The following is a 57,671-nucleotide window of genomic DNA, read 5'->3' on the forward strand; positions in this document are numbered from 1 at the left end:
TATCTTCTTTCAAAAAAGATAAAACCGCTATAGCCATTGAAATTTCAATGGCTATAGCGGTTTTGTAACACGTTTTTTGTCCTATAAGCCGGAAGTGACGCCTCTACAGTTAATTTCTCCTTTGTCATAGGATGCCGAACTGTCATCTGTGCCGCATGTAAAGCCTGACGTTCCATCAGGCCCGGTGCGTCGCCGCCGTATAGACGGTCTCCGGTGATAGGATGGCCGACATGCTTTAAATGAACCCGTATTTGGTGCGTCCGCCCCGTATGGAGAGTGACCTCAACTAATGTGTTATTTGTAAATCTCTCTAACACACGTACATCTGTTATGGCGTCTTTTCCGCCTTCTTCGAGAACTGTTCTCTTTATTGACTCCTCTCTGGGTCTGCCGATAGGAGCATGAACAGTAAATTCATCTTCATCGATAATCCCATTTACTATAGCTATATACTGCTTATGTACTGTATTGGATCTCATCTGATGTGAGATATCGTTCTGAGCATTGGCGTTCTTGGCTACGATAACAATACCTGATGTATCCATATCAATCCTGTTCGCAAACCTGATTTTATAACTCTGATCGTGATCCTGCATATATTTCATTATGCCGTTTGCAATTGTATGATGCGGATGCCCCTTGGTAGGATGGACTATAATACCGGGCTGTTTATTGATAAACATCAGATCATCGTCCTCATACAGAACAATGACAGGAATATCCTCAACCGGGAAATCACTGGTCTCTTGCGGCAGTCTGATTGAAATCACATCTCCTTCTTCAGGTTTTTTGAATCCGGGTGTTTGTATATCGTTTAGATCAACCAGCTGCTGATATTTCATCTTGGTTTTAAATCTGGATGAGAATTTGAAGTTGGCCTTGATAATCTGGTTGATTGAGAGTCCAACCTCGTCTTGTGTAACGGTGTGATTGTATTTTTCCATTATTTCCTCTTGTTTTAATAGTATTTTCTACATTATTTATAGTAATTTACCCTTCAGCTTTTCCCAGTAATCATAGCCCGGGAGCCTAACCAGTTGGATCTGGCTGTCGGACTGCGTGACGTCAATTTTGGAAACTCGGCTAAATTCTCTGGTAAATCCGTCATAAGCGAGCAGCAGCTTATCGCCGACTGTACTTTTGCGAGTAATCATTCGTACTTTTTTGGAAGCAGGGTAGAGTATGCTTGATCTAAAGCACCTATATGCACTGGTGTTCAAGGGTGCCATAGGCGTCAGCTGCAAAGCATCAAGCTGTGGTGCAACCAGAGAGCCTCCAAGAGAATAGTTGTGTGCCGTAGAACCAACAGATGTGGATACCAGCATTCCATCACCTATAAACTCCTGTATTGGAGTATCATCCATGATGATGGCAAGGTGTGCAAGTTTAGCGTACATCCCCATTACAAGTATTTCATTGATGCCGATAAGCTCGTGCACACCGTCTCTATCGGTAACCAAAGCTCTAATAGGCTTGATTTTTTCAATAGTGTATTCTCTGCGTTCAAAATATTCCACAAACATCTCCAGCTGAGAGGGCATCAACTCCTGAAAAAATCCGAGATGACCTGTATTTATTCCTATTATAGGAGTTTCAGGCAATCTGCACTCATGAGCGCAATTCAGGAACGTTCCGTCTCCTCCAATGCACGCAATCAAATCAACTGACTCGTCGTACGTATCAGCGACTTCAATTTGACGAGCTTCCAAAACTTTAACGAGCTCAGCTCTGGTAGCCTTGGATAGTCCCGTATCATTACTATAGATGTATATCATTGTCGGTTTCATTTGAGTCCCTCAATCTAGATCATCTCATCGAGCTCTGCAACGAGGTTATTGAATGTTGATAACGCAGAAAGAACCGGTTCCTCAGCGCTCATATCTACGCCCGCAATCTTGAGCAGCTCTATAGGATGGTTAGAATCTCCTGTTGTCAGGAATTTTAAATAATCATCGCGCTCTGCTTCTCCGCCGTTGAGGATTCTGTTTTCGATAGCGTTTGCTGCAGAGTAGCCTGTTGCATACTGATATACGTAGTACGCACGGTAGAAGTGTGGAATCCTCGACCACTCGTACTGTATAAGGTCATCGTGCTCGATAGCAGAACCGTAGTACATAGTGTTGAGCTTGTCATACTCCTTATTCAGCGTTTCTGCAGTGAGCGAACCGCCGGCTTCTACAAGCTCATGGGCTAACTTTTCAAATTCGGCAAACATAGTCTGCCTAAATAGAGTCCCTTTAAATTCGTCTATATAGAAGTTGACAAGATACTTCTTCATATCGTCAGATTCAGAGGTCTGAAGCAAGTAGTGAATAAGCAAAGTTTCATTCACTGTACTCGCAACCTCGGCAGTAAAAATCGAATGACTGCCATATATATATGGCTGTTCCTTGCGCGTGTAATACGAATGCATCGAGTGCCCGCCTTCGTGAACAAGCGTAAACACATCTCTGAGATCTCCGCTGTAATTCATCAAAATGTATGGGTAGCTATCATAGGAGCCAAAACTATATGCTCCCGAGGTCTTGCCTTTATTCTCATAGACATCCACCCAGCGCTCTTCAGTCAAGCCCTTGCGAAGCACGCTGACATATTCCTCACCAAGAGGAGCGAGTGCTTTGCATGCGATATCAACAGCCTCTTCAAAGCTGCACTTGAGGCCTTCGGGTTTAACCAGAGGTCTGTATACATCGTACATTTTAAGCTCGTCTACCCCAAGGGCTCGCTTTCTGAGCTCCATATATCTATGCATAGCCGGTAAGCTTCTGTGCACTGCATCAATAAGGTTCTCGTATACGGAGATAGGGATGCATTCGCCAGACAACGCACTGTCGAGAGTTGATTCATATTTGCGCATTCGTGACATAATCACATCATGCTTGACGTTGTAGTTGTACATAACCGAAATGGAATTGTTAAATTCCTTATATCGTCCATAAAGCAATTCAAAAGCTTGCTTTCTCACGTTGCGATCTTCCGACTCCATGAGCTGTACGTAATTGCCATGGGTTAGCTCTACCTCATTGCCGTCATCATCTGTAACAGTGCCAAATGTTAAGTCGGCATCGCTGAACATCGTATATATCTCGTCCGGGGCTTTTGCCGTCTCACTCAGCTGCGCTATTATTCGTTCTTCATCAGATGAGAGAACGTGCGGTTTGCTGATCATGATGGAATCGAGCATAAACTTATAAACTTTGAGTTCAGATAGCTCTGCGACATAGCGGTCAATAGTCTCCTTGTCGGTTTCGAGGAGTTCAGGCGTGAAGAATGACAGGTTGGCTGATATCTGAGCTACAACTGATAACGATTTGCTGTTCATCTCAGTGTATTTTGAATTTGCATTGTCCTCATCATGACGCATGCGAGAGTATACAAAAGCATTTTCCGCCTTGCGCATAATATCGACATACAGGTCGAGAGCGTTCAGCAGATGCGAAGCGGATGATGTAATCGTTCCTCTAAGCGATGAGAATTCCTGACTTTCGGTTAGGGCGGAGGTTAAATCCTCGTCCCATTTTGATTCGTCAGGATACATAGCTTCAATATTCCATTTATCATAAGCCGCTATCTCGGAGCGGTTTTTTGATTCGTATTTATTCATTTAGTTAACTCCTTATGCTATAATTGACGATGTATCATTATAGCATAAATCATTTTAAAGGTGAATTAATGGACAGAGATAAGCTGTACGAAATATTGGATATTGAGTCTCCCGACGAGTTCGAGTACTACGAAAATCTGTCAGCTCTGTTGGAAGCAGATGAAATGATAGACAGTGATCTCATTTTAGCCTTGCTGAAGGAAATAGAGCTCGAAAAACTCGCGGATATGTTAGAATCATACTTTGACGAATGGAACAAGGTAATCCCGGATGAGCTTGCCGAATTGTATGTGACCATCGATACCGCAAAGCTCAGTATAATGGGAAATTTCAACGAATATATGACGGATGAAGATTATTCTTCGCTCGCTCAAGCGATATATGATTTTAGACGCTGGTACGTACTCGAGGATCACGTGCATGACGAGGAGTCGGGAATTGAACTCAATGTGAGGGATGCGCGATACAACTTGAGCGCATCGAGATTCACAGGAGACGAATGTAATTACAATTTTGACGATGCATATCAATATGTCGGAGATTCATACTCGGTCAAGGTATCTGACATCATAGAGGCTGAATACAATTAGGAGGACATATGCTGGAAGTTATTGCGCTCGATTCGGGCGTTAGACTAATACTAAATTCGATGGATTCAGTGAGATCGTTATCCATCGGTATATGGTGCAACAACGGCTCGGTGAATGAGAATGACGATGAGCAGGGGATATCTCATTTTATCGAGCATATGCTTTTTAAAGGTACGGAAAACCGCAGTCACTTCGATATCGTCAACGAAATCGACAGTCTGGGCGGTCAGATGAACGCTTTTACAGGCAAGGAAGCCACCTGCTTTTATGTAAAATGCCTTGATGAACATTTTCGTGCGACAGCAGATGTGCTTACCGACATGATCTGCCATCCGACGTTTCCGGCAGACGAGCTTGAGAAGGAGAAGCTTGTAATCGTTGAAGAGATCAACATGAATGCTGATGATCCTGACGATGTTGCGTTTGACATGCTTGAAGACAGTATTTATGTGGGGATGAGAATGGCGCATCCGGTGCTTGGTACCAAGGAAACTGTGTCTTCGTTTGATCATGACAAGCTAAATGAGTACTATTTTAATCACTACACAAGAGACGAGATTGTAGTATCGATAGCGGGATCGTTTGACAAGGCGGAGGTGATAGGGTACTTTGCCGAAAAGTTTTACAACCTCAAGGAGCACAGAGCAGACAGTACAGTCAAGAATATATCCAAGGTTCCTGATGGCAGCTATCTGGAGATTCGCAAGGAGATTGAACAGTCGCATTTGGCTATGGGCGTAAGGCTGTTTCCGGCGGATGATGACAGAAGATATCCGATGATGCTCTTATCCAATCTGCTGGGGGGAGGCATGTCCTCGCGTCTGATGCAAAATGTCCGTGTCAAGAAAGGGCTGGCATATTCAGTCTATGCCATGACTGGCTTCTATGCGCATATTGGAGTATTCATCATTTCGGCCGGAGTTGCAAAGGAAAGAACACAGGAAGCTCTCGATGCTATCAGAGAAGAATTGGACAGGCTCAAAGGTGATGATATCAGCCTAATGGAGTTCAACAGCTCAAAGGAGCAGCTCAAGTCCGGATTTATATTCAGTCAGGAAAGTGTACAGAGCCTGATGATATTTAATGGGCGAAATATGCTCACATATGGTCGGTGTATTTCACCTTCTGAAGTGCTTCAGACAATTGAACGTATCACACTCGACGATATTAACGCTATCAAGTACATGATAGCTGATTACGATTCATATAGCATAATTAATGTTACGGGTAAAAATTAACCGTTAAATATATGAGTTTGCTACTATATACTTCGTACTTATCGTCGAAGCGCTAACGATAAAACAGAAAGGATATCATTAATTATGGAGCTGAAAGTTATTTCAAGGAGCGGTGTTTTGCCGGGATACGCTACCGACGGAGCTTCAGGTCTGGACCTCAGGGCTTATCTGGATGAATCCATTACACTGGCTCCTATGGAGAGACGCTTAATTTCTACCGGTATTTTCATACAGATTCCGGAAGGCTATGAAGGTCAGGTTAGGGCTAGGTCGGGACTTGCCATTAAGCATGGGATCGGGCTTGTAAACAGCATCGGTACGATCGATTCCGATTACAGAGGTGAGCTCAAGATACCGATGATAAACTTTGGAAGTGAAGAATTTACTGTTCATAACGGAGACAGAGTTGCTCAGCTTGTAATTGCCGCTTATGAGAGAGTTGAGCCGGTTTTAGTCGAAGAACTGGATGATACTGAACGCGGTGCAGGCGGTTTTGGACACACAGGGGTAAAGGGATAGATGCTATTAAGACAAGAGCTTGAAGAGCGTGAATATGAACTGCTCGATGCAAGAGCATCCAAAGCTCTGGCATCCGCCGGCAGAGAGGTTCCCGAAGAAAAGTGCGACTTCCGTACGGACTATCAACGTGACCGTGATAGAATTATTCATTCAAAGGCATTTCGGAGGCTTATGCACAAGACTCAGGTATTTCTCGCACCCGAAGGAGACCACTATCGGACGAGATTAACACATACCCTTGAAGTTGCCCAGGTTGCGAGGACTATAGCCAGAATTCTCAATTACAACGAAGATTTGACCGAGGCGATTGCTCTGGGTCATGATTTAGGGCACACTCCATTCGGTCACAACGGCGAGGATGTGCTCAACCGCATTCACGAGGGTGGCTTCCGTCACAACGAGCAGAGCTTGCGAACAGTCGAGCGCCTTGAATGTACTGCCAAAAGAATAGGGCTTAACCTTACAAAGGAGGTACGGGACGGGATTCTGAATCATCGCGGTGCAGTAATCCCTATCACACTGGAAGGTCAGATCGTCAAGATTAGCGACAGAATCGCCTATATTAATCACGATATTGACGATGCGATTCGCAGCAATGTTATCAGTGCTGCAGATTTACCTGCCGAGGATCTTGATATTCTCGGTCATTCGCATAGTATGCGCATCAATAATCTGATAACGGACCTCGCCAGAACAAGTGATGGGAAGGATGTCATCAAGCTTAGCCCTGATTATAACGACGCGCTTTTACATCTTCGAAAATATATGTTTGATAATGTATATTGCAGCGAACTTGTTAAGAAAGAGGAAGATATGAATAAAGTCGAAGTCGTCATCACTGCACTCTATGATTATTTCGTTCAGCATCCTGCCAAAATGCCCGAGCTTTATCGCGAGGTTGCATCGGAGGATGGAACCGGGATTGCAGTTAAGGATTATGTTGCGGGTATGACAGATCGCTATGCGATATCTCTATATTCAGAACTTTTCGTTCCTCGCGGCTGGACAGATTTTAAATAATGATTTATTTTGCGCACAAGCCTAGAGCAGTAAGGAGAGACTATGGCATTCAACAGCAATTTTGTAGATGAGATTAAATCGAAAGTCAATATTGTAGATGTCATCGGACGTGAAGTCCCCCTCAAGCGTGCTGGTAGCAATTACAAAGGACTGTGTCCCTTTCACAATGAGAAGACACCATCCTTTATGGTCAACGAGCAAAAACAGATATTCAACTGCTTTGGCTGTGGAGAGAAAGGTGACGTTATTCACTTCGTTCAGCGATATAACAACCTCGAATTTATGGAGGCATGCGAAAAGCTGGCAGAAGAGTACAACATCGAGCTTCCTAAGCGTGGTGGTCATAAGAAAGTTGATTTGACTCACTACTACGAGATAAACTCCATGGCTGCCAGATTTTTCTTTGATAATCTGACGAAGCATGCTAACCCTGGATACACGTATATCCATAAGCGCGGACTTAGTGATGACACTATTCGCCATTTTGGTCTGGGATACTCGCCTAATTCATGGAATAACCTTTATGACTATTTGCGAGATAAAGGCGTGTCCGACGAGGATATGCTCAAGCTGGGGCTTGTCAATAAGGGCAAGAAAGGTCTGTATGACAAATTTCGCGGACGAGTCATGTTTCCTATCTTCAACACTCAGAGTAAGATCATAGGCTTTGGAGGCAGGGCGCTTGGTGATGAGATACCTAAATACCTCAATTCTTCGGAGAGTGATGTGTTCCTCAAGAAGAACAATCTATACGGACTAAACTTCACCAAAAAGTACATTGGAAAGGACGATCAAGTCCTGATGGTCGAAGGATATATGGACGCTATTTCTCTTTATCAGAGTGGCGTTCGTAATGTTGTCGCTTCGCTTGGAACCGCATTGACGGAGAATCAATGCCAATTGATCACCAGATACACCAAGAATGTCGTGTTATCATACGATTCCGACAGTGCCGGTATCAAGGCGGCACTCAGAGGTATTGATGTAATGCGCACAGTGCACGCTAACGTCAGGATACTCCAAATTAAAGGCGGTAAGGATCCTGATGAATTCGTCAAAAAATATGGCAAGGAGGAATTTTTAAAGCTGGTAACAGGGGCGTTGCCGGCCACTGATTTCTCACTGGAGATGATTAAGAAGAATTTCAACCTTGACGACAATCTCGAGTTGATTGAGTACGTGCGCAGTTGTGTGCCTATTCTCAAAAAGCTCGGAGCCGTCGAACAGGATCTGTATATCAAAAAATTGGCTACAGAGTTTGATATCTCTGAGCATGCAATTCACACGGAGCTTGCTTCAGCTGAAGGGTCAAGAAGATACGGATATAACAATAACCGCCTTTCTGACAGACAAGATCGCATTCGTTTAAAATACAGTAATGACGAGCGCATAGAACTGTCGTTACTCTATCTGCTGACAAGGGATGCGCGTTTTCTCGGGCAATTTGCTGAGGACGGCATTGAGTTCAGAACCGGCATAGGCCAGCAGTTTTTTGAGATTGCCGAGAAGTTAATCAGTGGAAAAGCTGCTTCGGAAATACGGATAGAGGATGTATATAAAGAAGTGGATCCTGAGGATGAAAAGAAGCTTCGGAACCTGCTCTCAAATATAAGAATAGGTGCGGATGAAGCTTCGTACTATAGAGAATGTTACGTCAAGTATATGCAGATGCAATATGGGGAAAAGATAATAGAGCTTCAAAACGCGATTGCAGTCGCAGAGAAGCTGGGAAATGAAGAAGAGATCTCACGTCTTGCGCTGCAGCTACAAGATATAGAAACTAAAAGAAGAAAGGTCAGGTAGAACATGCCAAAAAAGGAAACAGGCGAAGCAACTGCAAATGAGCGCGTTGAACAGGCTGTCGAGGAGATCATGAAGCTCTCCGAGAACACGGGTAATGAGATTACACTTGCTGAAATTGGAGAGCATCTATCAAAGATTAAGCTCAATAAAGACCAGATTGATGAGGTTTATGATCTGGTTGAGAAGAACGGCATCAGTATTGTCGACACTAGGGAGCCTAATGGCAATGAGCTTGATGATGTCGAGGATGAGGATGACTCAGCTGATGGGGTTGTGCTTAAAAACAACGGAGAGATCGATGTTGATGCTACAGTTCCTAAATCTCTTCCTACCGATGATGCCGTCAGAATGTACCTCAAGGAGATCGGAAAGGTACCGCTGCTGACCGGAGAACAGGAGAGAGAGCTCGCAATCCGCATGGAACAGGGAGACGAAGATGCTAAGAAAAAGCTCTGCGAGTCCAATCTCCGTCTGGTCGTCAGCATTGCTAAGAGATACCTCAATAGAGGTCTGAGCTTCCTCGATTTGATTCAGGAAGGCAACCTTGGACTGATAAAAGCCGTTGACAAATTTGATTACACCAAAGGCTATAAGTTTTCGACTTATGCAACTTGGTGGATTAGACAGGCCATTACACGTTCGATTGCTGACCAGGCCAGAACGATCAGAATTCCTGTGCACATGGTTGAGACTATCAACAAGCTGATTAGAATTTCCAGACAGCTGCTGCAGGAACTAGGGCGCGAACCAACTTCAGAGGAAATCGCTAAGGAAATGGGTATTACGGTGGAAAAGGTTAGAGAGATTAAGAAAATTTCGCAAGACCCGGTTTCGCTTGAAACCCCAATCGGCGAAGAAGAGGATAGCCATCTCGGAGACTTTATTCCGGATGATGATGTGCCGGCACCGGTTGAGGCTGCAGCTTATTCGATGCTCAAGGAACAGCTTATGGAGGTACTCGACACACTGTCAGAGAGAGAAAAAAAGGTACTGATGCTAAGATTCGGACTCGAGGACGGCAGACCGCGTACACTCGAGGAGGTCGGTAAAGAGTTTAATGTTACCAGAGAGCGTATTAGACAGATTGAAGCTAAAGCTCTCAGAAAGCTTCGCCACCCGAGCAGGAGCAAGAAGCTTAGAGATTACTTGGAGTAAATATGAAGGCTAGTGACAGAATCAAAGCTATTTGCGCAGCTGTCGCTGAAGGTGAGACTGTTGCGGACATAGGCACTGACCATGCCTATGTCCCGTTAATTCTATACAAAAGTCAGACTTCACCGTCAGTGATTATGTGTGACATAAGTGAAGAATCGCTATCCAAGGCTAGATCCAGCTTTCAAAATGCCAACATAGTCATGCCGGAATCTGCATTTAGGGTTGGTAACGGACTTGATGTTATTAAAGCCGGTGAAGTAGATGATGTTATAATAGCTGGCCTCGGTGGACTTACGATAGTTGATATATTATCGGAGACTGATAAGCTGTACAGTTTCAAAAAGCTGATTTTGCAGCCTAGAAATAACAGTGGCTGTGTCAGGAGCTTCCTGTATGAAAAAGGCTTCGACATTATTACGGATTTGCTCGTCATGGAGGGAAATTTCTCGTGTGAAGTTATTGTCGCGCTCAGAGGAGAGATATGTTTGACGGATAAATATTCCGGTTTATTCACAATAAGAGAGCTGCCCTATAGCAAATCGGACATTCGTTGGAGATACCCGAGGGTTATACTGCAAAGCGAAAAGCGAGTAGTTCTGAATCGTCTTCAACATGCTATAAATAACCATGTTCAGGAGATTAATAACCTGCGCAGAAGCAGAGAAGATAATGGCAATCGCATTAGACTTGTGAAGTCCGAGCTTAAATACCTGCGTGAATTAAAGGGTGAGATAGATGAATAAGCGACTTAATTTTATCGGCGTTGCCACGATGTATGTAGGCGTAATTATGGGTGCCGGATTTGCCTCCGGCAGAGAATGCTGGCAATTTTTCGGCATATTTGGAAGCAAGGGATATATTGGAATTATTCTAAATGGAATAGGCTTTCTGCTGATAGCTGCCATGCTCAACTATGTTGCGATCTCCAAGAACACCATAATGCTCGGGGAATTGATATCTCCTTTCAAAAGCGTGAGACTCTCAAAGGCAATAGGTGTGATATTAGCATTTATCTACTACACCATGCTAATCGCTATGTCATCTGCCGGCGGTGCTCTAGTCAATCAGGTCTTCGGTATACCTCAGTGGATTGGCGGGGGAATCATCACTGTGCTTACACTGCTGACAGTTCTCGGTGATTTTTCCAGAGTATCGGAAGTATTCAAGAGATTTGTACCTATGCTGTTTGCTATCTGCATATTAGCGATTATATTGGTTCTGTCAGTTCATACAGACGCTCCTGCGGGTAAATCCTTCAAACCCGGAGGCATATCTCCTAATTGGCAGCTGTCCGCGTTGCTGTTCTTGTCATATAATTCGCTCGGTATGATCGCAATGGCCGGATCCTCTGCAGTGAATGCCAAGAACTCAAAACATGCATATCTTGGTGCAGCATTAGGGTTAGCTTTTCTCACCGGACTTACACTGATGCTCCTGACAGTTCTTCTAAAGGGGCCGGAGTACTCGAGCACATTAGGACTTCCGATGGTGGGATGGGCGTCTTTAGTCAATAGAAAATTTGGTTATATATATGCAGTTGCCCTCATGGGAGCGATTTATCAGACTTCATGCAGCACATACTACGGATTTAGCACTACCATAAAAAAGGGCAAGTATAAAAAGTACGTGCTGATTGTCGGCGCTGTCATCGGATTTGTCCTCGGGCTAACTGATTTTAAAGATATTGTAGGTGTTCTGTACCCGGCACAGGGATACATAGGGTGGCTAATTTTGCTGTTGATATCATTAAACTTCTTTAATGAACTTATTAATAATACAAGAATTGTCAATAATGAATTAAAATAGATTCATCACAATTACTACGTATTTTACACAATGTATTTGTGTTATTATATTCTGAAATGGGTAAACTGGATGATCGCATGGTGCTGTGCACCATGAGGAAAGTCCGGGCTCCGCAGGGCAAGGATGCCGGATAACGTCCGGCGTAGGTAACTATAGGGAGAGTGCAACAGAAACATTCCGCCGAAACGGGTAATGCCGTGGTAAGGTTGAAATGGTGAGGTAAGAGCTCACCGGCATCGTGGAGACATGATGGCCGTGTAAACCCCATCCGGAGCAAGACTAAGATAGGCATAAAACGCGACGGCCCGTCGCAGCCGGTAGGTAAGTCGCTTGAAGCAGTTAGCAATAGCTGTTCTAGATGGATGATCGTCAAATACAGAACCCGGCTTATAGTTTGCCCATTTTAATTTAGGGATACGAGTAAGGGGACGTCTCGATACTCTATCGGGACTTTTTTAGGTGTAACATATGAGATTAGGTATTGATGTTGGATCAACTACGGTTAAGCTAATCGTTCTTGATGATTCAAATAATATCGTTTATTCGAAATATGAGCGTCATATGTCGAATGTTTTTGATAAAGTTGCCGAACTTCTCGGTGATATGGAGGATGAGCTTGGCGACATTGAAGTAAATGCCGTAATTACCGGTTCCGGCGGCATGGCATTAGCTCAGATACTGAGAATAAAGTTTGAACAAGAGGTGATAGCTTGCAGCAAGGCCATCGAGACCATTATCCCGATGACTGACGTCGCTATAGAGCTGGGTGGTGAAGATGCCAAGATCACATTCTTTGAGTCGACTATCGAGCAGAGGATGAATGGTGCATGTGCCGGCGGTACCGGAGCTTTTATCGACCAGATGGCAGTCCTTCTTCATACAGATGCGGAAGGACTTAATGAAGCGGCCAAAGAGCACACAATGATTTATCCGATCGCTTCAAGGTGCGGTGTATTTGCCAAGACAGATATTCAGCCCCTTATTAACGACGGAGCCAAGACTGCGGATATCGCAGCTTCCATATTTCAAGCAGTTGTAAATCAGATGATCAGCGGACTTGCCTGCGGTCACCCGATCAAGGGACATGTCGCGTTCCTTGGTGGACCGCTCCAGTATCTCTCGGAGCTGAGAAAGCGCTTCGTCGAAACACTGGAGCTCAGCGATGATGAGGTTATTTTTCCGGACAATGCAAAATATTTTGTGGCAATTGGAGCTGCAATTCTTGCAAAGAATGAATCCAATAAAGTTTCATTAGCAAAATTGATAGACATAGTTCGTCACGCTGATCCGGCTGCTGCCGGAGGAACAGCTTATCTTGATCCGCTATTTAATAGCGAAAACGAGCTCGCGGAGTTTAGAGCCCGCCACGCCGGGGCAAAAGTCAAGAGAGCCGACATTGCTAATCAGTCAGGTGCTTTGTTCCTCGGCATCGACGCAGGTTCTACGACAACCAAGGCAGCTCTCATCAACAGAGATAAGGAGCTGGTTTTCGAATATTATCAGAGCAACGAGGGCGATCCTCTCAACGTAGTACACAACATCATGAATGCTATATACGACAGGATACCTGAAGCTGCATTTATCGGAAGGTCAGTGGTAACCGGCTATGGAGAGGGGCTGGTGAAGGCAGCATATAGACTGGATGCCGGCGAAATTGAGACGATGGCACATTATAAGGCTGCAGAAGAATTTCTTCCGGGAGTGTCGTTCATCCTGGATATCGGTGGTCAGGATATGAAGTGCATGAAGATTAAGGATGGAGCCATAAACAATATCATGCTCAACGAGGCATGTTCGGCTGGTTGCGGTTCCTTTATCGAAACCTTTGCAAAATCAGTAAATACGAATGTAGAGGACTTTGCCGAATATGCGCTTGAATCGCGTAGTCCTGTGGATTTAGGTACCAGATGCACAGTATTTATGAATTCTAAGGTAAAGCAAGCTCAGAAGGAGGGTGCTTCTGTTGCCGACATCTCAGCCGGTCTTTCGTATTCAGTTATCAAAAATGCCCTGTACAAGGTAATGAAGCTCAGGAATCCTCGTGAAACCGGCGACAAAATCGTCGTTCAAGGTGGTACCTTCCTCAATGAAGCGGTTTTGCGCAGTATCGAATTAATTCTAGGCAAGAATGTCGTTAGACCGGATGCCTCCGGCTTGATGGGTGCATACGGTGCGGCCATCATCGGTTATAACGAATACGTTGAAGGTAATAGGTCTACCGTTCTTAGCAAGGATGGGCTTGATAGCTTCTCTGTTGAAACAAGCAATGACAGATGTCAGAAGTGTGGTAACCACTGTCTGCTCACGATTTCATCATTTTCGGATGGAAGCAAGTACGTCTCGGGGAATAGATGTGAACGAGGAGCAGGTGATACTGTTAAACCTCACAACAATCCCGATCTGTACAAAGAGAAGATGAAACTGCTGTTCGGCAGATACAATCTCAAGGCAGACGAGGCGAAGCGTGGTGTTATCGGAATCCCAAGAGTGCTCAACATGTATGAGGACTATCCGTTCTGGCACGGTTTTTTCACAAAGCTCGGGTTTAGCATCGTTCTAAGCCCACAGAGTTCCAAGAAGCTATATGAATCGGGTATGGACAGCATCTCATCTGACACTGCATGCTATCCGGCTAAAATCACTCACGGTCATGTCAAATGGCTTGTCAAGAATGGAGTTAAGAGGATATTCTATCCTTGCGTCAACTTTGAGGTTATAGAAGACAAGACTGCAGCAAACCATTATAACTGCCCGATTGTTGCTACATACCCTGAGGTAATTGACAAGAATATGGCTGAGCTGTTCTACGACAACGGAGTCGAGTTCTATCATCCTTTCCTGCCGTATGATGATGATGACAGAATGGTTGAAGAGCTGCATAAGTTTTTCTCTGGTAAGCGTAAGATAGATATCGACAGAGTCAGGAACACGGATATCATCAATAAATTTAAAACCGACACTAGAGAATACGGCCTTTTTGATATGAATATCTCCAGAAGCGAGCTGAGAAAAGCCATAAGAGCCGGCAGAAGTGCGTATCGCGAGTTCAAGGATAACATGGATAAGCTTGGTACCGAAGCCCTCAAATTCATGGAAGAGCACAACAAGAAGGGAATCATTCTTTCCGGCAGACCCTATCACCTTGACCCTGAAATCAATCATGGCATCAACAATGTAATCAACCAGCAGGATATGGTTGTATTGACTGAAGATTCGATTGCCAATAAGATTGAAATTGCCAGAAATGTACGAGTCCTCGACCAGTGGACATATCACTCGAGATTGTACCGCGCAGCTGTGTTTGCAGGGCAGCGCGATGACCTCGAGTTGGTTCAGCTCAATTCGTTCGGCTGTGGTCTGGATGCAGTTACTACTGACGAAGTGGATGAGCTGCTTGGGAAAAACAACAAGCTGCATACAGTGCTCAAGATAGACGAAGGTTCAAATCTTGGAGCTGCCAAAATCAGAATCAGGTCTCTTAAGGCAGCCCTGGATGAGAGAGAAAAGGCTGGTGCTCACACAAAGGGCATAAACACACCTTACGAGCGCGTTGTCTTCACTAGAGAGATGAAAGAGGATTACACTCTGCTTGTCCCTCAGATGTCGCCCGTTCACTTCCAGTACTTTGCCCCAATCCTGAAAGCCGCCGGTTACAGGGCTGAACTTTTGCCGGAGTCTACCAGGAACTCCGAAGAAGAGGGCTTGAGATATATCAACAACGATGCCTGCTATCCGACTATAGTTACGCTTGGTCAGATTATATCGGCACTCAAGTCCGGCAAATACGACCTCAATAAGGTCGGGGTATTCATGTCGCAGACCGGCGGTGGCTGCAGGGCTAGCAACTATGTTGCACTTCTCCGTAAGGCTCTCAGAGATCTCGGCATGGAGCAGGTTCCTGTAATCTCATTTAATGCTGCAGGACTTGAGAAGAATCCAGGATTTAAAATTACTCCTAAGATGGCACTTAGACTTGTGTTTGCCGTAAACTACGGAGACTTGATCATGAAGTGCTTATACCGCACCAGACCTTACGAAACGGTTAAGGGGAGTGCAGAGAAGATTATGAACTCGTGGTATGACAGAATTGTCAGCAACGTACTGGATTGTAAGACAGGTACGTTTAAGAAGAACATCAAGCGGATTGTGAGCGAATACGATAATCTTCCAATATACGAGGATATCAAAAAACCAAAGATCGGGATCGTAGGGGAGATACTCGTTAAATACCACCCGAATGCCAACAACAATCTGGTTGAAATAATCGAGGCTGAGGGAGGAGAAGCCGTTGTTCCGAGCTTCATCGGATTCTTTGAGTACGGCATGCTCAACAAGACCTTTAACTTCAAGAACCTCTCAGGTTCACGCAAGGAAATGATCTACAACAGTGCTGCGCTCAAGGCTGTTGAACATTATAGAGAATTCGTAAGGCAGGCTTGCCGAGACAGCAAGCGATTTGAACCCGATGATTACATCGAGGAAACAGCTGAGAACGCTGAGCACATATTGTCCGTCGGAAACCAGTGCGGAGAGGGATGGCTTTTAACTGGAGAGATGGTTGACCTCATCAACTCCGGAGTCAAAAACATTCTCTGTCTGCAGCCGTTCGCCTGCCTGCCTAATCATGTTACCGGAAAGGGCATGATTAAGGTTATGCGCAGCTATGACGAGGATGCCAACATCGTAGCTATCGACTACGATCCCGGTGCCAGCAACGTAAATCAGCTCAACAGAATCAAGATGATGATGTCGACTGCATTTAAGAATCTTGAAAAGAATTAGGGCTTATGCTATCATGTTACGGCAAATTGTTAGAAATTAGATAGAAGGAGGTGCCACCTGTGGGTAGACATGGCACAATAGCAGGTAGAAAATCTGCGCAGGACGCAAGAAGAGCAGCAATGTTCACTAAGTATACAAGACAGATTATTGTTGCGACTAAGGAGGGTGGCGACCCAGAGTTTAACTCATCGCTTAGAGTTGCAATCGACAAAGCAAAGGCAATCGGCATGCCTAACGATAACATCAGCAGAGCTATCAAGAAAGGAACCGGCGAGTTAGCAGGTGAGTCGTATGAAGAGCTGGTATTTGAAGGATACGGTCCATCAGGGGTTGCTGTTATTGTCGAGGCACTTACAGATAACAAAAATAGAACCGCTGCATTTATCAGATCTACATTTGACAGAAACGGCGGTAATCTCGGAACTCCCGGATGCGTATCATACATGTTCTCAAGAAAGGGTGTCATCGTCATCGCTAAGGCTGACGGACTCGATGAAGACTCTGTTATGATGGAAGCGCTTGAAGCCGGTGCCGAGGATATGATTGTCAACGAGGATAACCTCGAGATCAGAACGGAAGCTGCCGATTTCCATACAGTTCTCGATGCACTCAAGGCCTCCGGTTATGAGATTGTTGAGTCTGAGGTTGAGTTTATTCCCTCGATGGAATCAAACGTAGATGATGAAGCCTCAATTAAGGCCTTACACAAGCTGATCGATACGCTGGAGGACAATGACGACGTTCAGAAGGTGTCGTATAACTGCGATTTACCTGATGTAGAGTAGTCTGGTTTCCAATCACTAATCGATCGATATTTCAAGTATTGAAATATAATTAATTGGCACTATAATTTAAATATAAGTTCTGGGATATGCGTTGTGTATCATTAATTGAACCTACACTTCTTGCACGGGATTCCGCGTTCGCTGCTAGGCGATATACTCGATTATCGGGTTTCCGATATATCCGGGAATTACTGAATAGCGACAGGAAGTACCCACCTTATCTTTCGATAGGGCGTCAATTAAGAGCATGACGGTATTTCGGATCTTTGCTTTAAACGCAAGCCTCGTCTTTGGACGAGGCTGTTATTTTAATTACAATAATTACATGCTATAATGTGATGAATTGATATATACTTGCTGTTTTATATCCGCTTGACGTGTAATTTAATAAGAATCAAAGCGAAAGGTATCGGAAAATGGGCTTTAAGAGAATTGACGTAAAGGAAATCAAAGGGTTCAAGCTTGGAAATGCCGAAAATCAGGCTACAGGTACTGGTTGTACAGTTATCATATCGGAAGAAGGAGCAGTCGCCGGGGTTGATATCAGAGGAGGAGGTCCGGCTACTCGTGAAACTGATTTGCTAAAATCAGAAAACACCGTCCAGTTCATCAACGCAGTTGTCCTGAGCGGCGGCAGCGCATTTGGCTTGGAAGCAGGAGCAGGAGTAATGAAATACCTCGAAGACAAAGGCGTAGGCTTTAATATGGGGGACAGATGCATACCGATTGTCACACAAGCATCCCTGTATGATCTAGATGTGGGAAGCGCCGATGTGAGACCTGATGTTGAGATGGGAAAGCAGGCATGCATCAGCGCATATGAAGACAAATTCGAGCACGGCAACCATGGAGCCGGAACCGGCGCATCTGTTGGAAAGTTATACGGTATGGACAGGGCTATGAAATCATCTCTCGGTACCTTCGCATGCTCCGACGGTGTGCTTGAAGTCGGGGCAATCGCCGCTGTCAATGCTTTGGGGGACGTGTACAACGGCAATAACAACATAATTGCAGGTCTTCTGAGCAAGGATAAGTGTTATATCAAGGGTTCGATCTCTGTGATGAAGAACCATGTTCACGGAGAAGCCGGTCCTGAAGCTCCAGATATCAGAGATCCATTTAAGAGAGGGGATGTAAACACAACATTTAAATTTGACAACGGTGAAGAAGTTGATTTGGCCGTAGAAGCTTCTGTAGAGAATAAGGCTGATTATCTCACCGAAGCGGCAATAAAATCGACATTAGAATCTCAAGTTCCGTTACAAGCCAAAGCCGAATCTTTATCGGCGCGTGCTGAGCCAGAATCCGCAAGTGCCGTAGCCGATGCTTCTATATCTAATGCTGAAGTAACTTCTGTTGACCCCGATACAAGTGGTGAGGTTAATGATATTGAAGCCAGGATTGAAGAATTACAAGCCGAACTGGATGATGCAGGATCTGATAAGCCTGAATATGAGCCAATTACTATAGAGGAGATGGGCTATGATGTACCATTTAACACAACCATTTCATGCTTAATTACCAACGCTAAGCTGACTAAGCCTCAAGCTAACAAGCTCGCTTCAATTCTGCATGACGGCTATGCAAGAGCGATTAAGCCGGTACACAGTACGTTAGACGGTGATGCAATATTCGTGATGAGCACAAATCAGATTGAGGTCAACTTCGACGCATTTGCAGCACTCGCCACAGATATACTTCAGTACAGCGTTATCGATAGCGCGCTTGCCGCCACGGACGCTTATGGTCTGAAGTCTTCGCGTTCAATAATCGGCAAATAAAATTCTTATTTAAGATTTAAGAGGGAAACTGACAATGAGACTAGTAATAATAGATGGCAATAGCTTGCTCTTCAGAGCATATTTCGCTATGAGGCCAATGATGACAAAGGATGGGGTGTACACGCACGGTGTGTACGCCTTTATCAATATGCTAAATAAAATTACGTCCGACTACACTCCCGACTACATAGCGGTGTGCTTCGACATGAAGTCGGAGACCTTCAGACATCGGCAGTACAGCGAATATAAAGCCGGAAGACAGCAGACGCCGATTGAATTGCTCTCACAGATTCCTCTTATGCACGATGTCCTGCATGCTATGAATATCAGGGTGTTCGAAAAGGAGTCATATGAGGCAGATGATCTGATAGGTACTATTACGGCGGATGCTTCCCGCATGGGCATTGAATCTATAGTAATCACCGGTGATAAGGACGAGCTTCAGCTGGTAGACGAAAACACAAAGGTAGTCATCAATAAAAAGGGTATGACAGAGTTTACAATGTATGACGAGGAGGCTATATTCGAGAGATACTCTCTTACACCGCTGCAATTTATAGATTTAAAAGGCTTGATGGGTGATAAATCAGACAATATTCCGGGCGTTCCCGGCATTGGTGAGAAAAAAGGAATAGCTCTGCTCAAGGAGTACGGCTCAGTTGAAGGCGTAATAGAACATGCTGATGAGATTAAGGGCAAGATGGGTGATAACATCAGAGCCAATATCGAGATGGCAAGACTGTCCAAAGCTTTGGCAACAATCATGCGTGAAGTTCCCGTAGCATACGATTTTGATGATCTGAGATACGTTGAGCCTGATTATGAAACTCTGATCAAAGTGTACAGAGAGCTTGAATTCAACAGCTTAATCAAAAAGCTGCGGTTGAGCAGCAGCGCTGCCGAAGAAGAGGTGTTAAATTCAGGCGCAGATATCAGCTCGGAGCTGGCCAAATTCAAACGAGTTGATCCGTCTAAGTTTTACGCTAAAGTATCTGCCGGCAGTGAGGTTGTCGTCCTGTACGAAGGAGATAACAACCACACCGGTCTTCCTGAACTGAAAAGGCTAATGCTTCTGTCTTATGTCGATAAGCTGTACACAGAGCTGACGCTATCCCCGCTCAACGTATCAACCGCTTTAACTATTCTTGCAAATCAAGGCTATAGATATATCGGATATGACCTGAAGCCGTTGCTATATTCAATGCTTCGTTACGAGATCAGAGGTGTGCGCATTGTACATGATGATTTAATCGCTGAGTACCTGATCGATCCTAACAGGAACAGGTACGGTATAGACAAGATGCTGATCAAGTATACGGCGATTGCATATGATGAGTCGGCAGATGAGCTGACACAGCTGTATTATATTTGGATGGTCTGTGTGGAGCAACGCAAGCTTATTGAGTCTAACAATCTATCTAAGGTCTATATCGAATGCGAGTTACCTCTGATTGAGACAATGGCCGATATGGAGGCATCAGGAATACGTGTTGATAAGTCGGTTCTCGAGCAGGTCGGCGTTGAGCTCGATGATAAGATCGCGGCACTTGAGTCCGCTATCTACGATAAGGCCGGCAAGGTGTTCAATATCAAATCGCCCAAACAGCTGGGAATAGTACTTTTTGAAGATCTGGGCATCCCATATCCCGCTCGCAGCAAGAAAAAGACCGGGTATTCGACTTCCGTCGACGTGCTGGAGAAGCTACAGACAGACAATCCGATTATCGGCGATATTCTCAAGTACAGAAAGGCTACAAAACTGAGAAGCACTTACATCGATGGACTTATCGCTCTAATTGGTGATGACAATAGAATTCATCCTCATTTCAATCAGACTGTCGCCGCTACAGGACGTATCAGTTGTACGGAGCCCAATCTGCAGAATATTCCTATCCGCGATGAATACGGGAGAAATATACGCAAGGCGTTCGTAGCTGAGGACAATAATCATACATTTATCGGCGCGGATTATTCACAGATTGAATTGCGTATTCTTGCGGCTCTCAGCGGTGATGAGGTGCTTTTAGATGCCTTTAACAACAACGAGGACATTCACCGCATAACTGCTTCAAGAGTCTTCAATATACCTCTTGACAAGGTCACAGCTCTCGACAGGAGCAGAGCTAAGGCGGTTAACTTCGGAGTTATCTATGGCATGAGCGGATTCGGGTTGAGCGAAGAGCTGATGATCTCCAGAGCCGAGGCGCAGAAGTATATAGATGACTATTTTGCTAAGCACGAAGCTGTAAAGGCATATCTTGATGAACAGATCAGGATAGGAGAGCGTGACAATGCCGTCAAGACTATTATGGGACGTATCAGACAGATACCGGAGTTCACATCGCGCAAATACATGGAGCGTCAACTAGCGCACAGACTTGCTATGAATACTCCCATTCAAGGAAGTGCGGCAGACATCATAAAGCTGGCTATGAACAGGGTTTATAGGGAATTGGAGGATAGAAAACTCAAATCAAAGCTCGTCCTGCAAATTCACGATGAGCTGATAATTGAAGCGGCCAATGAAGAGATTGACGTTGTCAAAGAGCTGCTAAGGCGTAATATGGAGGGTGCTGTCGAACTAAAGGTTAAGCTGTTATGCGACATGCACACCGGCAGCACATGGTACGATTTAAAATAGGGGTATAATATGCTAAAAATTGCTATTACCGGCGGAATAGGTGCCGGAAAAACTGCGATTACTGATTATCTCAAGTATCTGGACTTCACTGTCATAGACGCCGATGTGATATCAAGGGAAATGACCGGTCCGGGCGGGTGCGCAATCACAGCAATTTGCGAGAAATGGGGATCGGATATTGCCAATCCGGAACGCGGCTTGGATCGTGATCTAATGCGTAGCATTATATACAGCAACGAAGTGAGTAAGCGTGAATTTGAGAATATTGTCACCAAATCAGTGATTAAAACCGTAGCTCGTCTTCTAAAAGTACATGAACTGCGAGGCAGTAAGGTAGTGTTCGTCGCCGCGCCACTTCTGTTCGAGTGCGATATGCAGGATGATTATGATGCCGTATGGCTTGTAATCGCAGATAAGGACACACGTGTAGAGCGCGTTTCTGAAAGAGATGACCTGGGATATGAGATTATCAACAGAATCATTGCTTCGCAGATGAGCGATGATGAAAAAGCAAAATTATCATCAGATGTAATCGAAAATAACGGCAGCCTTCCTGAGCTTAAGAAAAATGTGGACAAGCTTTTGAACAAATACGGTCTCGAAGCTTAGTTGAGCATATATAGTATTTGTGATACAATTCTATGTCATTATATAGGACGAGGGAGATAGTATGAGAGCTGATTTTTTATACAAATTAAGAGTTCTTTCGGGAGCAAGATTCTCTAAGCTTAACGAGGTTACAACTGAAATTAACAAGAGATGCGGAAAGAGTAAGGCCGGCATTATCAAGGATATTTTTCACTGCTACAGGAAGTTTGGAAGTGGATATTATGATTATATAATCTATCATTTTTATGAGCTCGACGACAGTATGCGTGACACGTACATGACTCGTATGCGCAGCAAGAAGCTCGTAACATTTCTCAACGATCCTGAGATGGCAAAGCTTTTTGATAACAAAAATCAGTTCGATGAGGTTTTCAAGGAATTTATCTCCAGAGATTACCTGGATGCTGTAAATTGCGATTTAACGGAGGCGACACGCTTCTACAATGAAAATGAAATCGGATTCGCTAAGATGCTTGACCTTGCGTGTGGCAAGGGGGCGGAAATCATCAGGATGGCCGATTTTGAAAATGCTGAGGCGTTCTACAATTACATCAAGGAAAAGGGATTTGGTGTAGTAGAGGAATATCTGATCAATCACGATAAAATTAGAGAGGTATACAAGCCGGCTCTCAACACCATGCGAATGATTACTATCATCGGGGACGATGGGCAGCCGCACTTGTTTTTTGCGGCACAAAAATTTGGAGTACACGGACGTTTCATTGATGTTCATGGAATTCATGCGCCGATTGATCTCGAGACAGGAGTTGTACATTTTCCATTCCACAGCGGTAATACCGATACAGATTTGATATACACAAAGCATCCTGATACCGGATATGACCTTACTGAGTATGAGGTTCCGATGTTCCGGGAGGCTAAGGATATGATTCTCAAGGCTGCCATGAAGGTCCCTGAGATGAGATATGTTGGCTGGGATGTTGCAGTTACAAATAAGGGACCCAAGATTGTAGAAGGCAACGATTACACAGCATATGACTACATGCAGCTGCCACAGCAGAACCCCGGCAGAGTCGGTGTGATTCCTGATATCCTTAAGCTCGTTCCGAGCTTCAAGGATGAACTGTACAAGTAAGTGATGATAAGTGATAAATTTCTATTGTGATAGGTAAGAATTAGAAAGGTCGGCGTATTTCAGATGGGTAAACTGCGTTACTTTTGTGCACTTATAATTGCAAAGCTTTCGATTATAGCGCTGAAGATGACCGGGCATAAGGGAACAAACTTTCCCGGAATAGTTGCAATTAAAATATGTCCAAATTTTCTCAAGTACATCAAGCTGCCTAACAAAATAATCGGAGTAACGGGTACTAACGGCAAGACTACTTGTTCCAACTTGCTGAGAGACTCGCTTGCTGTGCTCGGAGAGAGCGTACTCAACAACTCCGCCGGTTCCAATACTATCACCGGCATCACTGCATCACTGATTACCAGCGTCAATGTGTTCGGCAAGCAGAGATATGGGACGGCAGTATTCGAGATTGACGAGCTGTCATCAAGGCGGATTTTTCCATATGTGCACATAGATCATCTGATAGTTACTAACTTATCTCGCGACTCCATCATGCGAAATGCTCATCCTGAATACATTCGTTCAGTGCTGGAGGCACATATCGATAAATCAACTAAGCTCATTTTAAATGCAGATGATCTTGTATCTTCGCAGCTATGTCCTGACGGTGACAGGGTGTTTTTTGGCATCGACCTGCTCAAAAGTGATAAAACTGAGTGCACCAATCTTATTGACGATTGTCCAATCTGCCCGGTATGCAATAATAAATTAAAATATACAAGGAATAGATACAGCAATATAGGAAGAGCATACTGTCCTAATTGTGATTTCAAGTCTCCTGATGCTGATTATCTCGCTACAGACATTAATCTTGAATCAATGACTATGAATATCGAGCTTGAGGGGGAAAGCTGTACATTTAGGCTGTTTAACAACGGAACCTTTAACATTTATAATGAGGTTACATTAATAGCAGCGCTTAGCGAACTCAGATATTCAGTAGATGAAATCAAGGCTGCAGTAGACAACGTAAATATTACAAAAGAACGTCTTAACCTGTTTAAAGCCGGAGACATCTGTCTTAGCTCAGTACTCTGCAAGGATAGAAATGCTTACGCAAGCTCCCGTGTTTTTGAATATATAGATGCACAGCCGGGAGACAAGGAGATCCTGCTATTCAATAACAATTTTCAGGATGATGTCAAATGGTCGGAGAACACGTGCTGGCTCTATGACGCTGATTTTGAGCTGTTGCGGGACGATAGAATAAAAACCATCATAACTACAGGTTCACGCGGACTTGATTTCAAGCTCAGACTCTTAATGGCCGGAGTGCAGCCTGACAGAATTAAGTTTGTACGGGACCCTCTATCATGCATTGATGATTTGAAGTTTGCAAAGGGAGAGACGATATATCTCCTTTATGGAACTGACCCGTTATCGCCTGCTCGCAAGGTGAGAGAAAAGCTGGAGAAATATCTTAAAGACATGGAAAGGTTAACTAAATGATTATTGAAATGCTCTATCCCGAGCTAAGCAATCTATATGGTGATTCTGCCAACATCAAATATCTGCAGGAATCACACCCTGAGACCAAGATTATCGAGACACACCTAGGTGATAAACCTTTCTTTATTGACGGAAAGGTTGACCTTGTCTATCGCGGCACGCTTACCGAGCACGGGCAGCAGCTATTTATCGAAAATGCTGAGCCGTACGTTGGAGGATTTAAGACTGCCATTGAACGCGGGCAACATTTCCTCGTGACGGGGAACGCTGTTGAGCTCTTTGGCAACTATATTATAGATAAGTCCGGAGAAAAGATTGACTGTCTGGAGTTCTTTGATTTTCATGTAGAGCGCGACATAGTCGCAAAAAGATTCAATTCGCTGTATGTAGGCACGTACGCGGATCTCAAGGTTGTAGGGTTCAAGAGTCAGTTCTCGCAAGGCTTTTATGATAGTGAAATACCGGCTCTTTTTGATACAACAAGAGGTCCGGGCTTCAACCCTGATATCAAACAGGAAGGTATCCATTATAACAATTTTATGGGTACATATCTGCTCGGTCCGCTGTTGATACTTAACCCGGATTTCACGAAGGCTTTGGCTGCTGAATTAGGTATAGGCGGTTTTACGCCTGCGTATTACGACATAGCCAGAGAAGCGTATGCGTTCAGACTCAATCAATATACCGATGCCAGCACCGGATTCTATTACTAGTTGATTAGATCCGGTTGTTTAAACATTCAGATATTGATTGAGTTATCAAATGAGCGCTCGGATCGCGATTCCCGGAAAATTCTATTTATTTGGAACTTTACCGTTAACGTTGATGTTGACATTTACGAAGTTTAACTTATTTTAAGAAATTACTTGCATTTTCACCTGTTTTTTTGTATATTTAAGTAGTCGTGTGGCTGTGGCGGAATGGCAGACGCGCATGCTTGAGGGGCATGTGGGAGACCGTGCTGGTTCGAGTCCAGTCAGCCACACCATTTTTTTTACAAAAAATAAGATTTGCCGGCGTGGTGGAATTGGCAGACGCGCGGGATTCAAAATCCCGTGGTAGAAATACCGTATGGGTTCGACCCCCATCGCCGGCACCAATCATATTTTCACTTATATTAACGAAAATATTGGAGGTGCTGAAATGAAGAATGCAGGTGTTTTTAACGTTGTTCTACTGGTAGCTTTTATCGCTTTGATCTACTTTATGATGATCAGGCCGCAGAGAAAGCGTGATAAGGAAGTTTCCGACATGCGGGCTTCGCTTAAGCCCGGAGATCAGATTGTCACTATCGGCGGTATTGTCGGTAAAGTTGTTAGGATCAAGGATGATCGTATCCTAATTGAAACCGGTTCCGGCAAAACCAAGATGGAAATTGTAAAGACCGCAGTCGGTAGTGTAGTGGGTAAGCAGGCAACTGAAAAGCTGGATGATTCCACTTCCGAAAAGGAAGCTGAGCCGGAAATTGAGGAGACTCACGTAAACAGAAGCAAAAAGGTTACTCCTAAAAAGCTTGGAGCTAAAAAGTCAGAAAACGAGAACGGTAAAACCGACAAATAACAGTGAACTGAAAAGGTGTGCAGCTGCACACCTTTTCCTTTTGCATATTTTTCTCTAATTTGTATCAACTGTAACCCCCCGATACGGTATCACAAATTTAAATACCCGAAATGTTCAAAATCCTAGAAAATCCATATTTATCAAGGGATTTATAACTTGAAGAAATCGACTATATAATGTAAAATATCTTGAAGTATTATTTGACAATAAGGTCGTGTGACCTTAATTTTGTTTTTATATTTATCATTGATGAAGGAAAGGCAATTCACAATCATGAAAACTGGAACAAAGAAGCTTTTGGCGACTATAGTGACTCTCATCATCGTTCTGGGATGGACAGTTGCTATAAAGGGTGTTGGTCCCATAAAGAGCATCAGCAAACAGATGAAATACGGTCTTGATATTAACGGCGGTGTATATGTGCTTCTTCAGGCTGACACTAAGGCAAAGGGGTCGGATCTTGCGAAGCTCATGGATCAGACTAAGAACGTTCTTGAGAATCGTGTCAATGCAATGGGTATATCGGAAGCAACAGTATCTGTTGAGGGAACTAACAAGGTTCGTGTTGAGATGCCAGGTGTTGATGATGCGGATTCGGCAATCAAGCAGATCGGTAAAACAGCTCAGCTGAGATTCCTCCTCGCTGACGGAACTCAGATAATGAGCGGTAACGATATCAAGGATGCAGCCTTCAGCACAGATCAGAGCAACGGCGGATACAAAATTACAATGGACTTTACATCTGCAGGTTCTGACAAGTTCGCCAGGGCAACTGAAAGGACTTCGCGCGGTTCAGTTACTTCGACACTCAAAAATGCCGACGGTACACCTGTAGATGCACAGTCTGTCATCATCATGCTGGACAATAAAGTGATTTCAGCCCCGACCGCTAAGAGTGCTATTAACAGCAGAAGCTGTGAAATCACCAGACCTGGCGGCTTTTCCAAAGAAGAAGCGTCACAGACGTCATCTCTCATAAGAGGTGGAGCACTTCCTGCAAGCTTGTCGGAGGTTAACTCGTCCGTTGAAACCGCAACCATAGGCGCAAACGCCTTGGTTAAATCGGTAAAGGCCGGTGTCATCGGTCTGGGACTTGTATTTCTGATCATGTTAGTTGCCTACGGTTTGCTTGGTTTTATCGCTGACCTTGCTCTTTCTCTATATGTCCTGATAGTGCTGGAGATCATGGCAACTCTCGGAGCAGTTCTCACGCTTCCAGGAATTGCCGGAATTATACTCTCGATAGGTATGGCGGTTGACTCCAACGTAATCATCTTTACAAGAATCCGCGAGGAGCTTTCAAAGGGCAAGTCCGTCAGAGCTGCTGTCGATTCGGGATTTAAGTCAGCTCTATCTACTGTTGTAGACGCTCAGACAACTACGCTGATTGCCTCAATTGTTCTATACCTGATTGGAACGACAGCTGTAAAGGGATTCGCGCTGACCCTGATGATAGGTACTGTCTGCAGTATTTTTACGGCAGTTATTATCACTCAGTTGTACGTAACACTTCTTGCGGACAGCAAGAGGTTCGGTCATAACAAATTCTTTGGAATCAGAGAAGACGGAACTCCAAAGTTCAAAATTAAGCGTCAGTTTAACTTTGTTGCTAACCGCAAGAAGTTCTACGCTCTATCGCTTTGCGTTATCATGATAGGAATTGCATGCGCTGGATTTAAAGGCTTTAACTACGGAATTGACTTCACCGGCGGTACAACTATTCAGCTTGAGATGAGCAAGAAGGTAGATATCAACGAAGTAAAGCAGACTATAGCAAAGCATAAGCTTGACCCTCAGATTGTGTATGCCGGTGCGGGGAACACACAGGTTGTAATCAAGACAATTAAGGCTCTCAAGGCTGATAAAAGGCAGGATGTAATCAATACAATCGACGCTAAGTATCATCTCAAGAAAGGCGCTGTTTTATCGTCAGAGGAGTTCGGACCAACAGTCGGCAAAGAGCTTCGTCACAACGCTGTTAAATCTATTCTGATTGCGACATTTTGCATGTTGATATATATCAGGTTCAGATTTAAAAATTGGAATTACGGATTAGCTGCTGTAGGCGGACTGGCTCACGATGTACTCGTAACACTTGCTCTATATGCGATATTTGGATTTACGATCAACAACCCGTTTATCGCCGGCATCCTGACAGTTGTAGGTTATTCAATCAACGATACAATCGTTGTATTCGATAGAATTCGTGAGAATACCAAGTTCTACAAGCGTAAGGAAGTTGAAACTCTGATTAACGACAGTATCAACCAGACACTGTCGAGATCGATTATGACATCATTGACAACGTTAGTCGTCATGATCCCGCTGTTTATTCTTGTGTCATCTGAGATCAGACAATTCCTGATTCCACTGATTATCGGTGTATCGGTCGGAACATACTCATCGATATTCCTGTGCAGTCCTCTGCTCTATGAATCAATGCGCAAGAGAAGTATGTCTAAGTATGCTAAGCGGGTTGAACAGAATGAAAAGCAACGGAAGAGAATTGAACGTGCAAAGCGCGAAAATGACGGCATAATCAAATAGCCGCACAAAATTCAACTATCGGAGGCATCAATTTGCAGGCACAAGCTCCCGTTATGACAACTGAAGAATTTATAGCTCAACTCAAAAGTATTAATCCCAAGTACGATTTACCGCTTGTTGTTAAGGCTTTTGAAATTGCTAACAGATTACATTCAGGGCAACTTAGGAAAAGTGGCGAGCCGTACATTATCCATCCTATTGCTGTATCTTTTATATTGGCAAATTTTGGTATGGATACAGAGACAATCATTGCCGGCTTGATGCATGACGTCGTAGAAGATACGCCTTATACGCGCGAGCAGCTTGTCGAGGATTTTGGTGAAGAGATTGCGCTTCTCGTAGATGGTGTAACAAAGCTCGGCAACATCAAATACGATTCAAAAGAGGAGCTTCAGGCGGAGAACTTCCGTAAAATGTTCCTCGCTATGTCAAAGGACATTCGTGTATTGATTATTAAGCTTGCCGACAGGCTTCATAACATGCGTACGCTCGAATATATGCCTACCACTAAGCGAGAGGAGAAGGCTCTCGAAACACTTGAGATATATGCTCCGCTCGCCGGTCGGCTCGGAATTTACAGCATTAAATTTGAGCTTGAGGATCTTGCTCTGATGTACCTACATCCTACTGAGTACAGGGAGCTATCCAACAAGGTTAATAAGAGGCGTCAGAGCAGGGAAGCCGTTGTTCAGCAGTTAATCACCGAGATTAAAGCGGGACTTGACAAGGCAAACATCGAATATGAGGTAACGGGGCGCTCCAAACACCTTTACAGTATTTATAAGAAGATGGTAATCCAAAAGAAACAGCTGGATGAAATATTTGATTTGACTGCCATCAGAGTGATTGTCGATAATATCAAGGACTGTTACGCCACTCTGGGGCTTGTTCATACTAGATGGACTCCAATTCCCGGCAGATTCAAGGATTACATAGCTATGCCTAAACCCAATATGTATCAATCGATACATACGACGGTGCTCGACGATGAAGGAAATCCCTTTGAAATACAGATCCGCACCAAGGAAATGCATCGCATAGCTGAATATGGTATTGCAGCACACTGGAAATACAAGGAAGGCAAGTCCGACAGCAAGCAAAACGAAGACGAGAAAAAGCTGGCTTGGCTCAGACAGGCTCTGGAGTGGCAAAAGGAGACGGACGACTCTCTGGAATTTCTCGAGACGCTCAAGGTTGATCTTTTCGACCATCAGGTCTTTGTATTTACACCTCATGGTGATGTAGTCGAATTACCGGCATCCTCTACGCCGATCGATTTTGCATTTAAAATTCATACCGACGTAGGTGTTAGATGTGTTGGAGCCAAGGTTAACGGCAAGATGGTTACTATTGACCATAAGCTTATGACCGGTGATATCGTAGAGATTATAACCTCTGCGAACTCTGCCGGTCCGAGCATGGATTGGCTCAATATAGCCAAGAGCTCTCAGGCTAAGAACAAGATTCGAAACTGGCTGCGCAAAGCCGATAGAACAAGTGTAGTTGAAAAAGGCAAGAATAATATAACCAACTACATTAAGAAAAAAGGGTACGATCCAACGCTTGTAGCTAAGAATGCGTACCTTCTCAGAGCCGTCAAAGATCTGGGTATGAGCAATATCAACGAGCTTTACGCATCTATCTCTAGCGGCGGTGCAGCACAGACCAGACTAGGTCAGCGCCTGATTGAGTATTACACTGAGGAAACTCACAGGGAAGAAAAGAAAAAAGACGAGATAATTAACAAAAAGCCTAATAGAAAGGAACACAACTCAGGAACTCCCGGGATTACAGTGAAGGGCGCCGACAACCTTTTGATAAAGGTTGCCAGATGCTGCAACCCTGTTCCCGGAGATGACATAATCGGCTTTATAACTAAAGGGCGAGGCATTACGGTTCACCGTAAGGATTGCACCAATATTTTGAGCCTTCCTAATGAGGAGAAGGCAAGGCTTATAGACGTTGAATGGGAAACACCTAAGCTCGGTCAGACGTATTACGCTGATGTAAACGTATCGGGACAGGATAGAAAGGGAATGTTCAGCGATATCTCCAAGGCATGTGAGGATTTGGATATCAAGTTGTCCGGTGTGAATATGAGGCCGATAGAGGACAATTTTGTAACATGTACTTTGACCGTCTCAATTTCTGATACGCATCAGATGCAGAGACTTCTCATCGCACTCAGAAATGTTCCCGGAATATCAGAAGTATATAGGGTTAGATCATAATGAGTATAATTTTTACAAAGATTGAAGCTGCTCCAATTGGAGAAAACACATATGTAATAAAGGATGAGAGTACCGGTAAATGCGCAGTTATCGATCCGGGTTGTATGACTGCGTCTATCAACAGGTTTATTTACGACGGATCCGGCCTCGAATATATCCTTCTCACTCATGCGCACTGGGATCACATTGCTGCTCTCAATGAGTATGTATCCAAATATCCTGACGCGCGTGTCGTGGCGAGCTTTGATGAGCGGGAGATGCTTATCGATTCGTCGATTAATCACAGCGCTCGTTATACAGAATCCGCAATATCCAGAGAAGCCGATATATACGTGTCTGACAACGAGGAGCTTTCGCTCGGAAATTCCAAGCTTAGATTTATCGCAACCCCCGGACATACAAAAGGCGGGATGTGCATCCTCGTTGACGATAAGCTTTTTAGTGGAGATACACTGTTTCTCAGGAGCGTAGGCAGAACCGACTTATATGGTGGCAGCTGGCAAGATCTGAAGGCATCTATCCAAGATAAGCTATTCAAATTGGATGGTTCGACGAAGGTGTATCCCGGTCACGGTCCATCGACAACAATTGAATTAGAGATGAGGGAAAATCCTTTTGTATAGACTGTACGTTAACGGAATAAGCAATGAGCATCATTATTCGGAGCTTGCTCGCGAGTTTTTCAGCGATGGCGACTACGAGGTAGTTCCGATTTATATTAAAAATGCGGGTGGTCTTGCACTCGGTGCAAACAGTTTCATCTTCAACTCGGAGGATACTCTCGATAGAGACGGCATCAAAAAAGAGATGTTCTTTCGTCTTTCTTCGATTACCGGTATAACTCCCGATTGGGGAACGCTGACGGGAGTTAAACCTCTTAAGCCGGCCATGAACCTATATCTTGCAGGTAGCGATCTGGAGGAGGTCGATAATAGCCTGTCAGAGATATATCTTGTATCCGATGCCAAGAGAGCTCTGATCAACGAGATTCTTAAGTACCAAACTGAAAATGTACCTGCGGCTGATGACAATAACTGGGCTATCTATACTGGCATTCCATTCTGTCCCAGTATCTGTTCTTATTGCTCTTTCGGATCTGAATTGGCAAGGGAGAAGTCAATAGCTAGATATCTCCCCGAATTGAATCGTGAGATTTCAGAGTGCGGAAGTCTGTTTAGAAGGAGTGATAAGCGAATAGAAAGCGTGTACTTTGGAGGCGGAACACCTACATCACTGAAGGCTTCCGAACTAAAAGCACTATTTGAAAGAATTGAAGCTTCATTCGACATAAGTCTTTCAGACCTTGAAGCCACCGTTGAGGCGGGAAGACCTGACACTATTGATGAACAGAAGCTCAACGCTATCAGAACTGCAGGGGTTAACCGCATAAGCATCAACCCGCAGTCGATGAAGGATGAAACCTTGCACAGGATTGGCAGATTACACTCATCCCGTGATATCGCACATGCGTTCGAGCTTGCAGCATCATATCGCTTTGAAGTAATCAACTCAGACGTAATCGCCGGACTTCCAGGTGAAGACGCTAACGATGTTGCAGATACGGTTCGCGAACTTATAGAGCTAGGCGCCAATAATATTACCGTGCATACATTATCGGTCAAGCGAGGCTCCAAGCTTAAGAGCGAAGATCCCGAATACTATCTGCGCGGAGTGAGAGAAGTTGAGAATATGCTGGAGCTTACAGCTCAAATCCTACATGAAGCCGGATTTATACCTTATTACGTATATAGACAAAAGCATCAGATGGGCTCTTTTGAAAATACCGGCTGGTGCAGGCCGGGGCTTCATTCAATGTACAACGTCCGAATTATGGAAGAAATGCAGACTATCATCGGCCTGGGGGCAGGTGCCATAGGCAAGAGATTCTATAAAGATGACAATCGTCTGGAACGAATTCCAAACATTAATGACTACAGGATGTACGTAGACAGAATAGAAGATATCATAGCAAGGAAACGCAGATATTTCGATTAATAATATAATTTTCAGGAGGAGATTATGGCTATCAAAGCACCAAAGGGAACTAAGGATACAATGCCGAAGGACTCGTTTAAAGTGCAATACATTGAAAGAGAGTTTGCCGAGCTGTGCCGCCGCTACGGTTTTGGCGAAGTTAGGACTCCGATGTTCGAGAGCACCGAACTGTTCAACCGCGGAGTGGGCGAGACAACAGATATCGTTCAGAAGGAAATGTACACTTTTGAGGATCTGGGTCATCGCAGCATAACCTTGAAACCGGAAGGAACATCTCCGGCTGTAAGAGCTTTTATCGAAAGTCGCGATTACGCTGAAATGCAGCCTACTAAGTATTATTACAACACTCCGTGCTTTAGATATGAGAGACCTCAGGCCGGTAGACTTAGAGAATTTCATCAGTTCGGAGTGGAGAGCTTCGGAACGCCTGACATGATGGCAGACGCAGAGGTTATAGCTCTTGCTTCGGATTTTCTGACCAAGGTCGGGATTGAGGATATCGAACTTCGCATCAACAGCGTCGGCTGCAGAGAATGCAGGCCTGTATATAGAAAGGCACTACAGGATTACCTGCAACCTTATTACGGGGAATTGTCCGAAACAAGTAAGACCAGATTTGAATCTAATCCGATGCGTATCATAGACAGCAAGGATCCACATGATCAGGAGATCGCCCAGGCTGCACCTGACATGCTTGATTACCTGTGCGATGATTGCAGAGCTGCGTTTAAGGAGCTCAAGTCAAACCTGGATGCTATGGGCATAAGGCATACGATTGATCCTGGAATTGTCCGCGGTCTGGACTACTACACAAAAACTGCGTTTGAGTTCGTAACTACCGGGATTGGTGCACAGGACACGGTGTGTGGCGGTGGCAGATATGACCATCTGGTCGAAGAAATCGGAGGACCTTCAATTCCCGGAGTTGGATTTGGATTAGGTAAGGAAAGATTGATAATCCTGATGGAACAAAAGGAATCCTTGATTGAGGATAACAATGCTCCGGATATTGCGGTTTCCTTCATAGGTGACAAAGCCAGACTGTACGCACTAGGTCTGGTACACGAGCTGAGGCAGCAGGGCGTAGCTGCGATTATAGACACTCTCAACCGCAACCTCAAGGGGCAGATGAAATACGCCAACAAATTAAAAGCCGGATATTCAGTGGTAATTGGTGATGACGAGATTGAGCACGGCGTTGTTACACTCAAGGACATGAAGAGCGGAGAGCAGAAGCAAATTAATAGCAAGGATATAACTAAGGAGATTACAAAATAATGTCTACATTACTTAAGAGAACACATATGTGTGGAGAATTACGACTGGAGGACGCAGGTAAGGACGTTGTCCTAAATGGCTGGGTTGCTAAGGCGAGAAGTCTCGGTAGTCTGGTATTTGTCGACATTAGAGATAAATCCGGAATTACTCAGGTTACTTTTAATGAAGACATACCCGAAGACCTGCTGGAAAGAGCCAAGTCTCTCCGATCAGAATACGTTATAGGAGTTACCGGTGCGGTAAAGGCGAGAGCCTCCAGGAACGCAAAGCTTCCGACAGGCGATGTCGAAGTATTTGCAAACGACTTAGTGATTTACTCTGAAGCGGATACTCCGCCGATTTACATCAGAGATGACGATAATGTAGATGAGAATTTGAGGTTAAAATACCGTTACCTGGATTTGCGCAAGAACAAAATGCAGCATAATCTCACCTTTCGCCACATACTAACCAAGCTTGCCAGAGATTATTTTGACGAGAATGGGTTTATCGAGGTTGAGACACCAATGCTCATCAAGCCTACACCTGAGGGCGCTAGGGACTACCTTGTACCGAGCAGAGTAAACCAAGGTTCGTTTTATGCACTGCCGCAGTCTCCTCAGATGTTCAAGCAGCTTCTCATGGTTTCTGGAGCTGACAGATACTTTCAGATAGTAAAGTGCTTTAGAGATGAGGATCTCCGAGCTGATAGACAGCCGGAATTCACGCAGATTGACCTCGAGATGTCATTTGCTGATTCTGAGGATGTTATGACCATGCAGGAAGGCTTCCTAAAGCGTGTCATGAAGGAACTCAAGGGTGTAAACCTTAAAGCTCCATTTCCTAGACTTACATACGCTGAAGCGATGGAGAGATATGGATCGGATAAACCTGACACTAGATTTGAAATAGAGCTCAACAAGCTAAATGATATCTTCGAAGGAAGCGAATTTAAGGTATTCCGAGATGCTCTCGCTGCAGGCGGAGATATCCGTGGCATCTCTGTTCCCGGCGGAGCAGCTGAGTTCTCACGTAAGAAGATAGATAAGCTCACAGAAGAAGCCAAGCACTACGGAGCGAAGGGTTTGCTCTGGATTAAGGTGGAGGAAGCCGGGTATGCGTCTTCCGCTAGCAAATTCCTCAGCACCGAAGAGCTTGACAAGGTTAGAGAACGCTGTAGATCCAATGTCGGCGATATCATCTTTATAGTATCCGCGGCAACGAAGGTTGTTTTCGATACTTTAGGTTGGCTCAGAAGAAAGATAGCGAGCCAACTTGGATTACTCGATGATAACAAATTCAACTTCCTTTGGGTCGTTGATTTTCCGATGTTTGAGGAGGACGAGGATGGTAATCTCAAGGCTATGCATCATCCTTTCACACAGCCTAAGCTCGATGAACTCGATAAGCTTGATGGAGATATACTGTCTCTGAACGCCGATGCTTACGATATCGTACTCAACGGAGTGGAGCTCGGTGGCGGTTCAATCAGAATCCACGATAGACAGCTGCAAGACAAAATGTTCCAGGTTCTTGGTCTTGGTGAAGAAGAACGGATGGAGAAATTCGGATTCTTTATTGAAGCTTTCAAATACGGCGCCCCACCACATGCCGGCCTTGCATACGGACTCGATAGAATGGTAATGCTGCTACTCGGCGAGAGCAGTATCCGTGAAGTAATAGCATTCCCTAAGAATGCAAACGCTGAGTGTCCTGTTTCCGGGGCACCCGGCAAGGCAGACAAGGTTCAGCTAGAAGAGCTGGGGCTTGCAATTGTTAAAGAAGATAGTAATTAGAAGATACAAAATGAGCAAGATAGCGATATTTGGCGGTACATTTGATCCCATCCATCTCGCGCACATCAGATTAGCTGAAACTGCTGTGGATGAGCTGTACCTTGATAAAGTCATATTCATGCCCAATGCCGTATCTCCGTTCAAGCTCGACGCCAAGATATCATCTGGTGCAGATCGCTGTAATATGATTGAACTTGCGATACAGGGCAATCCTCAGCTTGAGCTTACGAGGTATGAGATTGAGAAGAAAGGAATTTCATATACCTACGAGACCTTGATCGAGTTGTCCAGGATATATAGCTCTCGCTTATACTTTATCCTTGGCTACGACTCCGTGGTCGCTATAGACAAATGGCACAGAGGGGCAAATATACTTCGTGAGTTTCCACTCATTACGGCTTTACGACCGGGTACAGAAAACGAGATAGGGAAGAACAAGATACGAGAATACAGAGAACTGTATAGTGCCGAAATACACATTCTGCATATGCCGCCGATCGATTGCTCATCATCTGCGATAAGAGAGGCTTGCCGAGCGGGGAACCCTCTCACGGGACTGGTAGATGAGAAAGTCGAGGAATACATAATTGCAAACGAACTATACAAAGATTAAAGAGCTCGACGAATATCTGAGAAGGGTTTTAAAGCCTAAGCGTTACACGCATTCGCTAGGTGTCGTAGAAATGGCAGGCACGCTCGCTGAAATTTACGGAGCAGACGTGCAAAAGGCCAGATTCGCCGGACTCGTACACGATATTGCAAAATGCAATTCATGTGAGATGATGAACCGACTTATCCGCGAATACGGCGTGGAGCTGCGGTATATCAACAACCCGGAGCTTGCTCATTCCAAGGTCGGAGCAGCAATGCTCAAACAGGATTTTGATATTTGCGATGAAGATGTTCTAATGGCAGTTTCCTCGCACACCGCCGGCCGTTACGGAATGACGTTGCTTGAAGAAATTGTATACGTTGCTGATGCGATTGAAATGAACAGGACGTATGCTGAAGCTTCCGCGCTAAGAGAGCTTGCAAAACACGACATTGACAAAGCGTGCCTCGAAATTATCGATTACAGCATTGCGCTGCTTGGAAAAAGAGGCATCAAGATAGATACAGATACATACGAAGCAAAACGCTTCGTACTTGATAAAATTAACCGAAAGGAAGTGTTCATATGACAATGCAGAATAATGCAATCGAGATTGCCAAGGTTTTATCCGAGAAAAAAGCTCGCGATATCACAGTGATTAACATTGCGGAGAAGTCATCCTTCGCAGATTTCTTCATCAACGCAACTGCCGGATCTGAAAGGCAACTGAGTGCGCTGCTGGATTTCGCAGAGGATAAGGCTGCTGAGTTGGGGCTCGAAGAGAAGAGCGTTGAAGGTCTACATGGCTCAGGCTGGGTTCTAGTCGATCTGGGAGATATCATTATAAATTTATTTACTGCCGAGACAAGAGACAAGTACACTCTGGACAAGATTTGGAGCGACTGCGAAACTATATACATAGAAGAGCAAAGAGAAAAGGATGAAATATATGAGAGATAAGTATAACTTTGAAGAAATCGAAAAGAAATGGCAACAGGTGTGGTCTGACGAGCATGCCTTCAAGACTGTTGACGATGAGACAAAAGAAAAATATTATGTGCTTGAGATGTTCCCATATCCATCAGGTAAGCTACACATGGGACATGTGCGCAACTACTCAATCGGAGATGCTATAGCCAGATTCAAGAAGATGAAGGGCTACAATGTGCTGCATCCTATGGGATGGGATTCATTCGGACTGCCGGCTGAAAACGCAGCTATTAAGAACGGCATTCATCCGGCTATCTGGACTGACAGCAATATCGCTGAGATGCACAAGCAGCTGGCCGGGTTGGGCTTCAGCTATGACTGGGACAGAGAGGTCGCAACATGCAAGGACGACTATTATCGCTGGATGCAGTGGCTGTTCATACAGTTCCAGAAAAAAGGGTTGGCATACAAGAAGGAGAATCCTGTAAACTGGTGTCCTTCCTGCCGGACAGTACTTGCCAACGAGCAAGTAGTCGAAGGCTGCTGTGAGCGTTGTCACACGCCTGTAACTAAGAAGCACCTGTCGCAGTGGTATCTTAAGATTACGGATTATGCAAACAGACTTCTCGAGGAGCTCGACACTCTGGACGGATGGCCTAACAAGGTCAAACTGATGCAAAAGAATTGGATCGGAAAGTCCACGGGTGCCCAGATTAGATTTGCAATAGACGGAACGGACCGTGAGCTCGAGGTATTTACAACCAGATGTGACACAGTATACGGAGTGACCTTCATGGTTATGGCTCCTGAGCATCCATATGTAACTGAGCTGACAAAGGGAACTGAGTACGAACAGGCAACTAACGACTACATAGATGAGTGCACTCACAAGAGCGAAATAGAGAGAGTTTCGCTAACCAAGGAGAAAACGGGTGTATTTATCGGTCATTACTGTGTAAATCCGTTTAACGGCAAGAAGATTCCAATCTACATCTCCGATTACGTCATGATGGACTATGGTACCGGAGCAGTTATGGCCGTTCCGGCACACGACCAGAGAGACTTTGAGTTTGCCAGGAAATTTGGACTCGATATCGTACCGGTTGTTGACGTCGAGGATCCGGCTGTAGACCTCAACAACCTGGAGTCTGCTGCTCCTGCGGAGGGAAGGCTTATCAATTCGGGCGAGTTCAACGGTATGGATAACCTCAAGGCGATTCCCAGGATAATTGATCTTATCGAAGATAAGAGAATAGGTCAAAAGACAGTTAACTATAAGCTCAGAGACTGGCTTATCTCAAGACAGAGATACTGGGGCTGCCCAATACCTATGGTTTACTGTGAGGATTGTGGCTGGGTGCCTGAAAACGAAAAAAAACTCCCGGTCAAGCTGCCTACAGATATCGAATTCACGGGTAAGGGAGAATCTCCAATCGCTACAAGCAAGACTTTTATAGAGACAATCTGCCCGTGCTGCGGCAAGCCCGCAAGAAGAGAGATCGACACAATGGATACATTTGTTGATTCTTCCTGGTACTTCTTGAGATACTGCGATCCTAAGAATACCGAGAAGCCGTTTGACAAGCAGAAGGCTGATTACTGGATGAACGTCGACCAGTATATCGGAGGCGTAGAACACGCAATCCTGCACCTGCTCTATGCCAGATTCTTCCAGAAGGTACTTGCAGATCTCGGTCTTGTTACCGCAACAGAGCCTTTCCGGAATCTGCTCACACAGGGAATGGTTATCAAGGACGGAGCCAAGATGAGTAAGTCGCTCGGCAACGTCGTAAGCCCCGAAGAGATTCAGAAGAAGTACGGAGCTGACACCGCCAGACTGTTTATACTTTTCGCAGCACCACCGGAAAAAGAGCTCGACTGGTCTGACGCCGGAGTTGAGGGCAGCTACAGATTCCTCAACAGAGTTTACAGACTTGTGTACGAATATGTAACCGATATCAGAGACGCCGACTCCGCAACCGGCGAACTGGTTGTATCCACCTCTGAGGACAGAGCTCTCAACTATCAGCTCAACAAGACTATCAAGAAGGTCTCTGAGGACGTTGGTGGAAGATTCAGCTTTAATACAGCTATAAGCTCAATCATGGAGCTTGTAAATGAGCTATACAAATACAAGCAGCTTGACACCGTGAACATGCCGCTTCTCGACAGAGCTGTCAAGAGCATGATACTCGTTTTGAGCCCATTCACGCCGCACATCTGCGAAGAGCTGTGGTCAGAGCTCGGGGAAGAATCTCGTGTGTTCGAAGCTGCTTGGCCTGAGTTTGATGAATCAGCTCTCGTACTTGACGAGGTTGAGATTATCGTACAAATTAACGGCAAACTTAAGGACAAGCTGACCATGTCCAAGGACGCTTCTAATGAGGAGCTTGAGAAAGCAGCTAGAAGCAGTGATAAGGTGAAGGAGGTTGTTGGTGAGCTAAGTATTGTTAAGGCCATTATAATTCCTGGCAAACTTGTTAACTTCGTTGTTAAATAAGCTCTGATGACACATAGATGACACATATGAGAATAGATAATAATAAAAATAATAATAAAAAGTTCCAGAACGATGACAAGTTAAAATCAGCAGGGACTGATAAAAGAAAGGTTGTTAAAAATAGTGCCGGAGGAGCTGCTTCGGCGCGAAGCGGCAGCTTCGCGGTCAGTGATAATTCTCGTTCCAGAGCAAAGAGCATGAGGTCACTATTGAGCAAATCATCGAGTGACCGTTCTACCGGCAATAACGAGACTCGCAAAAAACGAAATAGCAATAATAACCACAAGAACAATTCAAATAAAAGCAACAATGCCAGAGGTATTCAAAGTTCCGGGTACAATCGGAAAGCTCAGAATAACAGAAAATATAACAACGGCAGACGCTCAAAGACACCGCTTGAAACTATGCGGATCATGCCTTTAGGCGGGCTCAAGGAGATAGGCAAGAATATTACGCTTGTTGAGTACAAGGATGACATACTGATTATCGATTGCGGCTTCTCTTTCCCGGAGGATGAGATGTTTGGTATCGACGTCGTAATACCTGACTTCACATACCTCAAGGAGAACCTTGAAAAAATCCGAGGTCTTATTATCACACACGGGCACGAGGATCACATCGGAGGTGTACCGTTTCTTCTAAAGGAGATCAATATACCTGTATACGCTCCGCCTCTTGCGATGGGGTTGATCAGAAATAAGCTCAAAGAGCATGGCCTAAGCATGGATGAGCACGTTATTGACGCTGGTGCTGTATTCAATGTGGGTGCATTTAGAATAGAGGCTATCCACACTAATCACAGTATTGCGGATGCGATGGCCTATTCGATCAAATGCCCGGCAGGTCACCTCGTGCACACTGGAGACTTCAAGATTGATTATTCGCCGCTCGACGGAAAACGCATCGACCTGGCTAAGTTCGCACAACTCGGACAAGAAGGTGTTGACGTGCTGATGTGCGATAGCACTAATGTACTCAGACCGGGATATACTCCGTCAGAGAGAGTTGTTGTTGATTCGATGAACGAGATTTTCTCTAAGACGGATAAGCGTCTTATCATAGCGACATTTTCGTCCAACATATATCGCATCAAATACTTCATGGAGGCTTCCATCAAGTATGGTAGAAAAATTGCAATTTCAGGACGTTCTATGGAAAATGTTTCGACGCTTGCTCGGGAACTGGGATATCTCGACCTTCCGGAATCAGCGTTTGTAGATATCCGTAAGATTGGAAATATTCCGGATGCGAACATTACGATTATCACCACCGGAAGCCAGGGAGAGCCTATGTCGGCGTTGACAAGAATGGCAAACGATGCTCATAGGGCGGTTAAGCTCAAGAGCGGGGACACTGTCGTATTCTCATCGTCACCAATTCCCGGCAATGCAAAGGCAGTGACCAATATCGTCAACAAGCTTTACGAGAAAAAAGTTAATGTTTTTCTGTCCGACTTTGTCGATATACACGTCTCAGGTCACGCGTGCAAGGAAGAGCTTAAGTTAATCCACTCGTTGGTCAGACCGCGCTTTTTCATTCCGGCACACGGTGAATATCGTCATTTGAGAGAACATGCTCATCTAGCCGAGTCCTTGGGCATGGATAGAGGCAACATCTTCGTAATGAACAACGGAGATGCGCTGAGAATTACCGGCAAGCAAGCCAAGATAGAGCTATCTCAAGCATCCGCAGAGGATGTTCTTGTCGATGGTTACGGAGTAGGCGACGTTGGCAACGTTGTACTGAGAGACCGCAAACAGCTATCTGAATCAGGATTAATCGTAATTGCCGTATCGATAGACAGCAATTCCGGACTGCTGGCAGCTCGGCCGGAGCTGATTACTCGCGGATTTATCTATGTAAAGGAAAACATGCCGCTTATCAATGAAGCTACTGATACCGTTTACGATTCAATTGAAAAATGGAATAGTTCCGGTTCAGAAGATTATAACGCTTTGAAGGGTATTATCAAGGATGACATGAGAGGCTTCATATACAAAAAAACTCGGAGAAGTCCTGTGATTCTGCCTATAATTATGAATATTTAACATTATAAACAATCAAGTATGCAGGAGGTTATTACATGAACGTATATGCAAGCGCACATGATCTTGCAGCTGCAATAAAAGCGAGTAACGAGTATATAGATTTCGAGAGACTTCGCAAGGAGCTCGAACAGGATGCTAATCTAAGCCGGATGATAAAGGATATCGAAAAGCGTCAGATTGAAATCCAGACTAAGCAGCTTAAAGGGGAAGAGGTTGGACAGGAAGCCGTTGCTCAAATGCAGTCATTATATGCAATGATGGCATCTAACCCGAAAGCGGCCGAATACATGCAAGCCGAAGCGAGATTTGCTATAATGATGAAGGACGTATATGAGATCCTTTCGGATGTTGTCAAAGTCAATATTTAAATTTGATTTGAACATCTGTAAGTATATAAGGTAACATATACATTAGATTGATGATTTAATATAAATTGTGATATTTAAAGAAAGAGAGATTAAATATGATCAGTGCAGGAGATTTCAGAAAAGGCGTAACTTTTGAGATGAACGGCGAGCCGCATGTTGTACTCGACTTTCAGCACGTTAAGCCGGGAAAGGGTGCAGCTTTCGTAAGAACTAAGTATAGAAACATCCTTACAGGAGCGACAAGAGAAGAGGCCTTCAACCCTAACGATAAGTTCCCTAAGGCTCATATCGAGACTAAGACTATGCAGTACCTCTACAACGATGGAGAGCTCTACTACTTCATGGATCAGGAGACTTTTGATCAGGTTCCTCTAAGCGCTGATCTAGTTGAGGATGCTGTCAAGTTCATCAGAGAGAATGACACTGCTACAATCAAGTTCTACCAGGGAAATGCATTTGCGGTTGAAGCTCCGAACTTCGTAGACCTTAAGGTCATCGAGACTGAGCCGGGAGTTAAGGGCGATACGGCTACCAACGTAACAAAGGCTGCTACGGTTGAAACCGGGGCTGTTATTCAGGTCCCTATCTTTATCGAAGAGGGAGAGATGATTCAGATTGACACCAGAGATGGTGGAGAGTACCTCGGCAGATCCAAGTAATCCAAGCTCATTGGTATTACAACTATTAATTATTGAATAGACGTTTAGGTAATTGTTAGCTGATCTTGATTCGGTATCGATATTGGCTAACATTATTCCTAGTTGTGGGAGGAAATATGAAGAAATCAGCAAAGAAAGCTTTGACCATTCTTATTGTGATATTGCTCATCCTAATCGCTTTAAGTGCTACGCTTCTAATCATAAACAGACCAAAGGATAGAAACGATAACACTTTCGTAATCGTCAAGATTGAAGCAGGATCTTCGACAGACGATATCGCACGCGCACTGCACAAGAAGGGTGTTATAAGCAGTGTGTCTAAATACAAGCTTGTATCCAAGCTGTGGAGATACGACGGTAAGTATAAGGCTGGAAGCTTCTCTGTTTCTCCCAGCATGAGATCTAGTGATATAGCGCAGACAATTTCAAAAGGGGTATCCAGCACTAAGAATTTCACGATTCCTGAAGGTTATACGCTCGAACAGACAGCAAAGAAGCTTGACAAGGAAGGCATTGTCAATAAGGACAAATTCCTCGATGTAGCAAGACATGGGGATTTCAGCAAGTTTAGCTTCCTGAAGGGAGCCCAGTCAGGTGATAACCACCTTGAAGGCTATCTGTTCCCGGATACCTACGCTGTGGACTTGGATGCAGATGAAACGCAGATTATCACAACAATGCTCAATCAGTATGACAAGGTATTTACCAAGAAATACAGGGAGCGTGCCAAGGAACTCAACCTTACGGAAAATCAGATTATCATCATAGCTTCTCTTATAGAGAGAGAGTCACAGTATGACGGAGATAGAGCAAAAATCGCAAGCGTTATCTACAACAGAATCAAAGCCGGCATGCCTCTGCAGATTGACGCCACTATTCAGTACGCACTTGGGAAAACAAAGGAGAATCTGTCAATTGATGATACTAAGATTGATTCTCCATTCAACACATACACCAATAAGGGACTGCCTCCGGGGCCGATCTGCTCACCCGGCAAAGAGTCCATCAAGGCAGCGCTGTATCCCGAAGATACAGATTTTCTGTACTACGTTGTAAGTGAGAAGCTGGACGGTACACATAACTTCAGCAAGGATTACAACCAGTTCCTCAAAGATAAGGACGCATATTCAAAGGCATTAGCGGAGAAGAACAAATAATGAGCATAACCGATAAACGAATCATTGAATTCTTAGACTCATTCTATTCTCCGATCAATGGTGAATTAGCTAGGTTAAGGCAGAAATGTGAGGATGATAACGTGCCGCTCATCCTGCGCGAGACTGAAAGCTATTTAAACACATTTCTTAAGATAACCAAACCTAAAGACATCCTTGAAATAGGAACAGCATATGGTTATTCAGCGTGTTATTTTGCAACAGCATGTGAGGACTCTCACGTAACAACGATAGAGAGAGCCCCGCACATGTATAGAAACGCAGTTTCGAATATTGAAGCTATGAAGCTGAGCGACAGAATAAATGTAAGATTCGGAGATGCCAACGACATTCTTGATTCTATAATTGGTGATAATAGCCGAGACTCAGACTTTGACCTTATATTCATCGATGCTGCAAAGAGCCATTATAGGGAATTCTTTGACAGAGCGGAGAAGCTTGCTCGACCCGGTGCCAGCATTGTATGCGACAACATGCTTATCCACGGATATCTGACAGGTTCAACTGTCGATCCGGGACACAGACACCGGACAAGTGTCAAGAGAATGAAAGAATTTTTGGAGTATTTAAACGGAAGAAAGGACTTGACCATATCGTTACTGAGCTGCGGTGATGGTCTTTCAATAGTTAAATTAGATGACTAAGAAGAAAATCGAACTACTTGCTCCTGCGGGAGATCTCGAAAAGCTTAAAACCGCCATTATCTATGGTGCTGACGCCGTTTATTTCGGCGGAGAGCTGTTCAGTCTGCGCGCCGGAGCGGGTAACTTGTCTATAGATGAAATCAGAGAGGCTATGGACTTTATCCACAAGCATGAGGCAAGAGGATACATGACCATCAATATCTATCCTCATAACGAGGACATCGCACCTCTCAAATCGTACCTTGAAAAGATAAAGGATATTCCTATCGACGCTTTTCTGATTTCCGATCCGGGAGTTATGACTATCGTCAAGGGGATTATACCTGACGCTGAAATTCACATCAGCACTCAGGCAAATACGACCAACTACATGACTGCAGCCTTTTGGGTGCAGCAGATGGGAGCTAGTCGTATCGTAGCTGCCAGAGAGATGAACCTCGAGGAGCTTCGTCAAATGAAGGAAATACTCCCTCCCGAGACTGAAATTGAAGCCTTTGTTCACGGCGCAATGTGTATGTCATATTCCGGACGATGTCTGCTTAGCAACTTTATGGTTGGACGAGATGCTAATCGCGGTGCGTGCACACATCCTTGTCGCTGGCAATACTCTCTAGTTGAAGAGAAGAGACCTGGTGAATACTACCCGGTTGAGGAGGACGAGCGCGGCAGCTATATCATGAACTCCAGAGACCTATGCATGTTGGACAAGCTTCCTGACCTTATTGAGGCAGGCATATACTCACTCAAGATTGAAGGTCGAATGAAGAGCTCCTTCTACGTTGCTACTGTCGTTTCTGCGTACAGGGCTGCACTTGATGCGTATATGGAGGATCCGGAGCACTACGAGTTCCAGGAGAAGTGGTTTGATGAACTATGCAAGGCCAGTCACCGTGACTTCTATCATGGCTTCTATTATTCCAAGCCGGATAGCTCCGCACAGAATTACGTAAGCAGCGACTACACAAGGGAGTATTCATTTATCGGAGTGGTCAAGGAATGCGAAACGGACACCGGCCTTACTGTCGTTGAGCAGCGCAACAAGTTCTGTGTGGGAGATGAGATCGAAGTCTTTGGACCTCGCACAGAGTACACTGATGAGATTGTACGCGAGATGTACGATGAGGACGACAAGCCCATCGGAGCTGCACCTCATCCACAGCAGACAGTCAAGGTAAAGCTTAGCAAGACCTATCCGGCCGAGTTTATTCTCAGAAAGAAAAAATAGTGTATCGGTAAATTACCGGTAGTTAGTGTAAAGTTTTTGTTGGCATGAGAAGATAAAAAATAAAAAAAGGAAGTCTGAACTTCCCAGATATACAGCAATTCTTTAATTTAAAACTAAAATGAATTGTAAGCTTTAATAGGCTGGATTATACTGATAAAAAGGGACGCTGAAAATACTAGAATTAAGTAAGGAGCATACTATGTCACCTGACCCCGTGAGTTGGCCCATATACATACTGATACTGCTGATAGTGATGGTTTCCAACGGATTGGTATCCGCTGCGCTCAATGCGCTCGACTCTGTCGACAGGAACAAGCTCAACGAGATAGAAGAAGACGATCCGAACAACAAAAGAGCAGAACTCGTCCATAGCTATATTAAAAAGCCATCCAGATATCACTATCCAGACAGGCTGTTTATGTATTCGATGTCCATCGTTGCTATCGTGATATTTAATTTCGGATTCTGCTTCAAGCTCTACTCGTATCGGTTATTGCCAATCGCAGCCAATGTGATATTTGCGATATTTTACATCGCCTGGGCGGATATATTGCCTAAGAAGCTTTCCGCACAAGCTGCGGAGGCGTATGCGCTTAGGCTCGCAAGGCTGCAGCGAGTTATCTGCATAGTGCTGCTGCCTATAACCAAGCTTTGTGTCGGTATTGCCAACATCATTCTTCTCATTCTAAGAAAGGATCTCGATGTTGATGACGCGCAGTTTTCCGAGGACCACGTCAGATCGATGCTCGACAAGGGACAGGAAAGCGGTGAACTCAAGGAAGAGGGCAGGCGTATGATTGACTCTATTTTCGAGTTTGATGATCTGCTAGCCTACGAGATCATGACGCCAAGAACGGATGTCTTCATGATTGACCTCGAGGATGATAAAGACGAATACTTTGAAGAGCTGATGGAGCTCCGACATTCCAGAATACCTGTCTGCGAGGGTGACACGGACAATATCATAGGTATTCTCCATATCAAGGACTATCTACTCAAGGGTGCAACTGACGGCTTTGACAGCATCGATATCAAGGAGATACTCAGAGCCCCTTACCTTGTGCCTGAGACAAAAAATATCGACTCACTGTTCGTCGAGCTTCAAAAGACAAAGCAGCATTTATCTATACTTATAGATGAATACGGCGGCTTTAGCGGAATCGTCTCGATCGAGGATATCATCGAGCAGATTGTCGGAGACATTGACGATGAGTTCGATGATGAGGATCGTATAATCGAGAAGGTTTCGGATAACGAGTATATTGTGGATGGAAATGTGTATTTGGATGACCTCGATGAAGAGACCGGAATTGAACTTGAATCAGAGAACAGCGAAACTGTCGGTGGATTTATCATCGATTACATCGGTGAGATTCCTAAGGAGAATTCAACATATAAGCCGATCCGCTATGAGAATATCATTTTTCAGATATTGGAGGTTAAGGATAGACGCATTGAGAAGGTGCGCATCTCTATAGATGAAACAGATACAGAGATTGAAAAAGGAGATGATTCTGATGAGTAATATCGATACGAGCAGCGGCAATATCATGATTGAGGATCAGGTGATTGTCGGTTATGTCACGGAAGAAGTTCAGAAAATTGAAGGCGTAAGTCGCATGCTTTCCAGTATCTCGGATAGCTTTTCAAAGAATATACTCGGCAGAGACAGCGGTATGAATGGCGTTCGTATCACTCGCGACGGCAACAACATCACGATTAACATTCATATAATCGTGTACTACGGCATAAATATTCCCAAGATTTCGTATGAAATTCAGGGCGCTGTAAAGCAAACAGTAGAGGAATACACGGGGCTTACCGTAGACGCAGTTAATATCGGGATTGAAGGCATCGATCGGGAGAAATAGCTTTAATGAACAGAAGAATAATAAGAGAAAATATAATGCAGCTCGTATACCAGATGGACGTCTCGGATAACTTCGATTACGAAAAGCATAGCTGTGTTGAGGAGGCCGAAAAGGCGCTTAGACAGAAGCAAGCGATAGAGACCCTTGAAGCGATTCGCGACCACATCGCAGACATCGACCGCCTTATCGCCGATAACATCGACCACTGGGATATCAAGAGATTGCCTAAAGCTGACCTGGCGATACTCAGAACAGCACTCGCAGAGATGATTTATATCAATACGATTCCTGCAAATGTCTCCATCAACGAGGCGGTAGAGCTCGGCAAGACATATGGTGACGACCGTTCTTACGCTTTTATTAATTCCGTGCTCGGTAAGATCAACAGGCAGTTACATGAACAACGGCAGATATAGTCTAGGCATTGACACATCAAACTACAAAACGTCTGTCGCGGTGACAGATGAAAAGAACAATATAATATTTAGTAAATCTGAATTTCTGGAGGTTGAGCATGGCGCGCGCGGACTCAGACAGTCTGTCGCTTTCTTTAAGCACGTTAATGTTCTGCCTTCATTTATTGATGACGCACTTTCCGCTGTTAATCCTGATGAGATTGGCTGCATTGCTGTATCTGAAGCTCCACGCCGATTAGCCGGATCATATATGCCGGTATTCGCGGCAGGAGTGGACGCGGCCAGACTTATAAGCTCCAGCCTTCAGATACCGCTGTTCAAATTTTCTCATCAGGAAGGTCATGTGTCTGCTGTGCTTCATTCTTTTCCTGATGAGAGATTAGATGGTAAAATACTATTTTTTCATCTTAGCGGAGGTACTACTGAGGCGCTGCTGACAGAAATCGAAGACTCACACTACAACCTGCAGATAATCGGAGGAACCAGAGATATAAGTGTCGGTCAGCTTCTGGATAGGACAGGTGTTGCACTCGGCTATGATTTTCCGGCAGGAAGATATCTGGATAATCTGTCATGTGACAGAGGCTATGACGGTTCAAGACTGCTAAGCAAAATCAAAGTGACAGACGGCTGGTTCAATCTGTCAGGTACAGAGTTTCAGGTTATGAAGTCCATTGCGGATTCTGGCGACGAAGTCGTGCCCGAATTGCTGGAGCGGATAAGCATCCTTCTCTGTGATGCCGCGTGCATGCTTGCCGATAAATTTGCAATCGACAGAGTCTATATGGCCGGAGGAGTTTCCTCCAGTCAATATTTTAGAATGAGGAGTAGAGCTTTAAATGCTCACGAGAGATTTGAAATGCGCTTTGGGCTTCCCGAATTATCCGGTGATAATGCTGTAGGCATTGCATTGCTCGGAGGAAGGGCATTGTGCGAGAAGGGGAATAGATGAATCCATTTTCAATAACACAATTTAACGAATACGTAGCGAGGAAACTTAACAGCGACATCAACCTCAGAAACATCCCCTTGACAGGTGAGGTTTCCGGAGTTTCGATGAGCAATGGACACATGTATTTTTCCCTAAAGGACGAAAACAGTGTTCTGCGTGCAGTCGTATGGAGAAACAATATTTCTAGAATCGACACATCACTTATCACAAATGGTAGTAAAATAGTTGCGTTAGGCGACATGAGTGCCTATGCCCGCGGAGGCAGCTACTCTTTCTCTGTTCGCATGGTCGAAAGCTTCGGAGAAGGTGATCTTGCAAAGGAATACAACAGAGTCAAGAAACTCCTCGAATCAGAAGGTCTGTTCTCCCGAGAGCACAAGAAGCAAATTCCCCAATTTGCTAAACGCATCGGAGTTGTAACATCTGATACAGGAGCTGCCGTAGAGGATATCAAGAAGATCATTACCGACAAAAACGATTACGCTGATATTCTTATATTTCCAACACTCGTGCAGGGTATTGGTGCACCGGCCAGCATTATCAGCAGCATTAAATTAGCTAACGAGATCAGCCTCGGCGGCACGAAGATAGATGTGCTTATAGTCGGACGTGGTGGTGGTTCCGCTGAAGATCTTGCCGCTTTTAACGATGAAGGTGTTGCAAGGGCTATATTTGCATCAGAGATTCCCGTCATCAGCGCTGTCGGCCATGAGTCGGATGTATCTATCTCCGATTGGGTCGCTGATGCAAGAGCAGAGACACCTACTGCCGCAGCCGATATGGCTGCAATCAACACGTTTGAACTTCGAGAGCAGATTGAACACAATAAGCTCGAGCTCAGAAAATCGATCGACTACAAGATCAAAACTGAACGCAACAACATCAAGCTTCAGAGAGATCACCTCGTGCACGTCATGAACAGCAAAATTCGCGAGATGAGATTAAGCGTGGATAAGGCGGTTATAACCCTTAATGCAAACAATCCGAGAAATATTCTCAACAAGGGATACTCACTGGTGACCAAGGATGGGCAAGTGGTCGGAGAAGCGGCAAAGATCGCTATAGGAGAGATTTATACGGTAACGATGACCGATGGCTCTTTTGAAGCCGAAGCTATCGGTAAAACACAAATTTAAGGCAAATACATACTCGAATTCATGAGGTGAGAGAAAAATGACACAAGCAACAGAAAAGACATTTATGGAGGCTTACCGGAGCTTAGTAGACGCTGCAACCAACATAACCAAACAGACCACGTCCATAGACGATTCTCTCAGACTGTTTGATGAGGGTATGAAGGATGCAGAGCGCTGCACCAAGATGCTCGACGAAGCGGAACAAAAAATCGAAATTTACACCAAGGAAGGCAAGTAGAGGTCACCATGCACAGTTACGATGAATATAAAGCGATAATAGAACAGCATCTGCTAGACTACATTCCGAAAATTGATATCAAAGCCAGAACGCTTTTCGATTCTATGAAATACAGCGTGATGAGCGGCGGTAAAAGACTGCGCCCTGTTATGCTTCTCGCTGCATGTGAGTTTTCAGGCGGAGACATCTACGAGGCTCTGCCATTCGCTTGCGCTCTTGAATACATACACACTTATTCTCTAATCCATGACGACCTGCCGGCGATGGATAACGACGACCTTCGCAGGGGGAATCCAACTAACCACAAGGTATTTGGCGAGGATATCGCTGTTCTCGGGGGAGATGCTCTGCTCAACACTGCTATGGAAGTGATGTTCAGAGATTTAACTTACTTCTTCGATGACTCAGAGAAGCTCAAGCGTCACAGCTGTGCCGGTCTCACCATTGCAAAGGCGGCTGGTGTTACCGGCATGATTGCAGGCCAGGTGGTAGATGTAGAGAACGGCATGGATGATTGCTCACAGGAGTTCGTTGACTTCATCGAGGAAAACAAAACAGGAGCTCTTATTGCTGCACCTGTTATTGCCGGCTTGGGAATCGGAGGGGCGGACAAAGAAATGATAGATGCATTCACAGTATATTCCAGATGCATCGGCAAAGCATTTCAGATCTCAGATGACATATTGGATATGACCGGCTCAGTTGACGAACTGGGCAAGACTCCCGGCAAGGACTCGCATCATGAAAGGGCTAATTTTGCCTTAGTCAACGGAATTGACAGCGCTCGGGCTGAACTTCACACGCTCACGATGTCGGCAATTGAGTCTATTGAGAAATACGAGTCACCCGATAAAAAATTCTTTACAGATCTGGCAATTAAGCTAGAAAAAAGGAGAGCTTGATGAAATACGATCTTGAACATGAAGATCTAATATCAATAATTAAGAATACAGACGAGCACGACTTAGGTGATCTCTGCCATGATATCAGAGAGTTTTTGATACAGAAAATCTCTAGGACAGGCGGCCATCTCGCATCAAATCTCGGTGTTGTTGAACTAACGATAGCGATGCACAAGGCGTACGACAGCCCTAATGACAAGCTTATTTACGATGTCGGACATCAGACCTACGTGCACAAGATTATAACAGGTCGAGCAGGCGAATTCGACACACTGCGCAAGTTCAAGGGGCTCAGCGGATTCCCTAAATCCTATGAAAGCGTGCACGACGCATATGATACCGGTCACAGCAGCACTTCTCTAGGTGCGGCAGCTGGGTATGCAGTCGCTCGTGACCTCCGAGGCGAGGATAATAATGTAGTAGCTCTAATCGGAGACGGTGCGATGACTGGAGGACTCGTGTATGAGGCTCTCAACAACATCGGCTCGAGCAGACTCAATATCAAAATTATCCTTAATGATAACGGTATGTCTATTGCCCACAACGTCGGTGCCATGTCCAAGCACCTGCAAAGACTTCGCAGCTCGTCAAACTATATCAACGCTAAGAAATCCATCCGCACTTCGCTCGATAATGTTCCGTTAATAGGCAAATCTATTTCGAAGGGAATCAGCAGGACTAAGTCGAGGATTAAACTGTCAGTGCTCGACCAGCAGGGAATTATCTTTGAAGAGCTGGGTATCAAGTATATCGGTCCGGTTGACGGATATGATATTCCTAAACTTCTGGGGGCATTCAGAGCCGCAAATGCAGTTGACGGTCCTACGCTCGTGCACGTAATAACCAAGAAGGGACAAGGTTACTCTTGGTCTGAAAAATACCCGAGGAAGTTCCACGGAGTTGGTCCGTTCAATATAAGTAACGGTAATTTATTATCGTCTGATTGCGTTTCAAAGCCGGTTTCGTTCTCTGAAGTTTTCGGCAACAAGCTGCTCGATCTGGCCAGACAGGATGACAGAATAGTGGCCATAACCGCTGCAATGGGAACGGCTACAGGACTGGGCCCATTTTACGAAGCCTTTCCGGATAGATTCTTTGATGTCGGAATTGCCGAACAGCATGCAGTCCTCTTCGCTGCCGGCCTTGCTAAGGCGGGGATGATCCCTGTTGCACCGATTTATTCATCCTTTCTGCAGAGAGCCTACGATCAGCTAATCGAGGATGTCTGTATCCAGAACCAACACGTTATCTTTGGAGTAGATAGAGCCGGCTTAGTCGGAGCGGACGGAGAAACACACCATGGAGCTTTTGATTTGAGCTATCTATCAAGCATTCCTAACATGACAGTCTTGGCTCCTGCGGATGGAACGCAGCTTGAAGAAATGCTCGATTACGCTATAAATGAAATGAATTCTCCAGTAGCAATACGCTACCCCAGAGGATCGTCGAAGTTTAAACACCTCAAGCTAAGGCCATTTGCGGGAAAAAACATCGGGCTGTCCAAGGGCAGTGACGTCACAATTCTTGCTGTCGGCAGCATGCTAGATACAGCACTTGAAGCTGCAAGAGCACTTATGGCAGAGGGATACAGCGTGGGCGTGACGAGCATCGGAGTGGTAGCTCCATTTGAAGAAGCTTTAACGGAAATCAACACCGAGCTGGTTGTAACCATCGAGGACAATATGAAGCGAGGCGGATTTGGAGAGAACTTTGCCGCTGCCGCAATTACTTGCGGTCACAGCTACGGAGTTATCAATATAGCTATTCCTGATGAATTTGTAGGACATGGATCTATTGAACAGCTGCGAGATGAGTGCGGCATGATGCCGGACGATATTGTGAAAGGAGCAATTGAGTATTTTGAAAGAAAGGCTTGATGTCATACTTGTAAATAAAGGACTGGCTCCTTCCAGAGACAATGCCAAGAGGACCATTATGGCCGGCCTCGTTACTGTAGATGGAGTAGTTGAGACCAAATCGGGTCAGAAGTTCAACGTTGACAGTGAGTTCGCAGTCAAGGAGAAGCTGCTTAAATACGTGAGCCGCGGCGGGATCAAGCTCGAAAAGGCAATTGATTCGTTTGGAATTGATCTTGCAAATTGCTATACTGTCGATATGGGCGCGTCAACGGGCGGATTTACCGATTGCATGCTTATGAATGGTGCAGTAAAGGTCTATGCCTTGGATGTTGGATACGGCCAGCTGGACTACAAGTTGAGAGTGGACTCTCGTGTAATCAACATGGAGAAGACCAATATCCGTTATCTGGATATGAATCTGATAGCGAAGCCCATCGACTTCATTTCGATCGATGTTTCGTTCATCTCACTGAGACATATGTTTCCGGTTGCATCTGCCTTGCTGAAGGATGACGGGGCTGTTATGTGCCTTATCAAACCGCAGTTTGAAGCCGGCAGGGAACAGGTTGGGAAGAAGGGAATCGTAAGAGACGACAGAGTACATTTAGATGTTATAGAGAAGGTTATCGGGTATGCTGCACTTGAGGGATTATATCCGCATGGCTTGGATTATTCCCCGGTCAAGGGCACAAAAGGCAATATCGAATATTTGCTATATCTCAAGAAGAGCGAATCAGACTCGGACATTTCACCACGGGAAGTCGTCGCAAGAGCGCATAGCGAATTAGACGATTAGAATTTATAGGGGGATTAGCGTCATGGCACTATCACCGATGATGAAGCAATATTTTGCCATTAAAGAGCAATACAAGGACTGCCTGCTCATGTATAGACTGGGTGACTTCTATGAGCTCTTTTTTGACGATGCACTTACAACATCGAGAGAGCTGGAGTTGACTCTCACAGGCAGAAACTGTGGGCTTGAGGAGCGGGCTCCAATGTGTGGAGTTCCATTTCATGCAGCAAACTCCTATATAGCGAAGCTCGTGTCCAAGGGATACAAAGTAGCAATTTGCGAACAGATTGAGGATCCCAAGGAAGCTAAGGGGATTGTTAATAGAGAGGTTATCAGAATTATTACGCCGGGTACGATCGATATTGACGAGGCTACCAGTGCCAAGGACAATCTATATCTTGCATCGATATATGTAAACGGCAGCTCCAGCGCAATTGCTTATGTCGACATCACAACCGGTGAATTTAATGCGCTTGAGATAAAGGATGACGGTGACTGTGAGCAGCTGATTGCGGAGCTTTCACGAATCGTACCAAGGGAGATTATCTGCTACAGTAAAGACGCTTCAGCTTTTATTGACAGATATAGCAAAATGTCACCCGAAACTTATATAAATGAGATAGACGACTCATACTTCAAATATTCGTCTTGCGCCGACATTCTCAAGACCCAGTTTGGAGTCACGTCGCTTATCCCTCTGGATATACAGGACAGACGGGAGATAACCATTTCAGCCGGAGCGCTGCTGCTCTATCTGATGGAGACCGAGAAGCAGGCTTCGCCTCAGATTAAGCATCTCAATATTAAGGAATCTGACTCCGGCATGGTACTTGATCGTTCAACCATGCGAAACCTGGAACTGCTCGAGACTCAATACAACCATAGTCAAAAGGGCTCTCTTCTCGGCGTGATAGACAAGACGCATACCGCTATGGGAGGAAGACTTATTAGGAGATTTATCAAGGAGCCTCTCAACAATTCCAATGCTATCAACAAGCGACTCGATGCTGTCGAAGTGCTTGTTGATCTGCCTCTCAACAGAGCAAACATCGTAGCATCGCTCAAACACGTCTACGATTTTGAACGCCTTACTGCCAGAATCGCCAGCATGAGGGCTAACGGGAAGGACATGGTGGCACTCAAGACGACGCTTCACGAACTCCCCGCCATCAAGGATGAACTGAAGCACATAGATGCGCCTCTTTTAAATGAAATCTTTTCATCACTCGATGATTTTTCGTCGTTAGAGGAGCTCATTGAGAACTCTATAGTGGATGAACCTCCGTTTACAATAACTGATGGGGACTTGATTAAGTCCGGATATTCAACCGACCTGGATAACCTCAAGCTGTCAATAAAGGATGCGAAGGCTTGGATAACAGGGCTAGAGGCTAAGGAAAAGGAAAGAACCGGCATCAAGAATCTAAAGGTGGGATTTAACAAGGTGTTCGGATACTATATTGATGTCAGCAAGTCCAATCTACCGCTTGTCCCGGATGATTACGTGCGCAAGCAGACGTTAGTCAACAATGAGCGTTACATAACTCCTGAGCTTAAGGAGAAGGAAAGTCTGGTCCTCTCAGCCGAGGCTAAGATCAACAGCTTGGAATACGAGATTTTCAAGGAGATCAGAGCTTCTATCGAGCCTTATATCGCGAGGCTGCAGAAAGCCTCAGCTTCTGTTGCGTTGCTCGATGTACTCACAGCTCTTGCAGCTGTAGCATCCCGGTACGGATACGTCAAGCCGGCGGTTGACGATTCAAATGTAATAGATATCAGAGAGGGTCGCCACCCTGCGGTTGAACAGATGATTGGAGAAGGACTCTTCGTTTCAAACAGCACCCTGCTCGATACCGTTTCCCGCAGCATGCTGATAATCACCGGACCTAATATGTCAGGCAAGTCTACGTATATGCGTCAGACAGCAATAATCGTGCTTATGGCTCAGCTGGGCTCTTTTGTACCTTGTGAGAGTGCTCACATCGGCGTTGTCGATAGGGTATTTACGCGTATAGGTGCTTCAGACAACCTTTCATATGGCCAGTCAACCTTTTACATTGAGATGAGTGAGCTAGCCAATATTCTGCGAAATGCAACTGATCGAAGCTTGATCATTCTCGACGAAATCGGACGGGGCACGAGTACCTTTGACGGGCTATCCATCGCCTGGGCTACAATAGAATATTTATCAAAACCGGGAAACTGCATCCGCACCATGTTTGCAACTCATTATCACGAACTGACTGTACTCGAGAGAAGGTTCGCCAATGTCAAAAATCTTTCCGTAGCAGTCAGCGAGCAGGGCAGCGATGTAGTGTTCCTGCACAAGATTTCTGAGCAACCGGCCAGCAAGAGCTACGGTATACATGTTGCTAAAATTGCAGGTGTTCCGGCGGAGATTAGAAGAAAGGCAAGCACCAAGCTGCGAGAGTTAGAATCGGATTCCGGCACATCTCCATTGACCAGTGATCAGATTTCTTTCTTTGGACAGAACTTTGAATCCTCGGAGGACGGTCGGTACGACGACGTAGTAGATGATATCAAGAGTATAGATCTCAATAATATCACCCCAATGGACGCAATGATTAAGCTCAAGGAACTTCAGCACAAGATAGAGGAGTTATAAATGATTAGAATTCTTGACGAATTTGTAGCAGATAAAATAGCTGCCGGCGAGGTTATCGAACGACCGCTCTCAATTGTAAAGGAACTTGTTGAAAATTCAATTGACGCCGGCTCCACACAGATAGTAATAGAGATCAGGAACGGCGGCAAATCATACATACGCGTAACTGACAACGGCTCGGGCATTGAGAGCAACGAAGTCGAACTGGCTTTTGAGAGGCACGCTACAGGCAAAATCGCGACACTCGGCGACCTCAATCATATAAGCACATTAGGCTTCAGAGGGGAAGCTCTTGCCAGCATTACAGCGATATCCCGGCTCACAGTCTATACCAAGACAGAGGCTGATGAGATGGGAACAAAGCTCAAAATGCAGGGAGGTAATACCATAGGTGCCGAGAAGACAGGTATGAATACGGGAACCACTATGGTTATCGAAGATGTATTTTACAACACTCCTGCCAGACGAAAATT

General features: G+C 44.8%; 47 protein-coding genes, 2 tRNA genes and 2 other RNA genes (1 of these 51 running past the window's edge). 48 read left to right on the forward strand and 3 right to left on the reverse strand.

The genetic code is table 11. The annotated features are described in order from the left end of the window. Nucleotides 1-44 precede the first annotated feature (44 nt). Genes HMPREF0581_RS06310 through pepF form a run of 3 tightly spaced genes read right to left on the reverse strand, consistent with a single transcriptional unit; the run spans nt 45 to nt 3,604 of the window. Nucleotides 45-944, reverse strand: a complete 900-nt coding sequence (locus HMPREF0581_RS06310) for an RluA family pseudouridine synthase (protein ID WP_036381482.1) — start codon at nt 942-944, stop codon at nt 45-47. A gap of 36 nt (nt 945-980) precedes the next feature. After that, entirely contained in the window at nt 981-1,787 is an 807-nt protein-coding gene (locus tag HMPREF0581_RS06315) for an NAD(+)/NADH kinase (protein WP_009644742.1), read from the reverse strand. Nucleotides 1,788-1,801: 14 nt separating this feature from the next. After that, the gene (pepF, locus tag HMPREF0581_RS06320) at nt 1,802-3,604 is read right to left on the reverse strand and encodes an oligoendopeptidase F (RefSeq protein WP_009644752.1); all 1,803 of its coding nucleotides are present in this window, start codon (nt 3,602-3,604) and stop codon (nt 1,802-1,804) included. 68 nt (nt 3,605-3,672) lie between these two features. On the opposite strand from pepF, the gene HMPREF0581_RS06325 reads away from it, so the two are divergent. From HMPREF0581_RS06325 to mutL, 48 genes are all read left to right on the forward strand, one after another. Further along, nucleotides 3,673-4,194, forward strand: coding sequence for a hypothetical protein (locus HMPREF0581_RS06325; protein ID WP_009644791.1), 522 nt, complete (start codon nt 3,673-3,675; stop codon nt 4,192-4,194). 8 nt (nt 4,195-4,202) lie between these two features. Then, a complete protein-coding gene (locus HMPREF0581_RS06330) occupies nt 4,203-5,432 on the forward strand; it encodes a M16 family metallopeptidase (RefSeq protein ID WP_036381485.1) in 1,230 nt (409 codons plus the stop codon). A gap of 84 nt (nt 5,433-5,516) precedes the next feature. Next, nucleotides 5,517-5,951, forward strand: a complete 435-nt coding sequence (dut, locus tag HMPREF0581_RS06335; protein WP_009644789.1) for a dUTP diphosphatase — start codon at nt 5,517-5,519, stop codon at nt 5,949-5,951. Then, entirely contained in the window at nt 5,952-6,971 is a 1,020-nt protein-coding gene (locus HMPREF0581_RS06340; protein WP_009644844.1) for a deoxyguanosinetriphosphate triphosphohydrolase, read from the forward strand. A gap of 42 nt (nt 6,972-7,013) precedes the next feature. Next, complete coding sequence (gene dnaG, locus HMPREF0581_RS06345) at nt 7,014-8,774, forward strand: DNA primase (RefSeq protein WP_051426960.1); 1,761 nt, start codon at nt 7,014-7,016, stop codon at nt 8,772-8,774. Nucleotides 8,775-8,777: 3 nt separating this feature from the next. Further along, entirely contained in the window at nt 8,778-9,929 is a 1,152-nt protein-coding gene (rpoD, locus tag HMPREF0581_RS06350; protein WP_009644733.1) for an RNA polymerase sigma factor RpoD, read from the forward strand. 2 nt (nt 9,930-9,931) lie between these two features. Further along, the gene (locus HMPREF0581_RS08360) at nt 9,932-10,672 is read left to right on the forward strand and encodes a tRNA (adenine(22)-N(1))-methyltransferase (RefSeq protein WP_009644807.1); all 741 of its coding nucleotides are present in this window, start codon (nt 9,932-9,934) and stop codon (nt 10,670-10,672) included. Further along, nucleotides 10,665-11,735: a YkvI family membrane protein gene (locus HMPREF0581_RS06360; RefSeq protein ID WP_009644816.1), complete on the forward strand. Its 1,071-nt coding sequence runs from the start codon at nt 10,665-10,667 to the stop codon at nt 11,733-11,735. The genes HMPREF0581_RS08360 and HMPREF0581_RS06360 overlap by 8 nt, the downstream gene beginning before the upstream one ends. 57 nt (nt 11,736-11,792) lie before the next feature. Next, an RNA gene (gene rnpB, locus HMPREF0581_RS08400) (RNase P RNA component class A) lies at nt 11,793-12,140 on the forward strand. Between the two features lie 63 nt (nt 12,141-12,203). Then, the gene (locus HMPREF0581_RS06365) at nt 12,204-16,517 is read left to right on the forward strand and encodes a 2-hydroxyacyl-CoA dehydratase (RefSeq protein WP_036381488.1); all 4,314 of its coding nucleotides are present in this window, start codon (nt 12,204-12,206) and stop codon (nt 16,515-16,517) included. A 59-nt stretch (nt 16,518-16,576) separates the two neighbouring features. After that, complete coding sequence (locus HMPREF0581_RS06370) at nt 16,577-17,302, forward strand: YebC/PmpR family DNA-binding transcriptional regulator (RefSeq protein ID WP_009644674.1); 726 nt, start codon at nt 16,577-16,579, stop codon at nt 17,300-17,302. A 73-nt stretch (nt 17,303-17,375) separates the two neighbouring features. Then, a non-coding RNA gene (gene ssrS, locus HMPREF0581_RS08600) (6S RNA) lies at nt 17,376-17,571 on the forward strand. Between the two features lie 147 nt (nt 17,572-17,718). Then, nucleotides 17,719-19,083 (forward strand): P1 family peptidase, encoded by a 1,365-nt coding sequence (locus HMPREF0581_RS08365; protein WP_051426961.1) that lies wholly within the window; start codon nt 17,719-17,721, stop codon nt 19,081-19,083. Nucleotides 19,084-19,117: 34 nt separating this feature from the next. Beyond that, nucleotides 19,118-21,724 (forward strand): DNA polymerase I, encoded by a 2,607-nt coding sequence (gene polA / locus HMPREF0581_RS06380; RefSeq protein WP_036381491.1) that lies wholly within the window; start codon nt 19,118-19,120, stop codon nt 21,722-21,724. A 9-nt stretch (nt 21,725-21,733) separates the two neighbouring features. Continuing rightward, nucleotides 21,734-22,333 (forward strand): dephospho-CoA kinase, encoded by a 600-nt coding sequence (gene coaE, locus HMPREF0581_RS06385; protein ID WP_036381493.1) that lies wholly within the window; start codon nt 21,734-21,736, stop codon nt 22,331-22,333. Between the two features lie 61 nt (nt 22,334-22,394). Continuing rightward, a complete protein-coding gene (locus tag HMPREF0581_RS06390) occupies nt 22,395-23,429 on the forward strand; it encodes a sugar-transfer associated ATP-grasp domain-containing protein (RefSeq protein WP_036381497.1) in 1,035 nt (344 codons plus the stop codon). A 63-nt stretch (nt 23,430-23,492) separates the two neighbouring features. Beyond that, complete coding sequence (locus HMPREF0581_RS06395) at nt 23,493-24,875, forward strand: Mur ligase family protein (protein ID WP_036381500.1); 1,383 nt, start codon at nt 23,493-23,495, stop codon at nt 24,873-24,875. Beyond that, nucleotides 24,872-25,588 carry a hypothetical protein gene (locus HMPREF0581_RS06400; RefSeq protein WP_036381503.1) on the forward strand — a complete coding sequence of 239 codons (717 nt, stop codon included), beginning with the start codon at nt 24,872-24,874 and terminating at the stop codon, nt 25,586-25,588. The genes HMPREF0581_RS06395 and HMPREF0581_RS06400 overlap by 4 nt, the downstream gene beginning before the upstream one ends. A 193-nt stretch (nt 25,589-25,781) precedes the next feature. Beyond that, a tRNA-Leu gene (locus tag HMPREF0581_RS06405) sits at nt 25,782-25,863 on the forward strand. A 24-nt stretch (nt 25,864-25,887) separates the two neighbouring features. Further along, nucleotides 25,888-25,974 (forward strand) — tRNA-Leu (locus tag HMPREF0581_RS06410). Between the two features lie 44 nt (nt 25,975-26,018). Next, a complete protein-coding gene (gene yajC, locus HMPREF0581_RS08605) occupies nt 26,019-26,435 on the forward strand; it encodes a preprotein translocase subunit YajC (RefSeq protein ID WP_084645366.1) in 417 nt (138 codons plus the stop codon). Nucleotides 26,436-26,708: 273 nt separating this feature from the next. Then, nucleotides 26,709-28,982, forward strand: coding sequence for a protein translocase subunit SecDF (locus HMPREF0581_RS06420; protein ID WP_036381506.1), 2,274 nt, complete (start codon nt 26,709-26,711; stop codon nt 28,980-28,982). A 53-nt stretch (nt 28,983-29,035) separates the two neighbouring features. Then, on the forward strand, nt 29,036-31,213 hold the full coding sequence (locus tag HMPREF0581_RS06425) for a RelA/SpoT family protein (protein WP_036381661.1): 2,178 nt from the start codon (nt 29,036-29,038) through the stop codon (nt 31,211-31,213). Next, entirely contained in the window at nt 31,213-31,836 is a 624-nt protein-coding gene (locus HMPREF0581_RS06430; protein ID WP_009644749.1) for an MBL fold metallo-hydrolase, read from the forward strand. The genes HMPREF0581_RS06425 and HMPREF0581_RS06430 overlap by 1 nt, the downstream gene beginning before the upstream one ends. Then, a complete protein-coding gene (gene hemZ / locus HMPREF0581_RS06435) occupies nt 31,829-33,208 on the forward strand; it encodes a coproporphyrinogen dehydrogenase HemZ (RefSeq protein ID WP_009644648.1) in 1,380 nt (459 codons plus the stop codon). The genes HMPREF0581_RS06430 and hemZ overlap by 8 nt, the downstream gene beginning before the upstream one ends. A 24-nt stretch (nt 33,209-33,232) precedes the next feature. Beyond that, a complete protein-coding gene (hisS, locus tag HMPREF0581_RS06440; protein ID WP_036381509.1) occupies nt 33,233-34,486 on the forward strand; it encodes a histidine--tRNA ligase in 1,254 nt (417 codons plus the stop codon). Then, the gene (gene aspS, locus HMPREF0581_RS06445; protein WP_009644781.1) at nt 34,486-36,261 is read left to right on the forward strand and encodes an aspartate--tRNA ligase; all 1,776 of its coding nucleotides are present in this window, start codon (nt 34,486-34,488) and stop codon (nt 36,259-36,261) included. The genes hisS and aspS overlap by 1 nt, the downstream gene beginning before the upstream one ends. Nucleotides 36,262-36,271: 10 nt before the next feature. After that, nucleotides 36,272-36,874, forward strand: a complete 603-nt coding sequence (gene nadD / locus HMPREF0581_RS06450) for a nicotinate-nucleotide adenylyltransferase (RefSeq protein WP_009644722.1) — start codon at nt 36,272-36,274, stop codon at nt 36,872-36,874. Next, nucleotides 36,849-37,442 (forward strand): bis(5'-nucleosyl)-tetraphosphatase (symmetrical) YqeK, encoded by a 594-nt coding sequence (gene yqeK, locus HMPREF0581_RS06455; protein ID WP_050992657.1) that lies wholly within the window; start codon nt 36,849-36,851, stop codon nt 37,440-37,442. The genes nadD and yqeK overlap by 26 nt, the downstream gene beginning before the upstream one ends. Further along, complete coding sequence (gene rsfS, locus HMPREF0581_RS06460) at nt 37,439-37,813, forward strand: ribosome silencing factor (RefSeq protein WP_009644613.1); 375 nt, start codon at nt 37,439-37,441, stop codon at nt 37,811-37,813. Before yqeK ends, rsfS begins: the two co-directional genes overlap by 4 nt. Continuing rightward, a complete protein-coding gene (leuS, locus tag HMPREF0581_RS06465) occupies nt 37,803-40,283 on the forward strand; it encodes a leucine--tRNA ligase (RefSeq protein ID WP_036381675.1) in 2,481 nt (826 codons plus the stop codon). The genes rsfS and leuS overlap by 11 nt, the downstream gene beginning before the upstream one ends. A gap of 26 nt (nt 40,284-40,309) precedes the next feature. Beyond that, entirely contained in the window at nt 40,310-42,331 is a 2,022-nt protein-coding gene (locus HMPREF0581_RS06470; RefSeq protein ID WP_330371668.1) for a ribonuclease J, read from the forward strand. Nucleotides 42,332-42,366: 35 nt separating this feature from the next. Then, nucleotides 42,367-42,699 (forward strand): YlbF family regulator, encoded by a 333-nt coding sequence (locus HMPREF0581_RS06475; protein ID WP_009644756.1) that lies wholly within the window; start codon nt 42,367-42,369, stop codon nt 42,697-42,699. Between the two features lie 95 nt (nt 42,700-42,794). Then, nucleotides 42,795-43,358 (forward strand): elongation factor P, encoded by a 564-nt coding sequence (efp, locus tag HMPREF0581_RS06480; protein ID WP_009644688.1) that lies wholly within the window; start codon nt 42,795-42,797, stop codon nt 43,356-43,358. 116 nt (nt 43,359-43,474) lie between these two features. Beyond that, on the forward strand, nt 43,475-44,515 hold the full coding sequence (mltG, locus tag HMPREF0581_RS06485) for an endolytic transglycosylase MltG (protein WP_009644640.1): 1,041 nt from the start codon (nt 43,475-43,477) through the stop codon (nt 44,513-44,515). Beyond that, on the forward strand, nt 44,515-45,177 hold the full coding sequence (locus HMPREF0581_RS06490; protein WP_009644784.1) for an O-methyltransferase: 663 nt from the start codon (nt 44,515-44,517) through the stop codon (nt 45,175-45,177). The genes mltG and HMPREF0581_RS06490 overlap by 1 nt, the downstream gene beginning before the upstream one ends. After that, a complete protein-coding gene (locus tag HMPREF0581_RS06495) occupies nt 45,170-46,402 on the forward strand; it encodes a peptidase U32 family protein (RefSeq protein ID WP_036381513.1) in 1,233 nt (410 codons plus the stop codon). Before HMPREF0581_RS06490 ends, HMPREF0581_RS06495 begins: the two co-directional genes overlap by 8 nt. Nucleotides 46,403-46,601: 199 nt before the next feature. Next, on the forward strand, nt 46,602-47,927 hold the full coding sequence (locus HMPREF0581_RS06500) for a hemolysin family protein (RefSeq protein ID WP_009644740.1): 1,326 nt from the start codon (nt 46,602-46,604) through the stop codon (nt 47,925-47,927). Further along, nucleotides 47,920-48,273 carry an Asp23/Gls24 family envelope stress response protein gene (locus HMPREF0581_RS08370; protein ID WP_009644697.1) on the forward strand — a complete coding sequence of 118 codons (354 nt, stop codon included), beginning with the start codon at nt 47,920-47,922 and terminating at the stop codon, nt 48,271-48,273. The genes HMPREF0581_RS06500 and HMPREF0581_RS08370 overlap by 8 nt, the downstream gene beginning before the upstream one ends. 5 nt (nt 48,274-48,278) lie before the next feature. Continuing rightward, nucleotides 48,279-48,689, forward strand: coding sequence for a transcription antitermination factor NusB (nusB, locus tag HMPREF0581_RS06510; protein WP_009644823.1), 411 nt, complete (start codon nt 48,279-48,281; stop codon nt 48,687-48,689). Then, nucleotides 48,670-49,641 carry a tRNA (adenosine(37)-N6)-threonylcarbamoyltransferase complex transferase subunit TsaD gene (locus HMPREF0581_RS08375; RefSeq protein WP_051426962.1) on the forward strand — a complete coding sequence of 324 codons (972 nt, stop codon included), beginning with the start codon at nt 48,670-48,672 and terminating at the stop codon, nt 49,639-49,641. Before nusB ends, HMPREF0581_RS08375 begins: the two co-directional genes overlap by 20 nt. Then, nucleotides 49,638-50,777: an exodeoxyribonuclease VII large subunit gene (gene xseA, locus HMPREF0581_RS06520; protein WP_009644777.1), complete on the forward strand. Its 1,140-nt coding sequence runs from the start codon at nt 49,638-49,640 to the stop codon at nt 50,775-50,777. Before HMPREF0581_RS08375 ends, xseA begins: the two co-directional genes overlap by 4 nt. 37 nt (nt 50,778-50,814) lie before the next feature. Continuing rightward, nucleotides 50,815-51,015 (forward strand): exodeoxyribonuclease VII small subunit, encoded by a 201-nt coding sequence (gene xseB / locus HMPREF0581_RS06525; RefSeq protein ID WP_009644792.1) that lies wholly within the window; start codon nt 50,815-50,817, stop codon nt 51,013-51,015. An 8-nt stretch (nt 51,016-51,023) separates the two neighbouring features. Then, nucleotides 51,024-51,917: a polyprenyl synthetase family protein gene (locus tag HMPREF0581_RS06530; RefSeq protein ID WP_009644619.1), complete on the forward strand. Its 894-nt coding sequence runs from the start codon at nt 51,024-51,026 to the stop codon at nt 51,915-51,917. Beyond that, nucleotides 51,917-53,794 carry a 1-deoxy-D-xylulose-5-phosphate synthase gene (gene dxs / locus HMPREF0581_RS06535; RefSeq protein ID WP_036381518.1) on the forward strand — a complete coding sequence of 626 codons (1,878 nt, stop codon included), beginning with the start codon at nt 51,917-51,919 and terminating at the stop codon, nt 53,792-53,794. The genes HMPREF0581_RS06530 and dxs overlap by 1 nt, the downstream gene beginning before the upstream one ends. Beyond that, nucleotides 53,778-54,572 (forward strand): TlyA family RNA methyltransferase, encoded by a 795-nt coding sequence (locus HMPREF0581_RS06540; RefSeq protein WP_036381521.1) that lies wholly within the window; start codon nt 53,778-53,780, stop codon nt 54,570-54,572. Before dxs ends, HMPREF0581_RS06540 begins: the two co-directional genes overlap by 17 nt. A gap of 22 nt (nt 54,573-54,594) precedes the next feature. Continuing rightward, the gene (mutS, locus tag HMPREF0581_RS06545) at nt 54,595-57,198 is read left to right on the forward strand and encodes a DNA mismatch repair protein MutS (protein ID WP_036381524.1); all 2,604 of its coding nucleotides are present in this window, start codon (nt 54,595-54,597) and stop codon (nt 57,196-57,198) included. Further along, nucleotides 57,199-57,671, forward strand: the 5' portion of a protein-coding gene (gene mutL, locus HMPREF0581_RS06550) for a DNA mismatch repair endonuclease MutL (RefSeq protein WP_009644809.1). 1,471 nt of this gene lie beyond the right edge of the window; 473 of the gene's 1,944 nt are visible here — the first part of the coding sequence; it begins with the start codon at nt 57,199-57,201; its stop codon lies off the right edge, out of view.

Origin of the sequence: Mogibacterium timidum ATCC 33093 (assembly GCF_000525775.1) — a bacterium.
In the GTDB taxonomy this organism is placed as follows: Bacteria; Bacillota; Clostridia; order Peptostreptococcales; family Anaerovoracaceae; genus Mogibacterium; species Mogibacterium timidum.

Excerpts from the sequence above, each read along its gene's own strand:
- HMPREF0581_RS06310 (WP_036381482.1), bottom strand. The coding sequence starts at position 944 with ATGGAAAAATACAATCACACCGTTACACAAGACGAGGTTGGACTCTCA.
- HMPREF0581_RS06315 (WP_009644742.1), bottom strand. The coding sequence starts at position 1,787 with ATGAAACCGACAATGATATACATCTATAGTAATGATACGGGACTATCC.
- pepF (WP_009644752.1), bottom strand. The coding sequence starts at position 3,604 with ATGAATAAATACGAATCAAAAAACCGCTCCGAGATAGCGGCTTATGAT.
- HMPREF0581_RS06325 (WP_009644791.1), top strand. The coding sequence starts at position 3,673 with ATGGACAGAGATAAGCTGTACGAAATATTGGATATTGAGTCTCCCGAC.
- HMPREF0581_RS06330 (WP_036381485.1), top strand. The coding sequence starts at position 4,203 with ATGCTGGAAGTTATTGCGCTCGATTCGGGCGTTAGACTAATACTAAAT.
- dut (WP_009644789.1), top strand. The coding sequence starts at position 5,517 with ATGGAGCTGAAAGTTATTTCAAGGAGCGGTGTTTTGCCGGGATACGCT.
- HMPREF0581_RS06340 (WP_009644844.1), top strand. The coding sequence starts at position 5,952 with ATGCTATTAAGACAAGAGCTTGAAGAGCGTGAATATGAACTGCTCGAT.
- dnaG (WP_051426960.1), top strand. The coding sequence starts at position 7,014 with ATGGCATTCAACAGCAATTTTGTAGATGAGATTAAATCGAAAGTCAAT.
- rpoD (WP_009644733.1), top strand. The coding sequence starts at position 8,778 with ATGCCAAAAAAGGAAACAGGCGAAGCAACTGCAAATGAGCGCGTTGAA.
- HMPREF0581_RS08360 (WP_009644807.1), top strand. The coding sequence starts at position 9,932 with ATGAAGGCTAGTGACAGAATCAAAGCTATTTGCGCAGCTGTCGCTGAA.
- HMPREF0581_RS06360 (WP_009644816.1), top strand. The coding sequence starts at position 10,665 with ATGAATAAGCGACTTAATTTTATCGGCGTTGCCACGATGTATGTAGGC.
- HMPREF0581_RS06365 (WP_036381488.1), top strand. The coding sequence starts at position 12,204 with ATGAGATTAGGTATTGATGTTGGATCAACTACGGTTAAGCTAATCGTT.
- HMPREF0581_RS08365 (WP_051426961.1), top strand. The coding sequence starts at position 17,719 with ATGGGCTTTAAGAGAATTGACGTAAAGGAAATCAAAGGGTTCAAGCTT.
- polA (WP_036381491.1), top strand. The coding sequence starts at position 19,118 with ATGAGACTAGTAATAATAGATGGCAATAGCTTGCTCTTCAGAGCATAT.
- coaE (WP_036381493.1), top strand. The coding sequence starts at position 21,734 with ATGCTAAAAATTGCTATTACCGGCGGAATAGGTGCCGGAAAAACTGCG.
- HMPREF0581_RS06390 (WP_036381497.1), top strand. The coding sequence starts at position 22,395 with ATGAGAGCTGATTTTTTATACAAATTAAGAGTTCTTTCGGGAGCAAGA.
- HMPREF0581_RS06395 (WP_036381500.1), top strand. The coding sequence starts at position 23,493 with ATGGGTAAACTGCGTTACTTTTGTGCACTTATAATTGCAAAGCTTTCG.
- HMPREF0581_RS06400 (WP_036381503.1), top strand. The coding sequence starts at position 24,872 with ATGATTATTGAAATGCTCTATCCCGAGCTAAGCAATCTATATGGTGAT.
- yajC (WP_084645366.1), top strand. The coding sequence starts at position 26,019 with ATGAAGAATGCAGGTGTTTTTAACGTTGTTCTACTGGTAGCTTTTATC.
- HMPREF0581_RS06420 (WP_036381506.1), top strand. The coding sequence starts at position 26,709 with ATGAAAACTGGAACAAAGAAGCTTTTGGCGACTATAGTGACTCTCATC.
- HMPREF0581_RS06425 (WP_036381661.1), top strand. The coding sequence starts at position 29,036 with ATGACAACTGAAGAATTTATAGCTCAACTCAAAAGTATTAATCCCAAG.
- HMPREF0581_RS06430 (WP_009644749.1), top strand. The coding sequence starts at position 31,213 with ATGAGTATAATTTTTACAAAGATTGAAGCTGCTCCAATTGGAGAAAAC.
- hisS (WP_036381509.1), top strand. The coding sequence starts at position 33,233 with ATGGCTATCAAAGCACCAAAGGGAACTAAGGATACAATGCCGAAGGAC.
- aspS (WP_009644781.1), top strand. The coding sequence starts at position 34,486 with ATGTCTACATTACTTAAGAGAACACATATGTGTGGAGAATTACGACTG.
- nadD (WP_009644722.1), top strand. The coding sequence starts at position 36,272 with ATGAGCAAGATAGCGATATTTGGCGGTACATTTGATCCCATCCATCTC.
- rsfS (WP_009644613.1), top strand. The coding sequence starts at position 37,439 with ATGACAATGCAGAATAATGCAATCGAGATTGCCAAGGTTTTATCCGAG.
- leuS (WP_036381675.1), top strand. The coding sequence starts at position 37,803 with ATGAGAGATAAGTATAACTTTGAAGAAATCGAAAAGAAATGGCAACAG.
- HMPREF0581_RS06470 (WP_330371668.1), top strand. The coding sequence starts at position 40,310 with ATGAGAATAGATAATAATAAAAATAATAATAAAAAGTTCCAGAACGAT.
- HMPREF0581_RS06475 (WP_009644756.1), top strand. The coding sequence starts at position 42,367 with ATGAACGTATATGCAAGCGCACATGATCTTGCAGCTGCAATAAAAGCG.
- efp (WP_009644688.1), top strand. The coding sequence starts at position 42,795 with ATGATCAGTGCAGGAGATTTCAGAAAAGGCGTAACTTTTGAGATGAAC.
- mltG (WP_009644640.1), top strand. The coding sequence starts at position 43,475 with ATGAAGAAATCAGCAAAGAAAGCTTTGACCATTCTTATTGTGATATTG.
- HMPREF0581_RS06490 (WP_009644784.1), top strand. The coding sequence starts at position 44,515 with ATGAGCATAACCGATAAACGAATCATTGAATTCTTAGACTCATTCTAT.
- HMPREF0581_RS06495 (WP_036381513.1), top strand. The coding sequence starts at position 45,170 with ATGACTAAGAAGAAAATCGAACTACTTGCTCCTGCGGGAGATCTCGAA.
- HMPREF0581_RS06500 (WP_009644740.1), top strand. The coding sequence starts at position 46,602 with ATGTCACCTGACCCCGTGAGTTGGCCCATATACATACTGATACTGCTG.
- HMPREF0581_RS08370 (WP_009644697.1), top strand. The coding sequence starts at position 47,920 with ATGAGTAATATCGATACGAGCAGCGGCAATATCATGATTGAGGATCAG.
- nusB (WP_009644823.1), top strand. The coding sequence starts at position 48,279 with ATGAACAGAAGAATAATAAGAGAAAATATAATGCAGCTCGTATACCAG.
- HMPREF0581_RS08375 (WP_051426962.1), top strand. The coding sequence starts at position 48,670 with ATGAACAACGGCAGATATAGTCTAGGCATTGACACATCAAACTACAAA.
- xseA (WP_009644777.1), top strand. The coding sequence starts at position 49,638 with ATGAATCCATTTTCAATAACACAATTTAACGAATACGTAGCGAGGAAA.
- xseB (WP_009644792.1), top strand. The coding sequence starts at position 50,815 with ATGACACAAGCAACAGAAAAGACATTTATGGAGGCTTACCGGAGCTTA.
- HMPREF0581_RS06530 (WP_009644619.1), top strand. The coding sequence starts at position 51,024 with ATGCACAGTTACGATGAATATAAAGCGATAATAGAACAGCATCTGCTA.
- dxs (WP_036381518.1), top strand. The coding sequence starts at position 51,917 with ATGAAATACGATCTTGAACATGAAGATCTAATATCAATAATTAAGAAT.
- mutS (WP_036381524.1), top strand. The coding sequence starts at position 54,595 with ATGGCACTATCACCGATGATGAAGCAATATTTTGCCATTAAAGAGCAA.